The sequence below is a fragment of the Bacillus sp. AR13-1 genome (assembly GCF_008042285.1).
Taxonomy (GTDB): Bacteria; Bacillota; Bacilli; order Bacillales; family Bacillaceae_G; genus Bacillus_A; species Bacillus_A mycoides.
On the sequence record NZ_QNUA01000007.1, the window covers coordinates 401,471 to 459,141 of the forward strand.

Genomic DNA, 57,671 nt, shown 5'->3' on the forward strand with positions numbered 1-57,671 from the left:
ATCATTTACTTCAACTGGCACTTTCCCGATTTTTTTCGTAATATCCTCAATCGTTTCGTACACTGCATCATCTGTAGCTAAACCACGAATAATTTCAACGAGTTTCATAACTGGAACTGGATTCATAAAGTGCATGCCGATTACTTTCTCAGGACGTTTCGTTACCGCTGCAATTTCCGTAATTGGTAACGATGACGTATTCGTCGCTAAAATTGCGTGTTCTGGAGCGATTTCATCTAAATTCGCAAAAATTTTCTTTTTAATATCCATTTTTTCAACAGCTGCTTCAATAATAAGATCAGCTTCTTTGACACTATTTAAATCGAGCGTCCATGTAAGACGATTTAAAGTCGCATCTTTCTCTTCTTCCTTCATACGGCCTTTTTCTACTTGGCGGGCTAAATTTTTTGAAATAACAGCTAGCCCTCTATCTAATTGCTCTTGCTTTAAATCTTGCACTTTCACATCATAGCCTGCCATTGCACACACTTGTGCGATACCTGAACCCATTTGCCCTGCACCAATTACAACAATCTTTTGTACACTCATTTTTTCTTCCCCCTTAATTGTTAATAAACTATATATCTTCTAATCTTAATTAGTGAACTTCAATCATCACTGCATCACCTTGACCGCCACCGCTACAAATAGAAGCAATTCCAATTCCGCCGCCGCGCTGCTTCAGTGCATGGATAAGTGTAACGATAATACGTGCTCCGCTCGCTCCAATTGGATGCCCCATTGCTACAGCACCGCCATTTACATTCAATTTTTCCGGATCGATCCCTGCGATTTCTGTACTTGCAATTGCTACAGCCGCAAATGCCTCATTGATTTCAAATAGATCTATGTCTTCAATTGTCTTACCTGTCTTTTTCAGCAATTCATTAATTGCATAACCTGGCGTTCTTGGGAAATCCTTCGATTCTACCGCAATCGCCGTATGCGCCAAAATTGTCGCTAATGGTTTTCTTCCTTCTTGCTTCGCTCTGTCCTCGCTCATTAATACAAGTGCAGCACCGCCATCATTTAGTCCCGGAGCATTACCTGCTGTCACCGCTGACGTCTTATCAAATACAGGCTTTAATTTCGCTAATTTTTCAATCGTTGTATCCGCGCGTGGTGCCTCATCCTTAGCCACGACGATAGGATCGCCTTTTCTTTGCTGAATTGTTACTGGTACAATCTCCTCTTCAAAACGCCCTTCTTTATGTGCCGAAACCGCACGTTGATGGCTACGATATGCCCATTCATCTTGTGCTTCGCGAGAGATTCCATCTTCCTTCGCAACTTCTCCGCCATAAACACCCATGTGTATACCTGAAAATGCGCATGTTAAACCGTCTGCAACGTTTAAATCAATAACTTCGTTGTTACCCATTCTGTATCCCCATCTTGCCCCTCGTAAAATGTAAGGGCTGTTACTCATCGATTCCATTCCACCAGCTACAATCAGTGATTGATCACCAGTACGAATAATTTGATCTGCTAACGTAACTGCGCGAAGCCCTGATGCACAAACTTTATTTATTGTTTCTGTCTGCACTTCCCAAGGAATGCCGGCCGCTCTTGCTGCTTGGCGTGATGGAATTTGTCCTTGCCCTCCTTGGATAACCGTTCCAAATATAACTTCTTCAACATCACTAGCGGAAACATTCGCTCTTTCAAGCGCTGCCTTAATTGCGATTCCTCCAAGCTCTGTTGCTTTCACGTCTTTTAAAGTTCCTCCAAATTTTCCAACCGGTGTTCTTGCAGCACTTAAAATAACTGTTTTACTCATGTTTCTTTCCCCCATTTCTTTTTTTAGCACCGAGCGCTCGCTCGGTATCCTTGCGCCTAGAAGAGGTGCAATTATTGCACCTCTTTCTAAATTTGAATGCATTCCTACAAACTACATTGCTTCTTTCTTCTGTCCGATAACTGAGCGTTCTAAAATCTCTGTTACGTCCAAAGTTTGAACTGTTTCTTCAACTTCTTTTGCTTTCGTGCCGTCACTAATCATCGTTAAGCAATACGGGCATCCTGTACCGATAATTGACGGCTGTACAGCTAGCGCTTGTTCTGTACGAGCAACGTTAATACGAGAACCTGTCGTTTCTTCCATCCACATTAGGCCGCCACCCGCACCACAGCACATTCCCGTTTCACGGTTACGCGCCATTTCTACAAGGTTTACACCTGGAATTGCTTTTAGAATATCGCGCGGCGCTTCGTATACTTCGTTGTATCTTCCTAAGTAACAGGAATCATGGTACGTAACTGTCTCTTCAATAGAATGGACAGGTTTTAAACGACCTTCCTTCACCCACTGGGCTAGTAATTCTGTATGATGATAGACTTCTGCTTGTAAGCCAAAGTCCGGGTACTCATTTTTAAAAGTGTTATAAGCATGAGGGTCAATCGTAACGATTTTCTTCACTCCTGCTTTTTCAAATTCTTCAATATTTTTAGTCGCCATTTCCTGGAATACAAATTCATTTCCAAGGCGGCGCGGTGTATCACCAGAGTTCTTTTCCTTATTACCAAGAATTGCGAATGAAATGCCTGCTTCGTTCATTAGCTTCGCAAATGATATCGCAATCTTCTGACTGCGATTGTCATACGAACCCATTGATCCAACCCAGAATAAGTATTCAAACTCTTCGCCAGCTTTTGATTTCTCCTTTACAGTTGGAACTGTTACTTCATCGTCACCTTGGCGCCATGTTTCACGCTCTTTACGGTTCAGTCCCCACGGATTACCTTGACGCTCAATGTTTGTCATTGCACGCTGCGCTTCCGCGTCCATTTTTCCTTCTGTTAAAACGAGATAGCGGCGTAAATCAATAATTTTGTCAACATGCTCATTCATAACTGGGCACTGGTCCTCACAGTTACGGCACGTTGTACATGCCCAAATCTCTTCTTCTGTAATAACGTCTCCGATTAAACTTGGGTCGTACGCTAGCGCTGTAGCCGCTGATTCTTGTTGTCCTTTTCCAGCTGCCATCATCGCTAACTGATTTCCTTGTGTATTATTAAAAGCAACAACTGGAACCCACGGTGCTTTTGATGTTACCGCTGCGCCTTTATCAGTTAAATGATCACGAAGTTTTAAAATTAAATCCATCGGTGATAACATTTTCCCTGTTCCTGTTGCCGGACACATATTTGTACAACGACCACATTCGACGCAGGAATATAAGTCGATAAGTTGATTTTGTCTAAAGTCTTCAATTTTACCAACACCGAATGTTTCTTGTGTTTCATCTTCAAAATCAATTTTTTCAAGTTTTCCCGGATTTGAAAGACGACCAAAAAACACGTTAACTGGTCCAGCAATTAAATGCGCATGTTTTGATTGTGGAACATAAACTAAAAACGTTAACAAAATTAGTAAATGCACCCACCAAGAGAAATAGAACACTGAAATGGCTACGGTTTCATTTAATCCCGAGAAAACGTAAGCGATTGCAGAAGCGATCGGTTCACTCCATGAAAGCTCCTCGCCGTGCCATATAATTCCCATTCCATTACCAAGTAGCACAGAAATCATTAAGCCACCAATAAAGATAAGAACAAGGCCTGATTTAAAATTACGTTTCAAACGAACAAGCTTTTCAATATAGCGTCTATGAAAAGCCCAAAAGACTGCAATTAAAATAACGAGTGTGACAATTTCCTGGAAGAATGTAAATGCAGGGTATAGTGGTCCAAGTGGAAGATGCGATCCTGGTGCAAGTCCTTTCCAAACGAAGTCAATTGCTCCAAATTGGACAAGAATAAATCCGTAAAAGAACATAACGTGAATGATGCCGCTCTTTTTATCTTTCAGCAGCTTTTTCTGACCGAAAACATTGACCTTAAGAAGATCCCAACGCTCTTTAAAACGACGGTCAAATTCAATCTTTTTTCCTAATTGTATGTAGGCCATCCTTGTTCGTATAAGATATACAAACAAATACCCCGCATAAGCAATAACAGCAATGGCAGCCAGCCAATTAATGATTAGTAAGCTATTCATTTTATGCTACCCCTCTCTTTGTAAGCTCTCTTTCTTTTTTAGAATCTTCGAAAATATATAATTTTCTGAATTATATCCCCTATTCCCATTATATAATGAGTGAGCATTCAGTCAACAGTTTTTTGTTATACAACAACACATTTTTTAATAAAGCTGTTTATTTCGGTGAAACTATAAAGTGAAACTTTAATCAGTAGGGAGCTGTTTATTCCCTACTGATTATTAGCCCTCACCAATCGGGATTTTATGGGCGGTCCGAATCCAAACCAACTTCTTTGCTTTAACCCAATTTCGAGGTGGGAGTCTTACTGCCCGCAAATAGCGGGATACAGTGAAATTTTGATTTGTAAAAAATTGATGGTGAAAAGACCGTGAAGGAGGGAATTTACTTATGTTTTTCTTATCTCTCTTGTTATTAGGCAGCGCTCTCTGGATTACAATCGACCTTTCATATGGGAGAATTGTTCATTTAAAGCGTGTACGTTCTCGTTCTTTCCCTTTACGTCAAAGTGATTTTCGCCTTTATACATACGGAAATGATCTATACGATGCTCTCTTTACTGATATAAAACAAGCTAAACACCATGTGCACGTTTTATTTTTCATTGTAAAAAACGATGATATAAGTCGTACGTTTTTAAAGTTACTTATCGATAAAGCACAAGAAGGAATTGAAGTAAGACTTTTACTCGACCGGTTTGGAAGTCATTATTTATCAAAAGAAGCGATTTACTCGCTACAAAAGCATGGTGTCTCTTTTTCATTTTGTCATAAAGTGAAATTTCCTTTTCCTTTCTTTTCTGCAAATCAAAGAAACCATAGAAAAATTACAGTTATTGACGGGAAAATTGGTTATATTGGTGGATTTAACATTGGCGAAGAATATTTAGGGCATAATCAAAGGTTAGGGTTATGGCGAGATTATCATTTACGTCTTACAGGAGAAGGGATACAAGATTTACAAAAACAATTTTTACATGATTGGCTCGACGATACAGACCAAAATTTATTAGATTCATCTCTTTATTTTCCTATGCAACAACCAGGGACCATTCTACATCGTTTCATCCCTACTGATGGTGCCTATTTACAAAATACATTTTTACATTTAATCGAAAGCGCGAAAAAAGAACTCTTTATCGGTACACCATATTTTATTCCTGGAAAAAAAATTATGAATGCATTATTAAAAGCGCGAAAACGTGGGGTTCAAATAACTATTCTCGTTCCACAAAAAGCTGATCACGCCCTCGTTCGAGAAGCAAAATTCCCATATTGCCGAAAGTTAATACAAGCTGGTTGTAATATTTACGCTTTTCAGCAAGGATTTTTCCACGCAAAAATTATTATAGTAGACGATCATACTTGTGATATCGGAACTGCTAATTTCGATATGAGAAGTATATATATTAACCATGAAATCAATTGCCTTTTATACGATAAACATTTCATACAAGAAGTAAAACGTAAATTCGAGGAAGATTTGGAACGCTCCTTATTACTTTCCTTTGAAGATGTCAATCCCCTCTCCATTATCGATAGAGGAAAGGAATGGATAGGAACGATACTCGCGTTCTTTTTATAGAGAAATTTCAAGGGCCAAGGAGGTGCATCACATATGATAATTCGATTTGGATATGTCTCACATGCTACGGCATTATGGGACTGTTCGCCTGCCAAAACAATGACATTTACAAGCTGGAAAAAGCTAAAAAAACAAGAGCGTGAAGATAAATTATATAATGTTACACTGCAAAATCTAGAACACACAATACGCATCCTTCATTACAATATTGCACACGAAATTCCATTATATCGTTTATCATCTTCTATCGTCCCGCTTGCAACACATCCTGAAGTTGAATTTGATTACATTCAAATATTTGCTCCACTATGGCGTAAAATAGGAGCATTAATTCAAGAACACAATTTACGCGTAAGTTTTCACCCAAACCAATTCACACTATTTACAAGCGACAAACCACATATTACAACTAATGCAATTACAGATATGACCTATCATTATAACGTGTTAAATGCTATGGGAATTGCAGATTCTTCCTACATTAATATCCATGTAGGTGGCGCGTATGGAAATAAGGAAAAGGCAATCGAACGTTTTCATGAAAACATACAAAAACTTCCATACCATGTAAAAAGACAAATGACTCTTGAAAATGACGATAAAACATATACAACTTCTGAAACTTTGGCTATTTGTCAAAAAGAGCAAATCCCTTTCGTGTTCGATTATCATCACCACATAGCGAACCTTTGTAATGAACCGCTAGAAGAATTACTTCCTATGATATTTAAAACTTGGTCACATACAAATGTCCTTCCTAAAGTTCATATTTCTTCTCCTAAATCCGTAAAAGAATTTAGGGCTCACGCAAATTATATTGATTTAGAGTTTATTAAACCCTTTTTACACATTACAAAAAAAATTGACCATGATTTCGATATTATGATTGAAAGTAAACAAAAGGATTTAGCACTTCTTCAGTTAATAGATGAAATCTCTTCTATAAGGGGAGTGAAAAGAATAAAAGGCGCAACAATACAATGGTAAATTGTAACGTTGCGCTATTTTTTTCAAAAAGTATTTCTTATAGTAAAAAAGCTCCTGTTTTATATGCTATTATTTAAATTAGCATTTTCCCCCTGTGATTCAACTTTATTGAAACGGAGCCATTATATGATCAATCAAAAAAAATATGTACAATTTGTCATGATGTATATTATTATATTTTCTCTTTGGATATTCCTTATCCCTAAGGACTTGAATATAAAAGAAATTGGAATTCTCTTCTTATTTTGTTTTGCTGCACTCTTTTCTTGCTATTGCTTATATAAAGCAATTAAGAAGATGAAGCACGGTGACAAACTATTTTGGGTTCTAGTACTATGCACTTGTATATGTGGATTAGCTATGGAGATAACTTTATTTCTTCATTCACTTTCTATATATGATCAAGTCATATTCTCATATAAGGCATTGCCTTTCTTCATCATACAATATATTTTGCTCTTTTCTGGCTTTGCTATAAAGTTTATAAAACATTACTCTATTAGAGGCCTTGCTCAATTTTCATTCGATAGCATCTTTATTGTCATTATGAATATTTACTTTACCTTAACCTTTATTTTAGACATTTCAAGCTTTCGTATGTTAACAACAGATACATGGGTTTTAATTGGATATTTCATTGCACAATCATTAGTAATTTACGCCGTTATTAGCTTATATAGAAGAGAACAGTATTCTTCTAGTAGAATCTCATTAATTGTCGGCTTCACTATCATACTTGTTTACGGATATATACACCTGTTCCAGTTAAGATCAGGAATGGAAACTTCTTCTGAAGTCTCTTATTTAATACATACTGCTTCAATTTTATTAATCGGTTTATCGTCCATACTATACATTTTAGATAAACCAATGCAACATGAAACTAAGACTAAATATTATCGATTCGATTATGTACGCTTTATATTACCTTATTTTAGTATAATCATTACTTTTTCCTTTATTGTCATTCAACCTTGGGATGATAAGTTCATGTTAATCGGTCTCGTATTATCACTTATCTTATTATTCCTACGACAACTTTACATGTGGAAAGATAATCAAGTATTAATCGATACGTACGAACAGTTGACTACACAACTAGAAGGTAAAGTTGAAGAAGGCGCATCTGCACTATCAAAAAGTGAACAACGTTATAAATCTTTATTCGAAGATCATCCTGATGCTGTTTTTTCTTTAAATATGAACGGGATTTTTCAACAATCTAATAAGGCTTGTGAAAGTTTATTTACAGCCTATTATTGTGAAGTAACAAGCTATTCTCTTCAACACTTCATTGATCCACAAGATCATGAATTATTGAAGAAATCTTTACAAATTACAAAAGAAGGTAGACCACAAACTCTAGAAATTCGTACAAAAGAAAAAGAAGGCTATTATTATCACCTTCACATTACATTCATCCCTATTTTTATAAATAAAGAAGTTGTTGGGATGTTTGGTATAGCACGTGATATTACAACTTTATATGAAAAACAAAAGCAAGTAGAGCATATGGCTTTCCATGATGCACTTACAGGACTACCGAATCGACGGAAATTCGAAAAAGATTTAAAAACGATTTTAAATCTAGCTCAAAACAACACTAATGACGTTGCGGTTATGTTCCTCGACCTAGATCGATTTAAAAAAATTAACGATCGACTCGGCCATGATGTCGGGGATTTATTATTAATTGAAGTAGCAAAAAGATTACGTGGATGTTTACGTTCAAAAGATATCGTTGCCCGCCAAGGCGGAGATGAATTTACGATTCTATTACCAGATATGTACTCTGAAAAAAGTGCTTCTTTTATAGCTGAACAAATTTTAACTATCTTAAATAAGCCTTACTTTATTAAAGATGAAGAACTTTCTGTTACACCGAGTATCGGAATTGCAATGTACCCTGACTATGGAACCGATGTAACCGAATTAATGAAAAATGCAGATATGGCTATGTATCGAGCAAAAGCAAATGGAAAAAACAGATTCGTTTTCTTCTCAAAAGAAATGAGTATTGCGCAAAATGAAATACACTTCCTAGAAGGTGAGCTTTCAAAAGCACTACAACAAAATGAATTTTTCCTTGAATACCAGCCACAAGTAAACACAAAAACAAAACAAATTATCGGTTTCGAGGCGTTAATTCGTTGGAAACACCCAAAACTCGGAATTGTATCACCTGCCCAATTCATCCCTCTAGCAGAGGAGACAGGATTTATTATTGAACTTGGTAATTGGATCTTACGTACAGCCTGCTTAGAAGCAAAGAAGTGGCATAACCAAGGGTTTTCTCACTTAAAGGTTGGTGTGAATTTATCTGTTGTTCAATTTAACCGTTCAGATTTAATCCCAACTATTTCAAAAGTCTTGGAAGAAACCGAACTAAAACCGGAAGCACTAGATATTGAGATTACGGAAAGTATCGCGATTAATCAAAATCATTCTGTAATTGCTAAACTAGAAGAACTTCAAAATCTCGGTATTCAAATTTCAATTGATGATTTTGGAACTGGTTATAGTTCTTTAGCTTATTTAACGAAATATCCAATCAATACATTAAAAATTGCTCGAGAATTTATTTGTGGAATTACAAATAGCCCTTTAGAAGAAGCCATTATCGCTTCCATTATTACGCTATCAAAAGAATTAAATTTAGAGGTTATTGCGGAAGGTGTAGAAACAGAAGAACAATGGAAGTTTTTACACGAGCAAAACTGTGACCACATTCAAGGATTCCTCTTTAGCAAACCTGTTTCTAGTAAAGACGTTTGGAGGTTACTCCACAAAAAAACAACCGTCTAAGTAAGACGGTTGTTTTTTTAATGTTCAAATGGTAAATCTGAAGCTAATTGTACCTCTTGATCATTATGAGAAATTACTTGGCTTTTCTCTAAAGCTGTATCTGTTAATGAAATACCCCATGCCATTGCTAACGTTAATAGACTACCAATAAGTAGTTTTTTCATATTCCATCACCCACATCGTTTTCTTTTAATATATCATGAAAATTTATCCACAACTTATGCAATTATGCATACCCATTTTTTGGATATTTAATTACTTTTTGTGGATGTAACTTACGAAATATACCACTATACATATTCCAAATCATTTTAATTTAAATACTTCTTTTTTTTTAATAACGTCTCTTTGTAAGAATGTAAATCTAATAAATCAAAGAAGAAAGACGCTTTTTTATACACTTCTTTAATATCATCTGATGAATACTCTAATTTCTCAAGACACTCGCCCTTTTGATAATACAATTGACCGATTAATTCCATACTTCCCATATACCGAGAAGCTTCAATCGCTTCATTTACTTGATACAATGCCTCTTCAAACTGATCACTCAAATATAAAGCTTTTGCATAATTGTATCGAACCTTAACTGTGAATGCCTCATTATTATGTAGCGATTCTAACCGTTCTAAAATAGCTCGAAATGAAGTTATTGCCCTATCTAATTGATTATTTTCTGCACAAATACTTGCAATAGAATTTTCAATATATAAATTTTGAAATACATCTATCCCTCCGTATGATTGATGTACAATTTTTTTTAACTCTAAAATGCAATATTCAAAATTAATTTTCTGTAAAACATATGCAGATAAGTAATAGTACCAAAGAAGAAACTGATTAAATTCTGGATGAAACTTTTCTTTTTTTAATTCATTTGAAACAATGCTATAAATTTCAGCATATTGTTTCTTCTTACTCAACATTTGAATTCTATCTTTAAATAGCTTTTTCCTCTCAATATCGGAATAAATGAGTACCTCATAAAAATGAATAATGGGAACTTGTAATTTTGCTGCTATACCTTGCAGTATATCCATACTTGGGTATACCGCGCCCGATTCAATTCGGCTCACTTCCGATTGATGACATACATTATCGGAGAGTTGTTTCTGTGTTAATCCTCTCATTACCCTAATTTTCTTTATTTCACTTCCTAATTTTTCTGCGTGCATACTTACTCACCATCCCATTATAACAATCTAATTTTTTTAAGTTGTCATACCACTACAATAATGTGAATTCGACAATTTTTGATATGAAATAATGCATAATATATATAAAATTCGGCAAATTCCTCATACAATTCATCTCACATACACAATACAAGATTAGGAGTGTTATAGATGAATTATAGAAAACTTGCTAGTGCTTTCGTTACATTCGGTCTTCTTTGTCCTTTATCAACAGAAGCTATTCACGCTCAAGAATTAGATAAAAATGAAGTGAAAGTTGAAATTGCTCAGCCTGGTTTAACAATCGGAAAATTAACACAACCTCAAAACGATACAAAAGAGAATATTGCTAAAAAGTATTTAAAAGGTGAGGTAAATGGGGCTAAAGCTCAACAAGAGCAAGTTACTACTGAAAAGAATGTCGATTTTCAACCTACAAATAAAGAAACAAAAGAAAATCAAACCGAATTACGCCTTGCACAAACATACAAAAATTATAAAGTATATGGTCAAGATCTCATTGTAAAAGTAGATAAAAATGGAGTAATTACAACTGTTAGTGGTAAAGTTGCCCAAAATTTAGACCAACAACTTAATCTTACTATAACAAATTTTTTGTCGAAAAATGAAGTAAAATCTAAATTACGCAATATACTTCAAATTCCAAGTGATGCGACAGAAACAGAATTTTCTAGCGAAACGGTAGTTTATAAGAAAAAAGATGGCTACTATACATACGCAACGGTCCTTACATTTACTTATGAAAACAATGAACAAGTTATAAACGGAAATGCAATCATGGACTTACAAACTGGTGAAGTACTTTTCCAAGAAAAGTTTATTAAAAATAAAGAGAATAAAACTATTAATCAAGTAACAGCACCTAAACTATCACCAGCGAAAGAACAAGGAACTGGGAAAAATGCGCTACAAGAAAATGTATTATTTAATATTGCGAAAGGCTCTGATGGAAAATTTTATTTAGCTGATTTATCCCGCGGAAATGGTATTTATATTTACAACGCAAACTACGCTGATTCCCTTGGTGGCGATAGCCAAGCTGGTTATCCAGGGACACTTATTTCAAGCGATAACTCTAACTTCTTAGATAAAGAAGCAGCTGGTGTTATGAAAAATATGAGTGATATTTACGACTATTTTAAGAAAGAACATAATCTGAAAAGTTACGATAATAAAGACTCAAAAGTTGTTGCTAGCGTCCACGGATTTGATTCTACTGAAGTTAGTGATGGTGTAAAAGAAAACTATGTAAATGCATTTTGGCATCCAGGTTGGAATCAAATGGTCTTTGGTGACGGGCTAAATGGAAAATTAACCTCTGCTCTTGACGTAACAGCTCATGAATTTGGACATGCTGTATTTAGTGGTACGACGAAAAATAAAATTGTGCGATATCCAAGTGCTGAAACATCTGCGCTAAATGAAGGTCTAGCAGATTTTTGGGGTACACAAATAGAATATTACGTAAAGAAAGATAAAGGAAATTGGATTATGGGTGATACGTTAGGTGGTCTAACAATTCGTGACATCCCAGGGGAAATTGGTGACGGCGGCAACAAACTATACACAAACTTAAAAGATTTCTATAATGATGGAAATGATCAAGAATCTCACGTGAATTCTGGAATTATCAGCCATGTATTATATCAATTAGCTGAAGGTAAAACGTATAACGGTATATCTGTTCAAAGACAAGGAAATGAAAAAGTAAGTAAAGTTGTTATGCGTGCATTGCAAAACTACGCAACTTCAGCAGAAGATTTTGAATCACTTCAATCTCACATTGTACAAGCTGCAAAAGACTTATATGGTAATATGACAGCAACAGAATTCGAAAAGGCTTTCCAAGCACATGGATATAGGGCTCTAGCAAAAATTAGTAAAGTAGTAGAAGTACAACAAGGAAAATAAGCAAAAAAGAAGTTTACCGATTATAGGTAAACTTCTTTTTCACATCCATCCCTTTTCTTCCGCAATTGTAATTGCCTCAATTCTATTTTTTGCATCGAGCTTCGTTAATACTTCAGAAATGTAATTACGAACTGTGCCAGGTGAAAGATAAAGTGCCTTCGCAATTTCATTTGCAGTCTTTCCTTCTTTCGCAAGTAACAGCACTTCTTTTTCGCGATCCGATAATGGATTTTGCTCTTGCCATAAGCCAAACATTAACTCTTGAGAAATCTCTCGTTTCCCTTTCATTACGTTACGAATTGCCGAAGCTAAATCCTCACTTGGACTATCTTTTAATAAATATCCGTGCACACCAGCTTTCATTGCCCTTTCAAAATAACCAGGACGCGCAAATGTTGTTAAAATCATTACTTTACAAGATGATTTTTCTTTCTTTAAAATTTCAGCAACATCTAAACCACTTTGGATTGGCATTTCAATATCCATAATACTTATATCGGGCTTTAGCGATTCAATTAATTTTAACGCCTCTTCACCATTCGCCGCTTGCCCAACCACTTCAATATCATCTTCTAGATCAAGCAGGGCTCCTAATGCACCACGAAGCATTCGTTGATCTTCTGCAATAATAATTCGAATCATGCCCTCACCTCATCTTTTCCTGTTCTAATTACAATTGGAACTTTCACTGTTAACAGTGTCCCTGGATTAACCGTATCTAGTTCCACTAGACCGTCAATTAAGGCAATTCGTTCCTTCATACCACGAATGCCGTTTCCATCATGATTTCGCTCCTCTAAACCGACGCCATTATCTTCTACTTTTAAAATCAATTCACCTTGTGATTCTAATATAGAAACTGTACATGCCTTTGCCTTACTATGTTTCACGACATTCGTAACAGCTTCACGTAAACACATACCTAAAATATTTTGCTCAATTGGCGATAGCGAACTAGAATTAGCCTCTTGCTTTACTTCCAATTCAATATTGGCTGCTTGCAAAATCGCTTTTATTTGCTCAAGTTCTTCTTCCACTGTAATCATACGCATATCCGAAATTAACTCGCGCAGTTGTTTTAAAGCTGTACGAGATGTTTGTGTAATCTCCTTCGCCTCTATACTTGCGCGTTCTGGATTCTTCACAATCAGTTTCTCCACAAGCTGACTTTTTAAAGTAATAAGGGATAACGTATGCCCTAACGTATCATGAAGATCTCTTGCGATTCGCTGCCGTTCCTCACGTTTTACTAAGTCTTTAATTTGTTCGTTTGCTTCGTTTAGTTGATTCCTTAACATCTTTTTCTGATTAAAATTACGCATTCCAAATGGCGTAAGAAGCATTAAAATAAACATCGGAACGATATTCACTAAACTCGGGATTGTTAGTTGATTAACATTTACAAATATAAAAGCTCCAAGCATTACAACTAATAAACATAACAACACACGAAATGCCTTCTTACTTGGCGCAAATCCCATCGCACTCGCCGTAAAATATCCGAACAATATCATGAAGGGATTATAAAATAAAGCAAATGAGAATGTGAGCACCATTTGAATACACGCCCACAAAATGAACGTTTTGTTAACAAAATAAAGTTGACGGTATGTGACGGTGAAGACTATCAACATACCGATCCCTATTACAAGCTTCCATCCTGATACTTGCGTTAAATTATAGATTGGAAATAATAAATACACGAGCCACATATATGGGAAGAAACCCATCTGTTTCGGAAAAACTTCAAACCTCTTCTTCTCTATCATTTATACCGCTTCCTGTCTTTTTCTTATATATATTGATACTACAACAAATATAAGGAAATAACCTCCTAGTACCGCGATATTTTCCCACCCAATCGATTTTCCAGCTACAATGTCCCATGCACCGCTTCCAAAGTGGTATGTTGGTGTCCATTCACCGATAGATCTTAATATTTTCGGGAACACTTCAATTGGCATCCATAACCCGCCAATTACAGCTAGACTCATATTTAAAATATTGGCTAAACCAGCTGCTGCATCCGCCTTCTTAATTGAACCTATTACTGTTCCAAGGGCTAAAAATGGTGTCACGCCTAGTAATAGCCATAATCCTGCACCAATCCATTGGCCTATCGTCAACTCAACATTATTAATTAATATTCCTGCCATAAAAATAACTAAGATTGAAAAAGCATTCACTACTGTTTGAGCAATAATTTTAGCTGCTAAATATGCGCCCTCTGGAAGCGGTGTAATTTTTAACAAATGTGTCCATCCTTGCCCTTTTTCCTGAGAAAGTCTCACACCGAAACTAAAAAGGGCAGTCCCTACAATACTGAAAGTCGCCATTGAAATTAAATAATGTGCTTTCCATGCATCTCCGTTTTGCGGGACTTGAATAACATTTGTAAAGATGTAATAAAACATAACTGGCATTAATAATGAGAAAAAGATGAATAATTTATTGCGGAACGTACGTAAAACCTCTATTTTACATTGCATCCATAGTGCTCTCATGCGATTTCCCCCTTCTGATTTGCGACAAACTGTTCAAATGCTTCATCGAGACTTCCACGTTCAACTGAAATATCTGTTACAGGTAAGTTCTTTTGATAAATTGCTTGTAACGTGGCATCGGTATCCTCCGTTGTTAAAATAATCCGCCCCTCATTTGACTGTACTCCTGTTACATTCGGCAATTCCTTTAGCAGGCCCGTAGGGATACTTTCTTTTGAATAAAACGAGATCGTTTTTCGAGAAATCGTCGCTTTCATTTCATCCGGCGTACCATCTGCGATAATTTTTCCGTTTGCGAATAATAAAATACGGTCCGCTAACGCATCTGCTTCTTCTAAATAGTGCGTCGTTAAAATAATCGTTTTCCCTTCACTTGCTAACTTTCGAATCGTTTCCCAAAACACTTTTCGAGACGTAATGTCCATCCCTACAGTTGGTTCATCTAAAAATAATAAATCTGGATTTCCCGCAAGTGCGAGTGCAAAATTCAACCTTCTCTTTTGACCACCTGATAACTTTTCACATCTTTGCTTTCGCTCTGATTCTAAATTCGATAGCTGAAGTAATGTTTCTTTCGCTACTGGATTCGTATAATAACTACGGAATAACTCAATTGCCTCTTCTACTGTGATGCTGTCAATAACGCTTACTTCTTGCAACATCGCACCGAGGCTATTACGAACATCTCTATGCTTCGGGCTCTTTCCAAATATCGAAACATTCCCTTCTGTCGGATCTTTTAATCCGAGCATCATTGAAATTGTCGTTGTTTTCCCCGCACCATTTGGGCCGAGTAATGCTACTATTTGCCCTTTATTTACATGAAATGAAACGTTATTTACTGCTTTTTTATGTTTAAATGTTTTAGAAACACCATTTACTTCAATAATCTTTTCCATCTCTCCACCCCCGCCGTTTCTTATATTTACATTGTATGCGTTGGAAAAGTTAGGAAACAGTATGATGCGTCATGACATCCATATGACAATTGTCATGTATTCTTTATGAGAGGAATCAGCCTGCATACCGCATGCGAGTAGCAGTACAAAAACAAACATGATACAATCGGATAAGACATATATTCGAGGAAGGACAGTGGTTTTCATGATTATTCGTAATGAACAAGATTTAGAAGGTTTACGAAAAATCGGCCGCATCGTTGCACTTGCACGCGAAGAAATGAAAAAACAAGCGAAGCCAGGTATGACAACGAAAGAGCTTGATTTAATTGGTAAAAAAGTATTAGATGAGCACGGTGCTATTTCAGCGCCTGAAAAAGAATATAAATTCCCAGGTGTAACTTGCATTAGTGTAAACGAAGAAGTTGCTCACGGCATTCCAAGCGATCGCGTATTAAAAGAAGGCGATTTAGTAAACGTAGACGTATCAGCAGCACTTGACGGATATTATGCAGATACAGGTATCTCATTTGTTCTTGGCGACGATGAAGAAAAAGAAAAACTTTGCCAAGCAGCAGTAGACTCATTTTGGGAAGCAATGAAAAAAGTAAAAGCTGGCTCAAAACAAAATCAAATTGGTCGTGCTGTTTCTAACTTTGCACATAAAAATGGATATAATGTAATCCAAAACTTAACTGGTCACGGTATTGGTCTTAGCTTACACGAAGCTCCAAACCACATTTTAAGCTACTATGATCCAATGGATAATGCGCTTCTAAAAGACGGCCTTGTTATCGCTGTAGAACCATTCATCTCTATGAAAGCTGATCATATCATTGAGCGCGGTGATGATGGTTGGACATTCGTTACACCAGATAAAAGCCTTGTTGCACAATGTGAACATACAGTTGTCGTCACTCGTGGCGAGCCAATTATTTTAACTCAACTATAATCAAAAATAGCCGTTTTGTAGATTCCTTCTACTAAAGCGGCTGTTTTTGATTATGTAACATCCCCATAAACAGAAAGCTTATAAAAATAAAAAGGTGATACATCAAAGTATCACCTTTTTAACGGGGTGAGGCTGTCCAAAAGTACGGAAAACTCTTGAACAGCCTCGTATTTTCATATGGATGCCTTACATATATCACTGATGATAATTATGAAATGCGGAAACATAGTTATCATCACATGATTCAAACAAAAGAAAAGAAATCCTATAACGGATCTCTTTTCCCTACATAATCTAAAGTTTGGGTACACTAGATTCATGCAATGTAGGAGCCTTCCAAACAGAAAGCGATCCTTCATTTAAAATGATAGCATACATATCTCCGCTAAAAATATGCAAATATGCATATAGCGTTTTTTATTTCTCAACATACATTTATTGAAAATTCATACATATAAAGGTAAAATAAAGTCGTTAACCGTCTTCTTTTGTCAGTCAGAGAGAATAGAAGAATGGGAGAGGAAAAAATGAGAAAATCACTGAAACAAAAAATAGTAAGCTCCTTGCTTGCTGTATCACTCGCCGTTAGCTTAGCTCCAATCGGACAAGCAAAAGCTGATTCCACGTCAGGAATTACACAGACTCCACCTATTACAAAACAAGTTGATGCAAACCGCGCCATCGAGCATATCCGTTTCTTATCCGAAACAATCGGTCCCCGTCCAGGTGGTACAAAATCAGAAGAATGGGCTTCTCGCTATGTTGGTATGAAGCTTAAATCAATGGGATATGAAGTAGAGTATCAGCCCTTTCAAGTGCCGGATCAATACGTTGGATTTATCGAATCACCATTAGGGACAAAGCGTAATTGGCAAGCTGGTGCTGCTCCAAATGCACTAATTTCTACAGAAGCTGTTACAGCTCCACTTATCTTTGTTCAAGGTGGTACAAAATTAGACGATATTCCAAATGAGGTAAACGGAAAAATTGTTTTATTCGAAAGAGGTGCAACAGTAGCAGATTATAATAAACAGGTTGAAAATGCTGTTAGTAAAGGGGCAAAAGGTGTTCTTTTATACAGCTTAATTGGCGGACGCGGAAACTATGGACAAACTTTCAATCCTCGCTTAACTAAAAAACAGGCTATCCCTGTCTTCGGTCTTGCTTATGCTCAAGGAAATGCATTTAAAGAAGAAATCGCTAAAAAAGAGACAACAATTCTTTCCCTAAAAGCGAGACATGAATCTAATTTAACATCCTTAAATGTCATCGCTAAAAAGAAACCAAAAAATAGTACAGGTAATGAAAAGGCCGTCGTTGTAAGTTCACACTACGATAGTGTCGTTGGAGCACCTGGGGCAAATGATAATGCTTCTGGTACAGGATTAGTATTAGAACTGGCTCGTGCTTTTCAAAATGTAGAAACTGATAAAGAAATTCGTTTTATTGCTTTTGGTTCTGAGGAAACTGGCTTACTTGGCTCTGATTATTATGTTAATAGTCTGTCCCAAAAGGAACGTGATCGAATTTTAGGTGTCTTTAACGCAGACATGGTTGCAACAAATTATGATAAAGCAAAAAATTTATATGCTATGACTCCTGATGGTTCTACAAACCTTGTAACAGATGCTGCCTTACAAGCAGGTAAACAATTAAATAATAACCTCGTTCTTCAAGGAAAATTTGGCTCTAGTGATCACGTACCATTTGCTGAAGTGGGTATCCCTTCTGCACTATTTATTTGGATGGGCGTCGATAGTTGGAATCCATTAATCTATCATATCGAAAAGGTATATCACACGCCTCAAGATAACGTATTTGAGAACATTTCACCAGAACGTATGAAAATGGCATTAGAGGTCATTGGTACAGGTGTCTATAATAGCCTTCAACCTACCGTGAAAACAGGACAAAAAGCCGCTTAACACTATTTCAAACTACCGATTAATCGGTAGCTTTTTATTAAGGAAAAATAAATATGTAAAAAGGCATATTTATTACATGGCATTACCATATAGAATAAAAAATTCAAATATATGCATAATAACATATTTATTACACAACTTATCATGTATAATAAAAATTGCAATATAATCATAATAAAATATCCATTACATAGTACTACCATGTAGAATAAAAATTGTAATAATAGTGAGTACATCTAATAAAGAGGCTCTTCCATTATGAAAAAATTATTCTTGCAGTTTTATTATCGCTTTAGAGCCGCTTATCTCTATGAAAGCTGACCATATTATTGGGCCGCTGATTGAGTCCAACTTGAAACTGTTCTCTTTTTTCTATAAAAAAAACCCTTCAGGTTGCATTCTTCCCTTCACTTTATCGTGAAGTGTTTTTGAATACTTACCTAAAGGGAGCAATATCAATAGTAATTTTTTAATTTATCTGCTACTCAGATTACGATGTAATCAATAATCTAAAGCTTTTTTATTATTCTATTCGCTGACGAGCGAATAGAATTCCACCTAAAAGGAACAATACCATACCTCCAAGAATTGAAATCATTTCTGCTGATGTTCCTCCTGTGTTAGGAAGTAATGTTGGCTTATCATTTTCTTTATTAGGTGGAACTTTTGAATCGCTATTTTTGTCTGTATTTGTGTTTGGATCTGTGCTTGGATCTTTTGGATCTGTGCTTGGATCTTTTGGATCTACACCTGGTTCGTCCTTGATTTTTGTATTCGTGATGTCATAACCATTTACTTCGGATTTGTATCCCGCTACTGGTTGTTCTTTCACTTCATACTTGTACGCCTTACCTTCAGCATCATATGCTGCTAAATCTTTAAATTCATATTTCCAATCACTTTCTGTACTCACTTCTTGTGTTGCGATTACTTGGCCACTTTGTAGTAAGTCTACTTTAATCATTGAAGGACGTTCTTTCGCATTATCGTCTTTCCACGTTTTCGTTCCTTCTACTTTTGTTTGACCAACCTTTGTATTCGTGATGTCATAACCATGTACTTCTGTTTGATATCCGTCTACTGCTTGTTCTTTCACTTCATACTTGTATGCTTTTCCGTCTGCATCATATGCTGCTAAATCTTTAAATTCATATTTCCAGCCTGTTGCTTTGCTTACTTCTTGCGTCGCAATCACTTTACCGCTTTGTAGTAAGTCTACTTTAATTGCTTTCGGACGATCTTTCGCATTATCGTCTTTCCACATTTTTGTTCCTTCTACTTTTGTTTGGCTTACTTTTGTATTCGTGATGTCATATCCTTTGACTTCGGATTGATATCCATCTACTGGTTGCTCTTTCACTTCATACTTATATGCTTTTCCTTCAGCATCATATGCCGCTAAATCTGTAAACACATATTTCCATTCGCTTGCTGCGCTCACTTCTTGTGTTGCGATTACTTGGCCATTTTGTAGTAAGTCTACTTTAATCATTGAAGGACGATCTTTCGCATTATCGTCTTTCCATGTCTTCGTTCCTTCTACTTTTGTTTGGCCTACTTTTGTATTTGTGATGTCATTACCTTTGACTTTTGATTGATATCCGTCTACTGCTTGTTCTTTCACTTCATACTTGTAAGCTACACCATTCTCATCATATGCTGCTAAATCTTTAAACGCATATTTCCATTCGCTTGCTGCGCTCACTTCTTGTGTTGCGATTACTTGGCCATTTTGTAGTAAGTCTACTTTGATCATTGAAGGACGATCTTTCGCATTATCGTCTTTCCATGTCTTCGTTCCTTCTACTTCTGTTTGGCCTACTTTTGTATTTGTGATGTCATTACCGTTTACCTTAGATTTGTATCCGTCTACCGGTTGTTCTTTCACTTTATACTCGTAAGCTACACCGTTTGTATCGTATGCTTGTAGGTTTTCAAATGTGTACTTCCAATTTGTTGCTGCTGTTACTTCTTTTGTGTTTACTACTTTACCATTTTGTAGTAAGTCTACTTTAATTGCTTTCGGACGATCTATTGCGTTGTTATCGTTCCAAGTCTTTGTTCCTTCTACTTTCGTTTCGCCTACTTTTGTATTTGTGATGTCATATCCTTTGACTGCGGATTGATATCCATCTACTGCTTGTTCTTTCACTTCATACTTATATGCCTTACCTTCAGCATCGTATGCCGCTAAATCTTTGAATTCATATTTCCAGCCTGTCACTTCTGTTACTTCTTGTGTTGCGATTACTTGGCCATTTTGTAGTAAGTCTACTTTAATCATCGTCGGACGATCTTTCGCATTATCGTCTTTCCACGTTTTCGTTCCTTCTACTTTTGTTTGACCAACTTTAGTATTCGTGATGTCATAACCATGTACTCCTGTTTGATATCCGTCTACTGCTTGTTCTTTTACTTCATACTTGTATGCTACTCCGTTTGCATCGTATGCTTGTAGGTTTTCAAATGTGTACTTCCAATTTGTTGCTTTGCTTACTTCTTTTGTGTCTACTACTTTACCATTTTGTAGTAAATCTACTTTAATCATTGTTGGACGATCTTTCGCATTATCGTCTTTCCATGTTTTCGTTCCTTCTACTTTCGTCTTGCTTACTTTTGTATTCGTAATGTCATATCCTTTGACTGCGGATTGATATCCGTCTACTGGTTGTTCTTTTACTTCATACTTATATGCCTTACCTTCGGCATCGTATGCCACTAAATCTGTAAACGCATATTTCCATTCGCTTGCTGCGCTTACTTCTTTTGTATCGATTACCTTGCCATTTTGTAGTAGGTCGACTTTGATTGTTTCTGGACGCCCTTCACCGTTTCCGTCCTTCCATACCTTCGTTCCTTCTACTTTTGTTTGACCAATCTTTGTATTCGTGATGTCATAACCTTTTACTTCGGATTTGTATCCGTCGATTGGTTGTTCTTTCACTTCATACTTGTATGCCTTACCTTCGGCATCATATGCCGCTAAATCTTTGTATTCGTATTTCCAGCCTGTTGCTTTACTTACTTCTTGCGTCGCAATCACTGTACCATTTTGTAGTAGGTCTACTTTAATCATTTCCGGACGATCTTTCGCATTATCGTCTTTCCATGTTTTCGTTCCTTCTACTTTTGTTTTGCCAACCTTTGTATTCGTGATGTCATAACCTTTTACTTCTGTTTGATATCCGTCTACTGCTTGTTCTTTCACTTCATACTTATATGCCTTGCCTTCGGCATCGTATGCCGCTAAATCTGTAAACGCATATTTCCATTCGCTTGCTGCGCTTACTTCTTTTGTATCGATTACCTTGCCATTCTGTAGTAGGTCGACTTTGATTGTTTCTGGACGCCCTTCACCGTTTCCATCCTTCCACACCTTCGTTCCTTCTACTTTTGTTTGACCAACCTTTGTATTCGTGATGTCATAACCTTTTACTTCTGTTTGATATCCGTCTACTGCTTGTTCTTTCACTTCATACTTGTATGCCTTACCTTCGGCATCATATGCCGCTAAATCTTTGAATTCATATTTCCAACCGCTTGCTTCTGTTACTTCTTGTGTTGCGATTACTTGGCCATTTTGTAGTAAGTCTACTTTAATCATATTTGGACGATCTTTCGCATTATCGTCTTTCCACGTTTTCGTTCCTTCTACTTTTGTTTGACCAACTTTAGTATTCGTGATGTCATAACCATGTACTTCTGTTTGATATCCGTCTACTGCTTGTTCTTTCACTTCATACTTGTATGCCTTACCTTCGGCATCATATGCCGCTAAATCTTTGAATTCATATTTCCAACCTTTTTCCGCTGTTACTTCTTGCGTTGCGATTACTTGGCCATTTTGTAGTAAGTCTACTTTAATCATCGTCGGACGATCTTTCGCATTATCATCCTTCCACGTTTTCGTTCCTTCTACTTTTGTTTTGCCTACTTTTGTATTCGTGATGTCATTACCGTTTACTTCCGATTGATATCCGTCTACTGCTTGTTCTTTCACTTTATACTCGTAAGCTACTCCGTTTGCATCGTATGCTTGTAGGTTTTCAAATGTGTACTTCCAATTTGTTACTTCTGTTACTTCTTTTGTGTCTACTACTTTACCATTTTGTAGTAAGTCTACTTTAATCATCGTCGGACGATCTTTCGCATTATCATCCTTCCACGTTTTCGTTCCTTCTACTTTCGTTTCGCCTACTTTTGTATTTGTGATGTCATTACCTTTGACTTCCGATTTATATCCATCTACTGTTTGTTCTTTCACTTTATACTCGTAAGCTACTCCGTTTGCATCGTATGCTTGTAGGTTTTCAAATGTGTACTTCCAATTTGTTGCTTCTGTTACTTCTTTTGTGTCTACTACTTTACCGTTTTGTAGTAAATCTACTTTAATCATCGTCGGACGATCTGTTGCGTTGTTATCGTTCCAAGTCTTTGTTCCTTCTACTTTCGTTTCGCCTACTTTTGTATTCGTGATGTCATAACTGCTTACGCTAGATTTATATCCCGCAATCGGTTGTTCTTTCACTTCATACTGATAAGCTACTCCATTCGCATCGTATGCTTCTAAATCTGCAAATATATATTTCCAACCCATTACTGCTAGTACATCTTGTGTTTTGATTACGTTACCGTTTTGTAGTAAGTCTACTTTGATCATTGCCGGACGGTCTATTGCATTTCCGTCTTTCCACGTCTTTGTTCCTTCTACTGTCAATTTTGCTACTTTTGTGTTTGTAATGTTGTAGCCATTTACTTCCGATTTGTATCCCGCTACTGGATGCTCTTTTACTGTGTACGTATAAGGAACACCATTTGCATCATATCGTGCTAAGTCTGCAAATGTATAATTCCAACTGGTTGCTTCTGTTACATCTTGTGTTTGAATTACATTGCCATTTTGCAATAAGTCTACTTTGATTGTTGTTGGTCGATCTGATGCATTGTTGTCATTCCAAGTTTTCGTTCCTGCTACTGTTGTTTTTGCATCTTTTGTATTCGTAATGTCATATCCTTTTACTTCGGATTGATATCCATCTACTGCTTGTTCTTTCACTTCATACTTGTACGCTTTTCCTTCGGCATCATATGCCGCTAAATCTTTGAATTCATACTTCCAACCGCTTGCTTCTGTTACTTCTTGCGTTGCGATTACTTTATCGTTTTGTAGTAAGTCTACTTTGATTGTTTTCGGACGATCCGGTGAATTGTTATCCTTCCACGTTTTCGTTCCTTCTACTTTTGTTTGACCTACTTTTGTATTTGTAATGTCATAACCTTTTACTTCGTATTGATATCCGTCTACTGCTTGTTCTTTCACTTCATACTTGTATGCCTTACCTTCGGCATCGTATGCCGCTAAATCTTTGAATTCATATTTCCAACCTGTTGCTTCTGTTACTTCTTGTGTTGCGATTACTTGGCCATTTTGTAGTAAGTCTACTTTAATCATCGTCGGACGATCTTTCGCATTATCATCCTTCCACGTTTTCGTTCCTTCTACTTTCGTCTTGCCTACTTTTGTATTCGTGATGTCATAACCTTTTACTTCTGTTTGATATCCATCTACTGCTTGTTCTTTCACTTCATACTTATATGCCTTACCTTCGGCATCATATGCCGCTAAATCTTTGAACTCATACTTCCAACCGCTTGCTTCTGTTACTTCTTGCGTTGCGATTACTTGGCCATTTTGTAGTAAGTCTACTTTAATCATATTCGGACGATTTTCCGCATTTCCGTCCTTCCATGTTTTCGTTCCTTCTACTTTGGTTGTTTGTACCACTTTTGTATTTGTAATGTCATAACCATTTACTTCTGTTGTGTATCCATCTATCGGTTGTTCTTTTACTTCATACTTGTACGCCACTCCATTTGCATCATAGACTGCTAGGTTGTCAAATTTGTATTTCCAACCATCTGCCGCTGTTACTTCTTTTGTGTCTACTATTTTCTCATTTTGTAGTAATTCTACTTTGATTGAACTTGGACGATCTTTCTCGTTATCGCCTTTCCACATCTTCGTTCCTGAAACAGATGTAGTTTTCACTTTATTTGGAATATCCAGTTCGACTCCATTTTCATCATCTGATTTTATTTCAAACTCTACTTTTTTCTGAGGATCGAAATCAATATAGTCTGGAGCTGAAACCTCTTGTACATAATATTTACCTGGTGATAATTGAGGAGTTTCAACTATCCCTTTTTCATTTGTTTTATATTCGCCCCCAACTTGTTCACCAGACTCTTTATACAACTTAAACGAAACATTCGGAATTACTTTTTCTTTATTTCCTTCAATATGTTTAACAATTTTCAGCTTTCCTTTTGGAACCTTGTTACCAGTAGCACCACCACCAGCTGTCATATTTTCGACTGGATGAGTACCCGATTCAGTAACTGGTTCTTTGTTTAGGACTTGGTAATCAATCGTATAATCATTCTTAAAAAACTCTTGCTTCTTCCCAGCTTCCGTTATAGTAGATGTATAACCAATCGTAAAGGCAGCAAGACGTGCTTTATCCTTATTAAGCATAACTTTAAATGATCTGTCTCCAGTAAAGGTAATCGTTCCGTAACCTTGCTTTTCAAACTCTTGTAGCGTTAAAGATCGACGACCTAGATAATCATCTACACTTATATAGAAACTATCCTTATTAAGTGTTTGACCTTCCTGTAAATTATCAGTCACAACAATATCACGACTTAACTCTTCTTTATTTAAATTTATATTCAAGAACCAACGTACTTCATTGTCCTTACCTGAGTTCATATCACCAGTTTTATAAAAAAACGGTGGCTTTCCAGGATCTGTGCCACCACCACTACTTGGACCGGTAATTGTTACAGACTGCTTATCTACAGTTGTACCAAAATTGGTTTCAATCTCTTTCTTTTGATCCGTTCCTACATTAGTAGCTTCCACGAAAAAGTTTAAATACCCTTGAATATTTTCATATGTATCCACTTTATCATTAAATGTACATACCACAGTACCTGCTGTAACTTTACAAGTACCATAGTCATTTAATAGAAACTCGCTATTTAATCCTTTTAACTCTGGAGGCAGTGTTAATGTTAGTGTGTCTCCAGGCTTCAGCCTAAGTCCATCTTTTTCACTGAAGTTTACAGTTACTTTAGTCCTTTCTGTGGTACTTAGATTTGTTTTACCAATCTGAAAACTATCCACAAGTCCTGCTGTGTTTAGCTCTTGTGCATTTGCTACTATAGGTAAAAGACTTTGACCTATAGTAAACATAAAAATCATTATAATCGAAAAAATCGAAGTAACTCTTTTTAAATACATATTTTATGTTATCCTCCTATAAAATTAAAAATAGATAGATCCTGGTACAAGCATACTATGACAAAGATTCTACTATTCAATGTCATTAAGCCACTTTACTAAAACTTGTTTGACAGCTATTATCATCTTTTTCTCTTTTTCAATCCTTCTACTACTTAAAAAATTGCAGTTTGACTTTTATATAGATTCATCTAATTTCTCCGACATTTTATTTATCGTATATACTGTTTAACAAAAACAGATACAGGACAAATTTTGATAAAGGAATTCAAATTACAAATACCCATGAACGAACAAACAACTTCAAAGTCAGAAGAAGACCACTCAACAAGCACTCACGATAAAACTCATGACGGTCATTGTCTTATTATGCTGTAGAGTTTCCGAAATTTCTCCATACCAACGCAAACGTTTGCTCTATAAATGCGAAAATTTCATTGTCGACAAGTATGGAAGAGCTACTTCACAGTAAATATGCATTTGGTCAACTTCCTTACTTATCCTCATAAAGAATAACAAGAAGTACAATCTATAATCGAATTTAGCATATCAGCCGAAGAAGGTTACGACTGTGAAACATGCTAGGATACTCGTATTCTAAAAGATGTTATTGAAGATGCATTTTCTGCCATTATGAGTTGAGGTGAAATTGGCCATATGTTAAAACATTTTGTGTTTAGTTACACAGCCGACCTACACACCGAAACAAGTAGAACAAGAAGCGTTCCACCGCCAGCATTATATAATTAAAAACGCTCTGGATGAAGTATTGTTTGCCTATGCAAGATGATAGTCATATTCTCCAAATTTGAATACAGTGGACCGAATTTGGGGGTAACTAAAAAAGAGTATGATTGTCAACTGATTTCATGTAAATCGTATAGAAATACGAAATTCAGCCTTTTCATTTTTGGAGTATATAAATGAGTGTCGAGAAAAAACCCTTTTCCTAATGGGTTCCATGGCTATGTCGAAGAATTAAAATGAGCTTATATATGATGATAATATCAAAACCGAGAAATTTATATCCTTTCATTATTTTTTATCAAATCATGAAACCTTTAATTGTACTATATGTACTATTTTAAACATACCACCCCTAGTTTCTTGACTAAGTTGGAAGTTTTCAAGATTAATTACTAATTGTTTAAATACTTGGTTAGATGAATTGTTCTTTTAGTATTTGGCATAGCTGTAACAATGTTTTTTACAACAATCACACCATTTTCTAGTAACATTCCACCAACTAATAATACATATATGGATTTTTGATAATCTTACCCCCAACAGTCTATTATTCTAGAATCGTTCCTAAAAATCAATAGTTAATTGGTATTTTACTATTTTCACTCCATTACCATAACATATATTTGTCACATGTATTTAGATTAGAAAATTGGCACAGAAAAAGAGATAGCTTTGCCATCTCTTTTTCTGTTTCAACTTTCCCTTATCAAGCCACACGACTTTTCGGTGCTCTTCTTTCTTTGACTTCTGATCAGTCTATAGACTGATCAGAAGTTTATATATCAACTTGTATATCAATTCTAAACAAAAATAGACATCTTTTCTTTATTACATTTTTTCTGGTGCAGATACTCCTACGATTGCTAATGCATTTTGAAGTGTCGTGCGTACTGCTTTCATTAATTCGTAACGAGCTTTACTTAATTCTAAGTTATCTTGGTTTAATACTTTTTCTGCATTGTAGAAGCTGTGTAATGCTGCAGCTAATTCAAATGCATAGCTTGTAATGCGGTGTGGCAGACGTTTTTGCGCTGCATCCGCAACTACAGCTGGGAATTCACCAAGTTTTTTCAGTAACTCTACTTCTTTCTCAGAAGTAACAAGTTTGTAATTTACGTCTCCGCCTGTAGCTAATCCTAACTCTTCACCTTGACGAAGGATACTGCATACACGAGCATGTGCATATTGTGCATAGTATACTGGGTTTTCATTAGATTTTGATACAGCTAAGTCCATATCGAAGTCTAAATGAGAATCACCGCTACGCATTGCGAAGAAGTATCGCATTGCGTCCACGCCTACTTCTTCCATAAGCTCACGAAGTGTAACTGCTTTACCTGTACGCTTACTCATTTTCATTTTTTCACCATTTTGGTACAGTTGTACCATTTGGATGATTTCTACTTCAAGTGTTTCTTTATCGTAACCTAGTGCTTGAATAGCAGCTTTCATACGAGGAATGTAACCGTGGTGGTCAGCACCCCAAATGTTGATTAGCTTATCGAAACCACGCTCTAATTTATCACGGTGATAAGCGATATCTGGCGTTAAGTATGTGTAAGAACCGTCATTTTTAATTAATACACGGTTTTTGTCGTCACCGTAAGTCATTGAACGGAACCAAGTTGCTCCGCCTTCTTCAAAGATTTCGTCACGCTCTTTTAATACAGCAAGAGCCTGATCAATTTTTCCGTTTTTGTATAATGATGTTTCTGAGAACCACACATCGAAGTTAACACGGAAGCTTGCTAAATCTTTTTGAAGTTTTGCTAACTCATATTTTAAACCGTATGAACGATAGAATTCATAGCTTTCTTCTGCATCAGCTTTTGCATAACGATCGCCAAACTCTTCAGCTAAGCGTTTACCAATTCCAATGATGTCCGCACCATGGTAACCGTCTTCTGGCATTTCTTTCTCTAAACCTAAAGCTTGCATGTAACGAGCTTCAACAGAAAGAGCTAAGTTATGAATTTGGTTACCAGCATCATTAATGTAGTACTCACGAGATACATCATATCCTGCTTTTGCTAATACGTTACATAAAGTGTCACCTACTGCCGCACCACGTGCATGTCCTAAGTGAAGATCGCCTGTTGGATTCGCAGATACGAACTCAATTTGTACTTTTTCACCTTTACCAGTATTCGTTTCACCGTATGCTTCACCAGCGTTGACGATTGTTGGGATTAAGTCTGTTAAGTAGCTATTATCCATGTAGAAGTTAATGAAACCAGGACCAGCGATTTCAATTTTTTCAATAGAAGCTTTTGCTTTATCGAAGTTTGCAACTAATTCTTCTGCAATCATACGAGGTGCTTTTTTCGCAACGCGTGCAAGTTGCATTGCCATATTTGTAGAGAAGTCACCATTTGTTTTATCTTTTGGAGATTCTAATACAACGTTTGGAATTTGTTCTTCTGTCGCTAGTTCTGCCTTTAATACAGCAGCTTGAATTTCTTCTTTAATCAATCCTTTTACTTGTTCTAAAGAATTCATTATTTTGCCTCCTTCAAATTAAGTGTAATTGTATATCTGCCAGCTTCTTGTTCACTTAGAAGCAATGCGTACGTTAAGAAGAGTTGTCCTTTTTTCTTTTCATCCGACCATTTAAAAAGAACGTTATCAGTTTTCGTTTGCAATGCAAACGTACCAAGTTCACTCGTATACGTACCAGTTGTCCATTCACCTTTCACATGCGTCTGACGCATAGAAATAGCACCTGAACGCATAATGAGAACTTGTTCATCTTGAATTTTAATAATTGTTTTCACTTCGCCTTGTTCGTTCGGCTCTTGGAATGTTATATATGTACCTTGACCTTTTACATAGTATTGACCATTTGCTTCAAAAGCAACGGTTTCCTTCCTCGCCCCTTCACGGATTTCTGTTACGAAATGAACGTGTACCGGCAAGCCTGCAAGTTGTTTCTTCACGTCTTGCACACCCTTCAAATGTTATAGATATTAAATACTACTTATAATAAATCACTTTTCCTATCATATCAAAAAAAGACTCTGTCTGTCTGCTGAAAAATCAGGAAAACTCCTTTTCAAAAAATAATTCACCTTCACTTTATTTCATATGTTAAAATATTTTTTAAATCTAAATATTCTTTCATTTCAAGGGGTGAATTTGGTGCTACTAACAAAATTAAAAAAAGATGATGAAATAAGGGTTATTTCACCATCTTGTAGTTTAAGTATTGTCTCAAATGAAAACAGAGACCTTGCTATAAAAAGATTAACCGACATAGGCTTTCAAGTTACATTCTCAAAATATGCTGATGAGATAGATCGATTCGCTTCCTCTTCTATTTCTTCACGAGTTCAAGACCTCCACGAAGCATTTAGAGATCCTAATGTAAAGGCCATTTTGACGACACTTGGCGGATACAACTCTAATGGTTTATTGAAACATCTCAATTATGATTTAATTCGAGAAAATCCGAAAATTTTCTGCGGTTATTCTGATATTACCGCTTTAAGTAACGCGATTTATGCTAAAACAGGCTTAGTTACATATTCAGGTCCTCACTTCTCTTCATTTGGAATGGAGAAAGGACTCGATTATACGACCGATTACTTTTTAAAGTGCTTAACTTCTCATGAACCTATTGAAATCCTACCATCTGAAACATGGAGCGATGATTCTTGGTATATGGATCAAGAAAATCGAGAATTTATTAAAAATGAAGGATATGTTTCGATTCAAGAAGGAGAAGCTACAGGGGATATTATCGGCGGAAATATGAGCACTTTGAATTTACTACAAGGTACACCATATATGCCAAGCTTAAGAAATAAAGTTTTATTTCTTGAAGAAGATAGTTTAACGGGAAAAGCTACACTTAAAACTTTCGATCGATATTTACATTCTCTTATGCAGCAAACTGATTTTGAATACGTAAAAGGCATCGTTATAGGAAGAATGCAAAAAGGAACAGAATGTATGATAGAGGACATTCAAGAAATGATTGCTTCAAAGCCTGAACTTGCTCATATCCCTATTATTGCGAATGCCAGTTTCGGACATACAACTCCAATCTTTACTTTCCCAATTGGCGGAAGGGCAAAAATCATTTCTAATAAAGAAAGTTCAGCTATCACCATTTTAACGCACTAAAAAAGGAGCGAACGATTCGCTCCTTTTATGGTTTTTCTATTTTTTGCAACGCTTTTTGCGGGATTGATTCTTTCGAGATTTCAGCCCATCCTTTTCCCTGCATACCTTTTGCATAAATTTTTATAAAAGCACCCGTATGCAATTCACGGTTCACCATTCTTTTAATAACTTGTAGCTTTCCATCTTCTGTATACCCTTTAAATGTATACAAATATTCATCGTCTTTTTTCTCACTTTTATCTATAACAGCATAATAATCTTGTATTTCTTTATTTGAAAAGAAGTTGTCTACAAAAGCATGCACACCTTCTGTTTTCGTGTTTAAATAATATGCTGTTCCACCTAAAATAATGGCGAACACAGCTAAAACTTTAATTACCAATTTCATAAATGCGCCTCCTGTTTGCACTGCTTTCTCACTAGCCGTATGTCTATACCTGTATTATACGAAAAAAGGCATACTATACTCTATCGAAATGCCTTACACTTTCCTTACATTATTGTAAGAGTTTTTCACCTTACAGCGATTTCCCAATAAAAAATTTTTCCGTTTAACAAACTTTTATATTATTATTGAATGATACAAATTTTTATTACAAAAATCAAAGGAGACAATTTTCAAATGGCTATCTTGCAAGGTTTAGCACTATTACTTGTTGTACTTTGTCTATTTACACTTTTCAGTTACCGTGCGCCTTACGGAATGAAAGCAATGGGCGCTTTAGCTAATGCAGCAATCGCAAGTTTTCTTATTGAAGCATTTCACCGTTATATTGGTGGAGAAATGTTTCATAATGACTTTTTACAATCAGTAGGAGTAGCTTCTGGTAGCATGAGCGGTGTCGCAGCGGCAATTTTAGTCGCATTAGCAATCGGTGTCTCACCCGTATACGCTGTTTTAATCGGTATCGCTACTAGCGGATTCGGTATTTTACCAGGATTTTTCGCTGGATACGTTTGTGCCTTCGTCGTGAAGTTTCTCGAAAAGAAATTACCAGCTGGTGTAGAGTTTTTAGCAATCCTATTTATCGCTGCACCAATTTCACGCGGAATGGCCATGCTTATGGATCCACTCGTTAACGCAACACTTGGTAAAATCGGTTCTATGATTTCAGTTGCAACTACAGAAAGTCCTATCATTATGGGTATTATGCTTGGTGGATTAATAACAGTTATTTCTACATCTCCATTAAGTTCTATGGCACTAACTGCAATGCTTGGATTAACTGGTTTACCAATGGCAATTGGTAGTCTTGCCGTAGCAGCTTCTGCCCCAATGAACTTCATTTTCTTTAAACGACTAAAAATCTGTTCAAAGAAAGATACAATCGCCGTGGCAATCGAGCCGTTAACACAGGCCGATGTTGTCTCAGCAAATCCAATTCCTATCTATATGACAAACTTTGTTGGCGGTGCGCTTGCCGGTATTATTACGTCGCTATTCCAGCTCGTTAATAATGCACCAGGGACAGCATCACCAATTCCAGGACTTCTCGTACTGTTCGGATTTAATGATGTAATAAAAGTAACGATTGCTGCCGTATTATGTGGAATCGTTACCACTATTGTTGGATACGTCGGTTCTATTGTGTTCCGCAAATATCCAATCCGTTCTGCTGATGAAATTCGCGGAATTACTTCGGAAGAGAAAGTTGCGTAAAGAAAGGGAGCTATTCTCATCGTTTGAGAATAGCTCTTTTTTATGTCGCGTGACGGTAAGTGAAATTATATTGAACACAACTCCGCATATATCGACGTTTCGACAAAGGATATCGACTTAACTACTAAATAAGACAATAATAACCTACCTATTAATAAAAGAAGCCGGCTCAAAATACTTTTTGAGTCGGCTTCACTTTTACTTTATCTAGCTACAGCAGCTAGAATCTCCGGCCATTTCACACTCTCGTTCGAAGCCAAAAGCGCTTCTCGGTCGAGCGTTCCAATGACCTGCGATTCTGAGCGAGCTGCCTACGCTTTTATTTAACCCAACCGAGCAGCATTTCCCGCACGAATTTGCTTGCTGCGATTGGTGTTTGATCACTATGATCGTAGACTGGAGCTACTTCTACTAAGTCTGCTCCGACTACTTTTATATTTGAATTTGCAATTGCTACGATGGACTCTAATAGTTCTTTAGATGTGATACCTCCAGCTTCTAATGTTCCTGTTCCAGGAGCGTGAGCTGGGTCTAATACGTCGATGTCGATTGTGACATAGACTGGGCGTCCTGCAAGTTTCGGTAATACTTCCTTTAACGGTTCTAATACGTCAAATTTATATAAGTTCATACCTACTTCTTTTGCCCATTCGAATTCTTCCTTCATTCCAGAACGAATACCGAAAGAATATACGTTTTCCGGACCAATTAAATCGCACACTTTACGAATTGGTGTAGAGTGGGATAAAGGCTCTCCCTCATATGACTCACGTAAGTCAGTATGAGCATCCATATGGATGATTGCTAAATCCGGATATTTTTTTGCCATTGCCTTAAAAATTGGCCAAGACACTAAGTGCTCTCCGCCGAGACCTAGTGGAAACTTACCGGCATCTAATAGTTTTGTTACATATTCTTCAATCATGTCTATGCTGCGCTGTGGATTCCCAAATGGTAATGGGATATCACCCGCATCAAAATATTTTACCTCTTCTAGTTCACGATCTAAATACGGACTATATTCTTCAAGACCGATTGATACTTCACGAATACGTGCAGGGCCAAAGCGAGATCCTGGACGGAAACTTACTGTCCAATCCATAGGCATCCCGTAAATAACTGCCTCTGACTCTTCAAAACTTGGATGACTTTTAATAAATACTTTACCTGAATAAGCTTCATCAAAACGCATATTCTTTTCCTCCTTATGTGGAACTTAAGGTATCCCAACCTTTCACTATTTCTCAAATTTGGAGCGCATTGCTCCTCTTTCTCGATTTACCTGGGCCTTCTTGTTATCACAAGAAGACTACTTCATTTGTAGCAGTGTAAGTAACTAGCATGTTCAAGCCTTCTAGACAAACACCTTAAATGAGTTACTTACACTTTATTTATTTCAATTTAACGCTCTTACTTAATTAAATCGCCAACAAATTTCGGTAATGCGAATGCTGCATTGTGTAATTCTTTTGTGTAGTATTTCGTTTCGATTTCGTGGAAACGCTCTTCACTTACTTCTAATGGATCATGTTTTTTAGATCCGATTGTGAACGTCCAAAGTCCACTTGGATACGTCGGAATGTTTGCTGTGTATAGACGAGTAATTGGGAAAATCTCTTTTACGTCTTTAAACACAGTTGTAATTAGTTCTGGTGTAAACCAAGGGTTGTCCGTTTGGGCAACGAAAATACCATCTTCTTTTAACGCTTTTGAAATTCCAGCGTAGAAGCCTTTTGTAAATAGGTTTACTGCTGGACCTACTGGCTCAGTAGAATCTACCATAATTACGTCATATTCGTTTTCGCTTTCTGCGATGTGTAGGAAACCGTCTCCTACTTTTACTTCTACACGCTCATCATCTAATGCGCCTGCAATTGATGGTAAGTATTGTTTAGAGTACTCAATTACTTTTCCATCAATTTCAACAAGAGTTGCTTTCTTTACGCTTGGGTGTTTTAATACTTCACGAATAACACCACCATCGCCACCGCCTACTACTAATACGTTTTCAGGGTTTGGATGTGTAAATAAAGGTACGTGCGCTACCATTTCATGATAAACGAACTCGTCCTTTTCTGTTGTCATAACCATGCCATCTAAAATAAGCATGTTTCCGAACTCTTCCGTTTCAACCATATCAAGTTTTTGGAATTCTGTTTGCTCCGTATGTAATGTGCGGTTAATACGCGCCGTAATTCCAAAATGCTTTGTTTGTTTTTCAGTGAACCATAGTTCCATCGTACAATCACGCCTTTCAATGCAAATTTATAATAGGGACATCATTAATGTCCCCTAACAAAAATAAAACAAAACATCCAAAAAGTATAGTTAAAAGTAAAAAAATACCGAAAATATATTTTAGTCAGAGGGTTCTAACATATATGTGAAAAGGGATTGCTCTGTAATAGGAAAGAAAACCCTTTCTTAAGAAAGGGTTTTTGTCTCTATTTCTACCGGTTTACGAATCGGAATTAAGATCATTACGCAACCAACTAACACGACAATTCCACCGACTAAAAACGGACTTTGTGGTGAAACTGTATGACCGATGACTCCTGATAAAATTGGAGCAATCGCACCCCCTAACCAACGAACGAAGTTATAAACACCTGATGTAACAGATCTTTCATAAGGTGAAATATCCATTACATAACTTGTAAATAACGCGTTATTTAAGCCTGATGCTAATCCTGATAGAACGATTAACACGATTTGTAACCACATGATTTTAACGAAGAATAGTGCAATTAAGAAAATCGCAAATACAAGTAAACTACCTTTTAACAATGTTTTTGGTTCATATTTACCTTCTAGCTTATGCGCTAAAATTGCTGATCCGTAAGCTAATGCTAATCCCCATCCGCAAAATACAAATCCTAATTGAATAGCAGATAAATGCATAATAAGTGGTGAATATGCTAACACGACGAAAAATCCGTAGTAATATAACATCCCGGAAATGGCACCTTGCATAAACGGTTTATACTTCACCAGGTTAAGTAATTCTCCTACGCCTGCTGCTTTACGCTTCACTTTTCGCTCCGGTTCTTTTACAAAAAAGAAAACTAAAATAAATGCTAAAGAAATTAAAATACTCGTCGCAAAAAATGGGTAACGCCAAGAATGTCCACCTAATATACCACCTAACAATGGGCCACCTGCCATCCCTAAACCGATAGCTGCTTCATATAATCCTACTGCTTCATGAACTTCTTTACTTAATGCAATTAATAATGTCATCGCCGTTGCAAAGAACATCGCATTTCCTAATCCCCACCCCGCGCGGAAAAGAGATAATTGAGCAATCGTTTGCGATATACCACATATAAATGCAAATACAGTTACAATCGCAAGACCGATCGTCATCATTCGTTTATCACCAAATCTTGATGCAAATATTCCAGCTGGTAACATCATAATTGCCATCGTTAAAATATATGCTGTAAATAACATCTCGACTTGCCAATGCGAAGCACCAATTTGTTCAGCAATACTTGGTAAAATTGGGTCGACTACTCCTATACCTGAAAAGGCAAGGAAGGTAGCCACCACTGTAATCAATCTCCCTAATTTTTGTTTGCTCTCCATTTTGATTACTCTCCTTTTGTATTCTCTAAAAATGTAACTGCACGGCTTAAACTATCCTCTAGCTCTGCCTTAACACGCTGCATTTGCTCCATTTTTTCGTCTAACGTTTGCACTTGTTTTTCAAGCATCTCTTTAATTTCTTGAATCACTTCACGGTCACGCGGATTCTCACTATTTCTTCTTTGTTCCATTCTTTCTTTTAACGATAAGAAATGTTGCATTTGTTGAAGCGTAATTCCTAGTACTTCTTTCGCTTCCACAATCCTTTTAATTCTCGCAATGTCCTCGTCTGTATACAGGCGAATATTCCCTTCACTGCGTTCTGGGGGATGAATTAAACCAATTTCCTCATAATAACGAAGTGTACGCTTTGTTAAACCAACTTGCTTTGTTACTTCATCGATTTTATACATGTGTATTCCTCCCTTCACCGATTATTACATTTTACGTTAACGTTAACTTTTGTGCAACTGTTATACTTTTGTAAATGTTTGTCATATGAATTGTATTTTTCTCAAAGCAGTTTCATAATAAAAGAAAAGAGATGATAAGGAGATTTCCACATGAATAAACCACTTATTTTCGCTCATCGCGGGGTAAAAGGAACACACCCAGAAAATACGATGATTGCCTTCCAAGAGGCTGAACGCATTGGGGCTCACGGAATTGAACTTGATGTTCATCTATCAAAAGATGGTGAACTAGTTGTTATTCATGATGAAACGGTGGACCGCACAACAAATGGCGTGGGACTTGTTTCTGAGAAAACTGTAGAGGAATTACAAGCTTTAGATGCTGGTAGCCATAAAGATCCTTCTTTCCATGAGGCGAAAATCCCAACATTACGAGAAGTATTTATTTGGCTCTCTACAACAAATTTACAACTTAACATTGAATTAAAAACAGATGTTCTTCATTATCCAAATATTGAAGAAAAAGTTGTTGCTCTTGTTCGTGAATATCATCTATCCAATCAAATTGTATTTTCATCATTTAACCACGATTCCGTTTCATTATTAGCAGAAATTGCTCCAGAAATTCCAAGAGCGATTTTGTACGATACACCACTTGCAGATCCTATTGCTGAAGCAAAAAGGCGCGAGGCGACTGGATTACATCCAAACTTTCAATTATTAACGAAAGAGTTTGTCCAATTAGCACAGGGGCAAGGATACGTTTTTCGTCCTTACACTATTAATGAATATAAAGATTTACAAACTATGATTGACTATGGTGTAGATGTCATCATTACCGATTGGCCAGCACGTGCCTTTGAGCTCCTTTCTTAATTGAAGGGGCTTTTTTGTTTTCAAAATTTCATTGTTTAAAATAAACGAAAACCCTCAATACTAATACAATAATGCTTGTATTAATGAGGGGCTGAAAAAGATGGATCAAACTATGAATCCAAAACTTAAAAAATATAAACGTCTTTTCTTCACCGTAATGTTTTCTTGTGTTCTTTTTTTCGTTTTTTCCTTTTTTATTATCATTATAGCTGCAAAAATTATGGGGCCTCCCCCTGTTGCAGTGCCGCAAACGAGTGTCTTTTACGCTAATGATGACACTGTTATAGGACAAAGTAATGAAACACAAAAGCGCTATAATGTATCTCTTGATGAAATTTCTCCTTATGTAAAAGAGGCAACACTATCTATTGAAGATCAACGATTCTACAAACATCATGGATTTGATATAAAGCGCATTGTTGGTGCCATTGTTGCCGATTTAAAAGCAATGGCAAAAGTACAAGGTGCTAGTACTATTACACAACAGTATGCTCGTAACCTATACTTAGATCATGATAAAACGTGGAAGCGTAAACTATTAGAGGCAATGTATACCGTTCGCCTTGAAGTGAACTATAATAAAAATCATATTTTAGAAGGATATTTAAATACAATTTATTACGGGCATGGTGCTTACGGAATCGAAGCTGCTTCTCGCCTGTATTTCGATAAAACTGCAAAAGAATTAACATTAGCAGAAGCTAGTATGCTCGCAGGTATTCCGAAAGGACCTAGCTTCTACTCTCCCTTTTTAAAAGAGGAGCGTGCTAAAGGGCGTCAATCTCTCATACTAGATGAAATGGTAGAACAAGGTTATATTACAAAACAGCAAGCTACCTCAGCAAAAAAGGAAACACTTACTTTTGCTTCATTGGATAAGAAAAAAGTTGCAGAGGTCGCACCTTATTTCCAAGATGCTGTACAAGCTTCTCTTCTTCGGGATATCGGATTAGATGAGCAAGCCTTACAGCGAGGTGGCTTACGTATTTATACAACGCTAGACCCTAAATTACAATCTGTAGCAGAGCAAGCTGTAAAAAATCATATACCTGAAACAACAAACATCCAAACTGCCCTCGTCTCTATGAATCCAAAAACGGGTGAAGTGGCTGCCCTTGTTGGTGGAACTGATTATAATACGAGTCAATTTAACAGAGCTACACAAGCCGCTCGTCAGCCCGGCTCTACATTTAAGCCATTCCTATATTACGCAGCCTTAGAACGAGGATTCACCCCTGCTACGCGCTTAAAAAGCGAATATACTGTATTCACTTTAGGTGACGGTGTTTCCAAATATAAACCGAAAAATTATAAAAACTATTATGCAGACGACTTTGTGACAATGGCACAAGCACTCGCTGTTTCTGATAACGTATATGCTGTGAAGACAAATCTATTTTTAGGCGAAGACATTCTTACAAAAACAGCGAAGCAATTCGGTATTACTAGCGCATTAAAAGATGTTCCGTCTCTTGCTCTCGGCACATCTCCTGTAAAACCAATTGAAATGGTCAATGCTTATAGCATGTTTGCAAACGGCGGGAAAGAAGTAAAACCAATCTTTATAAGGCGCATCGTTGATCATGAAGGAAATATGCTATACGACGCTCATTTAGAAAGTAAACAAGTTCTAGATAAAAGCAAAGCCTTTGTGATGGAAGAAATGATGGCAGGTATGTTTAATAAAAAACTAAGCAGTTATGCCGCTGTGACCGGTCAATCGATGTTATCAAAACTATCAAGAACATATGCTGGAAAGTCTGGTTCTACAGAAACTGATAGTTGGATGATTGGATTTACCCCACAACTTGTAACAGGGGTTTGGATTGGATACGATCAACCTAAATCCATTTCAAACGTAGCAGAACAAGGATACGCAAAAAAAATATGGACCGATACAATGGAAAAAGGATTAGATGGACAGCCTAAACAAGAGTTTAAACAACCAGCAGATGTTGTTGCAGTCGATGTTAATCCTGAAAACGGTAAGATTGCTACAAAAAATTGTCCCATTTCTGTGAAAATGTATTTCGCAAAAGGTACAGAGCCAACAGAGTATTGTATGGATCACGTTGATGATAAGGAAGAGTTCGAAAAGGTTAGTGAAGAGAAGAAAAAGACGGGTTGGTGGAAAAAATATCTCCCGTGGTAAAAAAATAGCTGACGGAAATCCGTCAGCTATTTTTATTCGCCTAATAATGCGTGGCGCAATTCTTCACTAGATTCGTTCCAAATTGCTTCATTATGCTCTTTTAAGAATGTACCAAGTACTTTTTTAGATGATTCATCCATATGATCAATCATGATGTGACGCTTTAGGGATTTATCCATTTTATTTACATGCTCTGGAAGTGATTTATATCCGCGGCGAATTTCACGATCAACTGTCATTTCACAGGCTGTTGCACCTGCGTAATAAGCACCGTTTGGTGTTCTTTCAATTGTTACCCAAACAAGCCAAAACGGTTTTCCGTTTGGAACTTCATCTTTATTTGTTAAAAACTTAATTCCTTTTTCTACTGTACTACGCGCATGCATCGCACCGATATCAACGAACGCAGTTTTCTCTAATACATCAACAAATACAGGAGAAATATTTTCTAAACTTAATGCCCCAACGCCAAAACCACCATGTCCATCTGTTGAATCATTTTTCACGATATTAAAACCGATTTTTTTCTTTTTCTCTGTCATATGTAAACTCCTCCTCGCTTAATGATTAAAAAAGCCTGAAAATAGGCGCAATGATATTTTGTAAAAATACTAATACATATGGAATAACAACATTGAAAATAGGTTGAATTGTGTAATTGCTAAGCGGTGTAATAACAAGAATTAATAACGCAATTGATCCATACTTTTCATACTGTGTCATTTTCGCACGAATATTTGCTGGTGCTAAATCTTCCACAACGCGATACCCATCAAGTGGCGGGATTGGTAATAAATTAAATACAAGTAAAACAATATTAAGCATAATAAAAATTTGGAAAAATTGATCCAGCGTATCTGCTACTGCAAGTGGCATCGCATCTAACACACCAAACGTTATTAAGCTATACCAAATAATTAAACCTATTGCACTTAAGATAAGATTACTTATCGGTCCCGCAATAGAAACTAATATTCCCGCAAGACGCGGTCTTTTAAAGTTATACGGATTAACAGGTACTGGTCTTGCCCAACCGAATCCAAGAATTAGTACAGCAATCATACCGATAGGATCTAAATGAGCCATCGGTGATAATGTTAAACGTCCTTGCTTTTTCGCTGTATCGTCTCCAAATTTATATGCAACATACGCATGTGCAAATTCATGCACAGATAGCGCAATAATAATCGCCATTGCTACCAATGGAATTTGTTGCAATGGGTATCTAAATAACTGATCCATAACTCATCTCCTCTTCCATATGTCAAAAAAAGAAATTATTTGTTTTTCCGATTGTTCTTCCTCATAATCCGCTATAATAAGAGTGTAACTTACATAAAAGGAGCGATTATACATGCCATACGTAACAGTGAAAATGCTAGAAGGACGCACAGAAGAACAAAAGAAAGCTCTTGCTGAGAAAGTAACAGCAGCAGTAAGCGAAACAACTGGTGCTCCTGAAGAAAACATCGTTGTTTTCATCGAAGAAATGTCTAAAAACCATTATGCAGTTGGCGGAAAACGCTTAAGCGACAAATAATTTCAAGTTTTTTCATAAGAAGCAGCTCTTTGCTGCTTCTTATTTCTTTCCTTCTAACAACTCGATAATTCTCTCTTTATATTTTCCTTTTCTTCCATCTTCATAGATTAAATCATGCGGATAGAATAGCTTTTGATCCGTTCGCTTCTTACCTGTAATCGCCTCAACAATATCCGATTCACGCGAAAGCTCTCTAAGTTCCCCGTTCGGCATAAGAAGTAAGATTGGCAGACGCTCTTCTTCTTCTCCTGCGCGGTAAAAGTCATACGGTAAATCCGATGTTGAATCCACAACTAAGTAATACTCTGGATCGAGTCCAATCTTTTTAAATAAGCTACTTAGCTCCATCCAATTATCTAAACCGTGCTTATCTGTAAACTCCACATATTTAAATAGATTTCGATTCATAAAACGACGGCATAAGTCACTTAAAATCGGATCTTCTTCCTCTTGCCATACTTGGAAGTAATAATACATTACGTTCTCGTCTAACTTTAAATAATCCTCTACTGTCACTTCTTCTTCAAATAAAGAATAGAAATGAACAGGATGATTTTTAAACGCATAATACTTCTCATGCAGTGATTTAGCTCGGTGTAAAATCTTCGTTAAAATTACTTCTGCACTACGTGTTACCGGATGAAAATATACTTGCCAATACATTTGATAACGGCTCATAATATAATGCTCTACAGCATGCATACCACTATTTTTAATGACCACTTGATTACCGTACGGGCGCATGACACGCAGTATACGTTCCATATCAAAGTTCCCATACTTTACACCAGTAAAATATGCATCTCTTAATAAATAATCCATACGATCGGCATCAATTTGGCTCGAAATCATACTAATCGCTAATTTATTAGTAGATGTTTTCGCAATTACATCTGCTACCTTTTGCGGGAAATCCTTATCCACACGGCTTAACACACGATTAATTTCCGTATCACCAACGATAATCTTTTGCGTAAATTTCTCATGATCTAACGAAAATACTTTTTCAAACGAGTGAGAAAATGGGCCGTGACCGACATCATGAAGTAATGACGCACATAAACATAACAATCTATCTTCAGCATTCCAGTTCGGTCTGCCATCAAACACATCATCAATCATACGACGAATAATTTCATATACACCTAACGAATGAGTAAAGCGACTATGCTCTGCACCGTGAAATGTAAAAAATGTCGTACCAAGCTGCTTAATACGGCGCAAGCGTTGAAATTCTTTCGTTCCGATTAAATCCCAAATAACGCGATCACGCACGTGTACATATTTATGTACTGGGTCTTTAAACACTTTTGTTTCGCTGAGTTTGTCGTTTAAATATACCACTTTCCGACATCCCCCTTTCTTTACTGCATTCTTACTATATATTATAAACGATATAGGAAACAGAAAGAAATGAAAGACTATATTAATTCCTGTTATATAAAGAAAAATCACCTTTACCAAATATTAATTCCTGTTATATAAAGAAAAATCACCTTTACCAAAACAAAGGTGATTTTTCTTTATATATTATTTTCCTAAAATGAACTCAGTAACTTCGTCTAGGATCATTTCTTTACCTAGTGGGAAGTATCCTTTGTTTACATCTTCATTACTGATTGTAAATACATGGTTGTTTTTAACAGCGTTCATATTTTTCCAAATTGATTCTTCTTGGAATTCTTTTAGACGCTGAGAACCGTCACCAGTTGTAAATACGAATAAGTAATCTGGGTTGTAATCAATTAAAGCTTCTTTTTGTATTTGTACTAACGGTTTATCAGTTGGTGTACCTTTAACTGCTGGTAATTTTAAATCACCAAAGATTACGCTACCGTAACCGTAGTCACCGTATACACGGAATGCATTTGGATATGCAGCCATTTTCATGAATGTTGCATCGCCAGTTTTAGCAACGATTTTGTCATGTAATTTGCTTGCTTTTTCATCATACTTTTTGAACCATTCTTTTGTTTCTTTCTCTTTACCGAAGATTTGACCTACTTCTTCGAATTTTGGACGCCATTGGTCTAATGGAGTTTTTAACATAACTGTTGGTGCAATTTTAGATAATTGATCATAAATCTTTTCTTGACGATTGTTTACAATAATTAAATCTGGTTTTGCAGCAGCCACTGCTTCGATGTTAATTTTATCGCCCCACGCAGAACCAACCGGTTTTACATCTTTCAATTTCTTCTCAATATGTGAATCAATTTTTTCTTGTGTTGTATTTGCAGTAATAATCGGTTTCATACCGAAAATTAATAATTCTTCTGTTGAACCACTAAGGTCAGCAATTTTCTTTGGATTTGCAGGGATTTTAATTTCCCCTTTTGCGTGTTGTACAGTGCGCTCTTCAGTTTTCGCATCTGCTTTCTTTTCTTCTTCTTTGTTAGAACAAGCTGCAAATAGTACAGAAGTAACAACTAGTACCATTGCTAATAGTGCCATTTTAAAATTCTTCATATTCCGACTCCTTCTAGCTGTATTTCTCTTATAATTTGCATGTAACTATAAGAAACAAAACAACATTTAATTAATATATATTTATTAATTGTTGTTTATAACCCGTTCTAACGGGCGTTCAACTTCCCATCCGTGGGTAAGAAGCTCAACGTCCATTAGAACTCCCCCTCTCACCTCTTTAAGAGGGGGAAATTCTATTAATTATGCTTTTTTACGCAATTGATTATTAATCATCGCTAAATCGTATGTTAAACAAATTGGTTTACAGTTTACTGGACATGGAACGATTTGCGCTTCAATCTCAAATACGTTACGAAGTGTTTCACTCGTCATAACTTCATCTGGCGTTCCTTGTTTCATTAACTTACCTGCTTTTAATGCAATCATATGATCAGAGAAACGAGAAGCATGATTTAAATCGTGAATAACCATAACAATCGTTCTGCCTTCTTCTTTGTTTAATTTCTTCAGTAAGTTTAATACTTCAAGTTGATGAGCCATATCTAAGTATGTTGTTGGTTCATCTAACACAAGTAAATCTGTTCCTTGTGCAAGAGCCATCGCAATCCATACACGTTGACGTTGACCACCTGATAAAGCTTCTGCTGGACGATTTGCGAATTCTGTCATCCCCGTCACTTCAAGTGCCCAATGAATGTAGCGATAATCCTCTTCTTTCAATGTTCCAAATCCTTTTTGATGAGGAAAACGTCCATATGAAACAAGTTCAAACACAGTAAGGCCTGTTGGCACTTCTGCAGTTTGTGGTAAAATCGCCATTTTCTTTGCGATTTCTTTCGTTGGCTGTTTCTCAATTGCTTTTCCATCAAGATAAACAGTACCTCGTTTTGCTTTCAAAATACGAGAAGCCGTTTTTAATAATGTGGATTTCCCACAACCATTTGGTCCAATAATCGTTGTAATTTGTCCTTCCGGAATTTCAACTGTTAATCCATCTATAATTAACCCTTCATTATACCCAACAGATACCGCATCAACTGCTAAAGTTGCCATACAAAAAGCCTCCCTTTATTTTGTCCTCATAAGTAAATATATGAAATATGGTGCACCAATTACAGAAATAACAAGACCGACCGGTATTTCTGAAGTTGGTAACACACTTCTTGAAATTACATCTGCAAATAAAAGCAAGAACGTTCCTATTAATGCAGCCGTTGGTAACATAATTTGATGTTTACCACCAACGAGGCGTCTCGCTAAATGCGGAGCCATTAAACCGATAAAACCAATGCCTCCCGCCACCGCAACAGATGCACCAGCTAAACAAACTGCAATAAATAATAATTTACGTCTTTCCTTTTCTACGTTTACACCAAGGCCAACTGCTGTAGAGTCGCCTAAATTCATTACATTTAATATGTGCGCTTTACTAATGGCAAGTGGTAAGAAAATAATCATCCATGGGAGTACACTTAGTACGAACTTCCAATCTGTTCCCCATAAACTTCCTGCCAACCAAATCGTTGCAAAACGGAAGTCGTTAGATGTCATCTTCATAGAGAAAATTAAACTAACCGCACCAAATCCGGCTGCAACAGCGATACCAACAAGAATTAATCGAGTTGATGAAACACCGTCTTTCCATGCTAGTAAATAAATAATAACCGCTGCTAATATCGCACCAACTAACGCGAAGAATGGAAGGATAAATACAGATAAAAATGTACCAGTTCCAACTTTTCCAAAGAAAAAGTAGACGAATACAACAACTGTTAATCCCGCTCCGGCGTTAATACCTATAATACCTGGATCAGCAAGTGGGTTTCGTGATAGCCCTTGCAAAATTGCACCTGACATAGCTAATGCAGAACCAACTAATATAGCAATAACCATACGCGGCATACGAAATTCAAATAAAATAACAGATTGATCTTCTGCACCTAATCCAACTAGTGACTTCAATACATCTATTGGAGGAATTTTAAATGTTCCTGTATTTAAACTTATTAAAAATACAGCAACAATTAATCCTACTAAAATCGTTAAAATAGAAACGTTCTTTTTTGTTAAGACGCTCGTCCTCACATCTTTCCTCTCCCTTCATTACGTGCTAAGTAGAGGAAGAATGGCACCCCAATTAGCGCTGTAATTGCTCCAATTGGCGTTTCAAATGGTGGATTAATAACGCGAGATAACATATCTGCACATTCAATTAGCAATCCACCTAAGACCGCAGAACATGGAATAACCCATCTATAATCTGAGCCTACAAGGAAACGAGTCATATGCGGAATTACAAGTCCAACAAATCCAACTGATCCTGCCATAGAAACCGCAGAACCTGTTAATACAAGAACAAGTACTGTTCCGATAAATTTAATTAATGTCGTATTTTGACCAAGTCCAATCGCAATTTCTTCACCAAAGCTTAAAATTGTGATATATCTCGACATCATAATTGCTATAATGAGACAAACAAGACCAATCGGTACTAACATATTAATACTTTGCCATTTCACTCCGGCAACACCGCCTGCATTCCACATACTTACCTCTTGGGCAAGGTTGAAATACAATGCAATTCCAGATGAAATTGCCCCTAATAAAGCACTAATTGCTGCACCTGCTAAAGCTAATTTTACAGGCGTTAATCCACCTGGTGAAGAAGACCCAATACCATATACAATGCTCGCTCCAAACGCAGCTCCAATAAAAGATGCGATAACAAACATTAAATAAGGTGAATTAGGGAAGAATGCATACATAATTGCAATTCCGAATACAGCACCATCTGTAATCCCCATTAACGATGGAGATGCAAGTGGATTTCGTGTCATACCTTGCATAATTGCACCTGATACCGCTAAAAAAGCACCTGCAACTACGCCCCCTATTGCTCTAGGCATGCGAAGTTCTTGAATTACGTTATGGTGCGTTATGGAACCATCAAACTGAAATACAGCTTGCCAAACGGTCTTTAAACTAATATCTGCTGCACCAAACGAAATAGAAACTGCCATACTTAAAGCTAACAAAATTGTGCCTGCTATTAAAATAATAGAAGCAACGAGCGGTCTGCTCTTAATCTCTTTAACATTCACATCTTGCTGTTCTATACTCCTTGCGCTCGCTTCCATCCCTCAACCATCCTAACCAACAACATATATTTAATAAAATGAAATTTATTCTCAAATAATAATAAAAAAATTAGGTGAATTGACCTTTTTCGTGATAATGATTATCAGAATCAGACACTTTCTATTCTACCTACCACGTCAAAAGACTGTCAACCATTATTTTGAAATACGAATTCATACAAAACGCTATCTTATGGACATAAAAAAAGAAGAGTAATCTGTTCACTCTTCTTTTTCTTACTTATTTAATTTTGCTTCAATTTTTACAATTAATTCGTCTTCTGTTGGAGCCGCAACTGGACGATTATTTACAAACGCGAATGATTTTTTACGACCAGGGCCACAGTAAGACTGACATGCAACCTCAATCGTTGCACATGAATCTACTTTTTTTAACTTCGGAATCAACGTTTTAACGTTCGTTGCCTGACAATCATCACACACACGAAATTCGTTTCCCATTATATATAACACTTCCTCTATTTTAAACTTTTCACAAGTACATTTAAAAATAAACACTAAATGGTATTTTACCGCTCTTTGAAGCTTGTTGCAAGTCTCCGGGCGTAGCTCTATTCCTATATAAAGCCACCTATTTTTTATATTTTCTCCTTCAAAAGCTTTCATCATTCATAGCCAAATTTCTTCTCTTCATTGAAATCTACCATATTTTTAAAAGCTTTGTATAAAAGCTCATTTTTTTGCCCATTATAAAAATAGGAAGTTCATAAAAAGAAAGGGAGTTGAATCTATGAAAGTAAGACAAGATGCTTGGACAGACGAGGACGATTTATTACTTGCTGAAACGGTGCTTCGCCATGTTCGAGAAGGAAGTACTCAATTAAATGCTTTTGAAGAAGTAGGAGATCAGTTAAATCGCACATCTGCTGCTTGTGGTTTCCGCTGGAATGCTGTTGTTCGCTATAGCTATGAACAAGCTCTTCAACTAGCAAAAAAACATCGTAAAGATAAAATGCGTGCTGCGGGCGGTGAACAGACAAAAAAACGTTTGCTTTACACACCACCAGCTTCAGCGGCGGCGATAACTGATTATGAAGAACACGTACCGTATGAAACAGCTGTTCAATATACAGAAGCTACTCCATATCAAAAGCCGACTGTCCCTGCTCCAAAAAGCTCAATAACAATGCAAGATGTTATTTACTTTTTACAAACAGTTGGATCTTCAAATATAAAAGTAACAGCTCTTGAAAACGAGAATACGAGATTGAAACAAGAAATTAAAACGCAAATCCTGCGAAATGAAGAACTAGAAAAGAAACTAGAAAAATTAGAACAACAATCTCATACTGTACAAGAGGATTACGAAACACTTATGAATATTATGAACCGTGCTCGTAAATTAGCAGTAATGGATGATGAGGAACGCTCACAAACATCTTTCCGCATGGATCGAAACGGTAACTTAGAAAAAATTGCAGAATAAAAAGGATGCATGCAATGCATCCTTTTTATTCTTTCACCTCTAAACTTCCCTTTATATATGAGAAAACCCCTTTCTACATTTTTTGCTATAATAGAGATTGTCATTTTAAAAATAAGGGGTTAGTTATATGAGCAATTCCCGTTCGATTTTATCTCAGCCAAAGTGGCGTATTGTAGATCAGTCTAGTTTAGGACCAACTTTCCATGCACTTCAGTCATTCGCAATGGATGACACGTTATGCACAAGTATTGGAAATGGTCTATCCGCTGCAACAATGCGCTCTTGGGTTCATCACAATACAATTGTTCTTGGCATTCAAGATTCACGCCTACCACATTTAGAAGAAGGTATTTCCTTTTTAAAAGAAAACGACTTCAATATTATCGTTCGTAATTCTGGTGGACTTGCTGTCGTACTTGATGAAGGTGTTTTAAACGTATCACTTTTATTCCAAGAAACAGAAAAGGGTATCGATATCGACCTTGGATACGATACGATGTGGCATTTAATTAAGGAAATGTTAAAAGATTACGATGTTACTATCGAAGCAAAAGAAATTGTTGGTTCTTATTGTCCTGGTAGCTACGATTTGAGCATTCGCGATCAAAAATTTGCTGGTATTTCTCAGCGTCGTATTCGCGGAGGCGTTGCTGTACAAATTTACTTATGTGCGACAGGAAGCGGATCTGAGCGTGCCGCACTCGTTCGTGATTTTTACAACGTAGCAATTCAAGGCGAAGAAACAAGATTTACGTATCCTGAAATTGTACCGAGTACGATGGCTTCACTATCTGAATTACTTGGCGAAACAATTACAGTGCAAGATTTAATGATGCGCCTTTTAAAAACGTTGCAACAATTCGCGCCAAAGTTAACACCATCTCAGCTAACAGTAGATGAAGTTCCTTTATATGAGACGAATTTACAACGTATTATTGACCGTAATAATAAGGCACTTGGTTTAGAAAAATAGAAACCAAAAAGACCACCCTCATTTCAAAAGAAATAGGATGGTCTTTTTTCATATTAATTCGTTATAGAATTAAAGTGCTTGAGCTGCTGTAATTAAAGCTAACTTGTACACTTCTTCTTCGTTACATCCACGAGACAGATCATTTACAGGCATATTTAAACCTTGTAAGATTGGTCCTACTGCTTCGAAGTTACCTAAGCGTTGAGCGATTTTGTAGCCGATATTACCAGCTTCTAAGCTTGGGAATACGAATACGTTAGCATCACCTTTAATTGTAGAACCTGGAGCTTTCTTCTCAGCTACAGATGGTACGAATGCAGCATCGAATTGGAATTCTCCATCTAAAGTTAATTCAGGAGCCATTTCTTTTGCAATGCGAGTTGCTTCTACAACTTTTTCTGTTTCTGGAGATTTCGCAGAACCTTTTGTAGAGAAGCTTAACATAGCAACGCGTGGGTCAATACCGAATAGTTCAGCAGTTTTCGCACTTTCGATACCAATTTCAGCTAAATCTTGGCTGTTTGGTGCAATGTTAATTGCGCAATCAGCGAATACATACTTCTCTTCTTCACGTACCATGATGAATACGCCTGAAGTTTTTGTAACGCCTGGTTTTGTTTTAATAATTTGAAGTGCTGGACGAACTGTATCAGCTGTAGAGTGAGCTGCACCACTTACTAAACCTTGTGCTTTGCCCATGTATACAAGCATCGTACCGAAGTAGTTTTCGTCTTTAAGGATTTTGCGAGCATCTTCTTCTGTTGCTTTACCTTTACGGCGTTCAACGAAAGATGCTACCATTGCATCCATCTCTTCGTATGTAGCTGGATCGTAAATATCAACGCCTGCTAATGTTAAGTTCATGCTAGCAGCTTTTGCGCTAATTTCTTCTTTATTACCAACTAAAATTGGTTTTACTAACTCTTCTTTTGCTAAACGCTCTGCAGCGCCTAAAATTCTTTCATCAGTTCCTTCAGGAAGTACGATAGAAATGCCTTTTCCTTGAACTTTTTCTTTTACTGTTGTAAATAAGTTGCTCACGAATAAACCCTCCTACATATGTTAAAAAACTCTATCTTTAAGAATACTGCTTTTCCTCTATATTTTAAACTTATAGCTCCCAAAAAATAGATAAAATGAAAATGATTATATTTTCATAAAATTCAGCCGAGAAATAATGCCTACTTAAGCCTTATTTTCTCCCGTTTTCGAGTAAATATAAAGTGAAACTTTAATCAGTGGGGTTTTGTTCATCCCCACTGATTATTAGCCTTCACCAATTGAGCATTTACGGGCAGTTATCACCCACCTAACTCCCTCGCATTCGCCAAATTTTGAGGTGAGAGTCTTACTGCCCGCGAATAGCGGGATAAATGTGACAGTTTTATGCACCGAAACTTTATTTAGATGTTTTTAATCCTATATATGCTATAGTTAACGTGTAAAATATCATTAACTGAGGTGAATAGAATGAGTGAAGCAACAACAACGTTAGATGGCTGGTATTGTTTACATGATTTACGTTCTATTGATTGGGCAGCATGGAAAACATTATCTAGTGACGAACGCGGACAAGCAGTGTCTGAATTTTTAAATGTCGTTGAAAAATGGAACGAAGTAGCTACTGCAAAAAAAGGCAGTCATGCAATGTATACAGTTGTTGGTCAAAAAGCAGATATTATGCTTATGATCTTACGTCCAACAATGGAAGAGTTAAATGAAATCGAAACAGAATTAAATAAAACAACATTAGCTGAATATTTAGTTCCTGCATATTCTTACGTATCTGTTGTTGAACTAAGCAACTACCTTCCAGCTGATGAAGATCCATACCAAAACCCACAAATCTTAGCTCGCTTATATCCTGAGTTACCAAAAGCAAATCATATTTGCTTCTATCCAATGGACAAGCGTCGCCAAGGTGATGACAACTGGTACATGCTTCCTATGGAAGAACGTAAAAAAATGATGTACAGTCACAGTAAAATCGGTCGCCAATACGCAGGGAAAGTACGCCAAGTAATTTCAGGATCAGTCGGATTCGACGATTTCGAGTGGGGCGTAACATTATTCGCTGACGATGTTCTTCAATTTAAGAAGCTTATATATGAAATGCGCTTCGATGAAGTAAGTGCCCGTTACGGTGAATTCGGTACATTCTTCGTTGGGAACATTTTACCAGACGAAAAAGTAGAGAAATTTTTACACATATAATAATGAAAAAGGAACGAATTTCGTTCCTTTTTTTATTATCCTCTATATTTACCCACAAAAAACTTCTTTTCTCTGCAAATTTGAACAAAAATCGACAAATTCTTTTCAATTTCCTTACAAAATTGTAACCTTTCTATATCCAAATTTATGCTAAAATGGTACGAGCTATATGCTAATAACGATGCGAAGGTGATAATGTATATGAAGAAAATCTTGTCTATTTTACTAGCGTCTCTATTGTCAATTTCTTCCTTAGGAGTAACAACATCCCATGCAGAAGAAAAAATACATATAGAGGCAGCTGCTGCACTGCTATTTGATGCGGATACAGGAAAAATACTGCATGAACAAAATCCAGATGAATTACTAGCTATCGCTAGTATGTCAAAATTAATTGTTATTTATGCCGTATTAGAAGCAATTAAAGAAGGAAAAATCACTTGGGATACGAAAGTAACTATTTCTGATTACGCTTATGAAGTTTCACGTAATAATGAATTCTCTAACGTGCCGTTCGAAAAAGGACGTCAATATACTGTAAGAGAATTATACCATTCTATCGTTATCTTCTCTGCAAATGGATCTAGTATTGCTTTAGCAGAATTACTTGCAGGAAGTGAAAAGAACTTCTTAAATCTCGCAAATGAACATGCGAAAAAACTAGGGTTAAAGAAATATAAATTTGTAAACGCTACTGGGTTAAATAACGCTGATTTAAAAGGAAAACATCCTGAAGGAACTGATCCGAATGGAGAAAACTCCATGTCAGCTCGCGATATGGGTATTCTCTCAAAAACAATTATTACAAAGTATCCAGAAATGCTAGAGGATACAAAACAAAGATTTAGAAACTTCCCAGATAATCATCCAAAACCAATTCGTATGGAAAATTGGAACTGGATGTTACCAGGTGCTGCTTTCTCTTATGAAGGAGCAGATGGTTTAAAAACAGGAAGTTCCGATACAGCTGGGTATGGTTTTACCATTACAGCAAAACGCGGTGATTTACGTCTTATATCTGTTATTATTAAAACGAAATCAATGGACGAACGTTTCACAGAATCTCGCGCATTAATTGAATATGGATTTAATAACTTCGAAAAACAGAAATTAAAAATAGATAAAAACAACAAAATTTCTGTAGTAAAAGGAAAAGAAGACTACGTAACAGTTGCACCAGAAAAAGAAGTGACAGTAGTTACTGCAAAAGGTAGCAAATCCCCTTACAAAATTTCTACTGAAGCAGATAAATCACTTGCTGAAGATGAGCATTTAGTTGCTCCTATTAAGAAAGATGCAAAGGTAGGTTCAATCGTCTTAGAACCATCTGATAAATATGGTTTCTTAGACGGAAATAAAAGTATAAAAGTTATTGCAAAAACGACTGAAGAAGTAGAAAAAGCAAATTGGTTCGTATTAACAATGCGTTCAATTGGCGATTTCTTCTCAAATTTATGGTCTAAAGTATTTTAATGATGAAAAGCTAGCTCACGCTAGCTTTTTTTATTTTCCCCTCTAGATGTAAAACTTCGTTTGGTTGTCATATCTGCGTCCTTTTTCTCATACGTATGAACTAGTAATTGTTCCACACTTCATCTAGAAAAAACCTCTTTCCGAAGGGTATTCCAAAAAGAGAGGTGACACATAATGGGTGTTATCGCGCATACAGAAGAAGATGTAAAGTTATTAGCTAGACTCATGCGTGCCGAAGCTGAAGGAGAAGGACAACAAGGCATGTTAATGGTTGGAAATGTCGGCGTAAATCGTGTCCGCGGAGATTGCTTAGACTTTAAAAAAGTCCGAAATTTACGTCAGATGGTTTATCAAAATCCTGGTGGTTTTGAAGCAACTCAAAAAGGGTATTTTTATCAACGAGCGAGAGAACAAGATATCGCCTTAGCCCGCCGGACAATTCAGGGACAACGTTTTTGGCCCGCCAACTTTTCCTTATGGTTCTTTAGGCCTGAAGGTCCTTGCCCGCCAACTTGGTATAACCAACAAAATTCAGGACGTTTTAAAAAGCACTGCTTCTTCCAACCATCTGGTGAAGATTGTCCTGGCGTATATTAAGGAATGAAAATGAGGAGGGATTTTTGAATGGCACAGCAACAAAACCCATACTATGGAACAGGTTTTTATCAACCATCCGGAACTTATGTGCAACCACAACAAATGACCCCACAGCAACAGCAGCAACAGCAACAACAGCAAGCGATGCAACAACAAGCTGCTCAGGCTCAACTTGCAGTTTCTCAAGGTATGTTACCACTAGAGCAATCGTATATTGAAAACATCCTTCGTTTAAATAAGGGTAAGCCAGCTACAGTTGTAATGACTTATGAACGCGGTAGTTCGCTTGGTACACAATCTTATACAGGGATCATCGAGGCAGCTGGCCGTGATCATATCGTAATTAGTGAGCCGAAATCTGGAAAACGCTTTTTACTACTAATGATTTATTTAGATTATGTAGAATTCCCAGGAGAAATTACGTATTTACCTGGTCAACAAGCAACTTATGCTCCAAGACCATAAAAAAAAGCTGGCGAATGCCAGCTTTTGTTTTTTATAACCCTTTTACAACTGCAGTTCCGACTAAAATCCACGCCACAATAAACGCTACACCACCAAGGGGTGTAATTGGGCCAAAGAATTTAATACCTGTTGTACTTAATGCATAAAGACTGCCTGAGAACATAATAATCCCAGCTACCATAAGCCAACCTGCAGTGTTTAAAAGTGATGATTGCATTTTGTCCATTAATAGAGCAATTACGAATAAGCCACCTGCATGAAACATTTGATATGTAACGCCCGTCTTCCACACTTCTAACATTTTTGCAGAAATTTTATTTTCTAAACCATGTGCTCCAAAAGCCCCTAATGCAACAGATAGCCCCGCTGCAATACAACCTAGTAAAAAGAAAATTTTCATCTTAATTCCCCTTTTTATTTTTATCATAAGCAATTTTCACATATAATCCAAACGATTTAATCCCTAAAAATCAAATAAAGAATTACCATTTGCACCTTCTTCTTTTATATACACAGGTTCTCCAGAAACTGGCATAACCGGTTGAACTGTTGTTATAGGCTGAGATCCGATTATTTGTGATTGAACTTGTGGTTCTCTATACGTAGAAGGCTCAACTTGTTCATCTAATAATAAATCACATAGTGCACGCACAACTAATAAATGCTCTTTTGATTTTTGTCCTTCACTACTTTTTGCCTTTGCAATTTCACTCGCCATTTTATTTAAAACCTTATCGCTAGATACTTGCATTCCTTGTCACCTCTTACTTTGTAGTTCTTTCTCAAATTGCCTCAGTTTCTCCACTGAACCAAATACTATTATCATATCATGTTCTTGCAGTTTTTCCTGCCCCGTTGGATTATGGATAATATACCCATCTCTTAAAATCGCTAAAATTGTTACACCAAATTGATTTCTCACATTACTCTCTAATAACGATTTACTAGCTAAGTTAGAACCTTTACCAACTTGAATTTCTTCAATTACAAATGATTTCTCTATTCCATACAATACGGTATCAATATAATGCACTGTTAACGGATTCGCAATATCCAACCGTTAATACAGTAATCATCGTCATCCAAAATGCTTGAAACAGGCTAATCTCTTCAATTGTCATAAATCATAGCATTCCTAGAATTACAACAAAAGTCATACATATAATCGCTATCCATAATTGCTTCCGTACATTCATATTATGTTTCAACTCTTTTCTCTATCTACAATCTTTGCCAGAGGAAATGAAATACGTATATACTAGAAAACGGAATCTATGAAAGAGGTTGATATAATGAAGCTATTTCTTTCTGCCTTACAATGGGCACTATTTATTTTAGCTGGAAGTCTTATTGTACCAATTAGTGTCGCAACTAGTTACGGCCTTGATGGCGCTGAAGCTATCGCGTTTGTACAAAGAACATTATTTGTTCTCGGTTTTGCCGGTCTCTTGCAAGCTATATTTGGTCATAAACTTCCTATCCAAGAAGGTCCTGCAGGCCTTTGGTGGGGAATTTTCTCCTTGTATGCAAGTTTAGGCGTCGTATTATTTGGATCAAGCAATGAAACACTTAAGGTCCTTCAGTACGCTTTCCTATTAAGTGGCATCATTTGTATTATTCTTAGTGTTTTTGGACTTATTGATAAACTAGTTCGTTACTTTACACCGACAGTAATTGGAACGTATTTATTCCTTTTGGTCGCACAACTTAGTGGCTCCTTCTTAAAAGGCATGTTTGGCCTTGATGGACAACATACAGAAGTACAGCCAAAGGTATTTATTCTTTCACTCATTGTTATTTTACTATCTTTTTTCATTATGAAGTTACCTATTATTGGACAATATTCCGTTCTTTTCAGTATCGTCTGCGGCTGGATATTATTTGCGTGCTTCGGATTATCTAATCCAGTAACACCTGTGACAGATATAATTCGTCTTCCATCTCTGTTTGTTTTCGGAATGCCTCGCATTGAATGGAACATGGCAATTACGGTAGTTTTCGTCACACTACTACTTCTAACAAATATGTTAGCAAGTATTCGCGTTGTACAAAAGGTTGTTTCTAAGTATGAAGAAGATGCTGCGGAGAATCGCTTCAAACAAGCTGGCATTATAACAGGAATAAATCAATTGCTAGGCGGTCTATTTTCAGCCATTGGTCCTGTTGCCATTTCTGGATCCGCAGGATTTATTGCAACGACAAATATTTATAAGCGCCTTCCATTTATGTTAGGGTCAAGCTTTATCATTCTTGTTAGTATATTCCCAAAGATTACTTCATTCTTTGCAGCCATCCCCGTTGCAGTTGGGTATGCTGCGATTTATCCTGTATTTGCAAGCATGATTGGTCTCGCTTTCCGCGAATATGACACTGTACAAAATAAAGAACAATTATTTAAAGTAGCAGGTCTTTCAATCTTTACAGGAGTCGGCGTTATGTTCGTTCCAGCTGGAGCGTTTTCTACGCTACCACCATTTTTAGCATCATTTTTAAGTAACGGTCTTGTTCTTGGATCTGTAATGGCTATCTTGCTGGAAATATTATTTTCTCGTTCGCACGAAAAACAACCATCGTAAATTGGAAAACTTCCATTATTGCACTCTATCTTTAGAGTTGTTACGATAATGATAAATTATCATGGGCAACACGCTCATGATAATTTATACTAATAATGCAGAACTTCTCCTAGTTTCATGCAAAGAAGTTCGATGTCTTACTATATATTCCCCACTATCTTCATAAAAATTTATTTCTATTTCAACAAAGAAAGGAATTTTCTATATGACTTATAAAATGATTGTTTTAGATTTAGATGATACTTTATTACGCGACGACCATACAATTTCACCTCGTACGAAAGAGGCTTTAATGACAGCACAAGAGCAAGGAGTTAAAGTTGTACTTGCTTCTGGGCGCCCAACGTTTGGTATGCGCAATGTTGCAAAAGAACTTCGTTTAGAGGAATACGGTAGCTTCATTCTATCTTTTAACGGCGCAAAAATTATTAATTGTAAAACAAATGAAGAAATCTTCAGTAGTACGCTATCTCCTGAAATCGTTCACAACCTATTTGAAATTAGTAAAACTGAAGACGTATGGATTCATACTTATATTGGCGATGATATCGTAACGGAAGAAAATAATCCGTATACTGAAATTGAGGGCGACATTACTGGTATGCCAATCGTTGTAGTAGATGATTTTAAAGCCGCTGTAACAGAGCCTGTAGTAAAAGTATTAATGAACAAAGAAGCTAAACGTCTTGTTGAAGTAGAAAAGAAACTACAAAAACAACTAGAAGGCCAATTAAGCGTTATGCGTTCTAAACCATTCTTCTTAGAATTTACTGAACATGGTGTTACAAAAGGAACAAGCCTAAACCAACTAATCCAAAAACTTGGTATTAAACGCGAAGAAGTTATCGCAATGGGCGATAGCTATAACGATCAAGCGATGATTGAATTTGCTGGTCTTGGCGTTGCGATGGGCAATGCACCCGATGATATTAAAGAAATCGCAAACTATGTGACAGATACAAATATGAACGATGGTGTTGCTAAAGTTGTAGAGAAATTTGTACTAAAAAGCGAAGCGCTTGTTTAATATTTTCATTCATAAAACCTATTTGAAGTCAAATACTTCAAATAGGTTTTTATTTAAATTGCAATGCTTTTGTGACTATATTTTGAACTTTGCACTATTCTCGTAGTGTAAACTTTCTTTTTGTATATAATTAAACAAAATAGACTATTTCATTTTGA

Annotated in this window: 48 protein-coding genes and 1 pseudogene (1 of these 49 cut by a window edge); 19 read left to right on the forward strand and 30 right to left on the reverse strand. The window is 36.5% G+C overall.

Translation table 11 applies throughout. From position 1 onward, the window contains the following. The 3 genes in view from DN408_RS06490 to DN408_RS06500 are tightly spaced (at most 49 nt apart) and all read right to left on the reverse strand, a layout consistent with a single transcriptional unit that may run on beyond the window. Window positions 1-549, reverse strand: the 5' portion of a protein-coding gene (locus tag DN408_RS06490; RefSeq protein ID WP_002016322.1) for a 3-hydroxybutyryl-CoA dehydrogenase. Its footprint begins 303 nt before the window's first position; only the first 549 of its 852 coding nucleotides appear in the window; its start codon is at window positions 547-549; the stop codon falls past the left edge of the window. Between the two features lie 49 nt (window positions 550-598). Beyond that, complete coding sequence (locus tag DN408_RS06495) at window positions 599-1,882, reverse strand: acetyl-CoA C-acetyltransferase (RefSeq protein WP_078203580.1); 1,284 nt, start codon at window positions 1,880-1,882, stop codon at window positions 599-601. Between the two features lie 9 nt (window positions 1,883-1,891). Beyond that, the gene (locus DN408_RS06500; RefSeq protein ID WP_002130078.1) at window positions 1,892-4,003 is read right to left on the reverse strand and encodes a (Fe-S)-binding protein; all 2,112 of its coding nucleotides are present in this window, start codon (window positions 4,001-4,003) and stop codon (window positions 1,892-1,894) included. Window positions 4,004-4,394: 391 nt separating this feature from the next. Here DN408_RS06500 and cls point away from each other — a divergent pair, with 391 nt between their 5' ends. From cls to DN408_RS06515, 3 genes are all read left to right on the forward strand, one after another. Then, the gene (gene cls, locus DN408_RS06505; RefSeq protein WP_002089773.1) at window positions 4,395-5,588 is read left to right on the forward strand and encodes a cardiolipin synthase; all 1,194 of its coding nucleotides are present in this window, start codon (window positions 4,395-4,397) and stop codon (window positions 5,586-5,588) included. Between the two features lie 33 nt (window positions 5,589-5,621). Continuing rightward, window positions 5,622-6,575: a UV DNA damage repair endonuclease UvsE gene (uvsE, locus tag DN408_RS06510; protein ID WP_002130079.1), complete on the forward strand. Its 954-nt coding sequence runs from the start codon at window positions 5,622-5,624 to the stop codon at window positions 6,573-6,575. 126 nt (window positions 6,576-6,701) lie between these two features. After that, window positions 6,702-9,380, forward strand: a complete 2,679-nt coding sequence (locus DN408_RS06515) for a DUF4084 domain-containing protein (RefSeq protein WP_016121121.1) — start codon at window positions 6,702-6,704, stop codon at window positions 9,378-9,380. 17 nt (window positions 9,381-9,397) lie between these two features. On the opposite strand, the gene papR is transcribed toward DN408_RS06515, so the two are convergent. Then, complete coding sequence (papR, locus tag DN408_RS06520; RefSeq protein ID WP_000734740.1) at window positions 9,398-9,544, reverse strand: quorum-sensing peptide PapR; 147 nt, start codon at window positions 9,542-9,544, stop codon at window positions 9,398-9,400. Window positions 9,545-9,691: 147 nt separating this feature from the next. Next, complete coding sequence (locus DN408_RS06525) at window positions 9,692-10,555, reverse strand: helix-turn-helix domain-containing protein (RefSeq protein ID WP_002130082.1); 864 nt, start codon at window positions 10,553-10,555, stop codon at window positions 9,692-9,694. Window positions 10,556-10,726: 171 nt separating this feature from the next. Between DN408_RS06525 and DN408_RS06530 the strand changes: the two genes are divergently transcribed. Then, window positions 10,727-12,487 carry a M4 family metallopeptidase gene (locus DN408_RS06530; protein ID WP_078178199.1) on the forward strand — a complete coding sequence of 587 codons (1,761 nt, stop codon included), beginning with the start codon at window positions 10,727-10,729 and terminating at the stop codon, window positions 12,485-12,487. Between the two features lie 39 nt (window positions 12,488-12,526). On the opposite strand, the gene DN408_RS06535 is transcribed toward DN408_RS06530, so the two are convergent. The 4 genes from DN408_RS06535 to DN408_RS06550 are packed head-to-tail and all read right to left on the reverse strand — an operon-like array spanning window position 12,527 to window position 15,890. Beyond that, entirely contained in the window at window positions 12,527-13,129 is a 603-nt protein-coding gene (locus DN408_RS06535) for a response regulator transcription factor (protein WP_002130086.1), read from the reverse strand. Then, on the reverse strand, window positions 13,126-14,256 hold the full coding sequence (locus tag DN408_RS06540; protein WP_063225624.1) for a sensor histidine kinase: 1,131 nt from the start codon (window positions 14,254-14,256) through the stop codon (window positions 13,126-13,128). Before DN408_RS06540 ends, DN408_RS06535 begins: the two co-directional genes overlap by 4 nt. Then, window positions 14,257-14,991, reverse strand: coding sequence for an ABC transporter permease (locus DN408_RS06545; protein WP_001202437.1), 735 nt, complete (start codon window positions 14,989-14,991; stop codon window positions 14,257-14,259). Continuing rightward, complete coding sequence (locus DN408_RS06550) at window positions 14,988-15,890, reverse strand: ABC transporter ATP-binding protein (RefSeq protein ID WP_002034877.1); 903 nt, start codon at window positions 15,888-15,890, stop codon at window positions 14,988-14,990. The genes DN408_RS06545 and DN408_RS06550 overlap by 4 nt, the downstream gene beginning before the upstream one ends. Before the next feature lie 157 nt (window positions 15,891-16,047). On the opposite strand from DN408_RS06550, the gene map reads away from it, so the two are divergent. Both map and DN408_RS06560 read left to right on the forward strand, forming a co-directional pair. Beyond that, entirely contained in the window at window positions 16,048-16,842 is a 795-nt protein-coding gene (gene map, locus DN408_RS06555; RefSeq protein WP_078178200.1) for a type I methionyl aminopeptidase, read from the forward strand. A 527-nt stretch (window positions 16,843-17,369) separates the two neighbouring features. After that, on the forward strand, window positions 17,370-18,767 hold the full coding sequence (locus tag DN408_RS06560; RefSeq protein ID WP_078178202.1) for a M28 family metallopeptidase: 1,398 nt from the start codon (window positions 17,370-17,372) through the stop codon (window positions 18,765-18,767). A gap of 523 nt (window positions 18,768-19,290) precedes the next feature. On the opposite strand, the gene DN408_RS06565 is transcribed toward DN408_RS06560, so the two are convergent. The 3 genes from DN408_RS06565 to DN408_RS06575 form a co-directional block, all read right to left on the reverse strand. Further along, window positions 19,291-26,025, reverse strand: coding sequence for a Cna B-type domain-containing protein (locus DN408_RS06565; RefSeq protein ID WP_370458375.1), 6,735 nt, complete (start codon window positions 26,023-26,025; stop codon window positions 19,291-19,293). Between the two features lie 1,623 nt (window positions 26,026-27,648). After that, entirely contained in the window at window positions 27,649-29,319 is a 1,671-nt protein-coding gene (gene argS, locus DN408_RS06570) for an arginine--tRNA ligase (protein WP_002016342.1), read from the reverse strand. After that, the gene (locus tag DN408_RS06575; RefSeq protein ID WP_002089794.1) at window positions 29,319-29,756 is read right to left on the reverse strand and encodes a YwiB family protein; all 438 of its coding nucleotides are present in this window, start codon (window positions 29,754-29,756) and stop codon (window positions 29,319-29,321) included. Before DN408_RS06575 ends, argS begins: the two co-directional genes overlap by 1 nt. 148 nt (window positions 29,757-29,904) lie before the next feature. Here DN408_RS06575 and DN408_RS06580 point away from each other — a divergent pair, with 148 nt between their 5' ends. Further along, a complete protein-coding gene (locus tag DN408_RS06580; protein WP_078178089.1) occupies window positions 29,905-30,945 on the forward strand; it encodes a S66 family peptidase in 1,041 nt (346 codons plus the stop codon). A gap of 25 nt (window positions 30,946-30,970) precedes the next feature. Here DN408_RS06580 and DN408_RS06585 read toward each other — a convergent pair whose 3' ends face one another. Next, window positions 30,971-31,333, reverse strand: a complete 363-nt coding sequence (locus tag DN408_RS06585) for a YxeA family protein (RefSeq protein WP_002130097.1) — start codon at window positions 31,331-31,333, stop codon at window positions 30,971-30,973. Window positions 31,334-31,567: 234 nt separating this feature from the next. Between DN408_RS06585 and DN408_RS06590 the strand changes: the two genes are divergently transcribed. Then, entirely contained in the window at window positions 31,568-32,605 is a 1,038-nt protein-coding gene (locus DN408_RS06590; RefSeq protein ID WP_002130098.1) for a PTS sugar transporter subunit IIC, read from the forward strand. Window positions 32,606-32,924: 319 nt separating this feature from the next. Here DN408_RS06590 and speB read toward each other — a convergent pair whose 3' ends face one another. The 4 genes from speB to DN408_RS06610 form a co-directional block, all read right to left on the reverse strand. Continuing rightward, window positions 32,925-33,797, reverse strand: a complete 873-nt coding sequence (gene speB, locus DN408_RS06595; protein WP_002016350.1) for an agmatinase — start codon at window positions 33,795-33,797, stop codon at window positions 32,925-32,927. 218 nt (window positions 33,798-34,015) lie between these two features. Beyond that, complete coding sequence (gene speE / locus DN408_RS06600) at window positions 34,016-34,843, reverse strand: polyamine aminopropyltransferase (RefSeq protein ID WP_000424693.1); 828 nt, start codon at window positions 34,841-34,843, stop codon at window positions 34,016-34,018. A gap of 186 nt (window positions 34,844-35,029) precedes the next feature. Next, entirely contained in the window at window positions 35,030-36,193 is a 1,164-nt protein-coding gene (locus DN408_RS06605; protein WP_002016352.1) for an MFS transporter, read from the reverse strand. A gap of 5 nt (window positions 36,194-36,198) precedes the next feature. After that, a complete protein-coding gene (locus DN408_RS06610) occupies window positions 36,199-36,606 on the reverse strand; it encodes a MerR family transcriptional regulator (protein ID WP_078421782.1) in 408 nt (135 codons plus the stop codon). Window positions 36,607-36,756: 150 nt separating this feature from the next. On the opposite strand from DN408_RS06610, the gene DN408_RS06615 reads away from it, so the two are divergent. Both DN408_RS06615 and DN408_RS06620 read left to right on the forward strand, forming a co-directional pair. Next, on the forward strand, window positions 36,757-37,482 hold the full coding sequence (locus DN408_RS06615; RefSeq protein WP_002068526.1) for a glycerophosphodiester phosphodiesterase: 726 nt from the start codon (window positions 36,757-36,759) through the stop codon (window positions 37,480-37,482). A 100-nt stretch (window positions 37,483-37,582) separates the two neighbouring features. Beyond that, window positions 37,583-39,634, forward strand: coding sequence for a transglycosylase domain-containing protein (locus tag DN408_RS06620; protein WP_147740015.1), 2,052 nt, complete (start codon window positions 37,583-37,585; stop codon window positions 39,632-39,634). A 32-nt stretch (window positions 39,635-39,666) separates the two neighbouring features. Here DN408_RS06620 and DN408_RS06625 read toward each other — a convergent pair whose 3' ends face one another. Continuing rightward, on the reverse strand, window positions 39,667-40,176 hold the full coding sequence (locus DN408_RS06625) for a YwhD family protein (protein WP_002016357.1): 510 nt from the start codon (window positions 40,174-40,176) through the stop codon (window positions 39,667-39,669). A gap of 25 nt (window positions 40,177-40,201) precedes the next feature. Further along, window positions 40,202-40,876 (reverse strand): site-2 protease family protein, encoded by a 675-nt coding sequence (locus DN408_RS06630; RefSeq protein ID WP_002016358.1) that lies wholly within the window; start codon window positions 40,874-40,876, stop codon window positions 40,202-40,204. A gap of 112 nt (window positions 40,877-40,988) precedes the next feature. On the opposite strand from DN408_RS06630, the gene DN408_RS06635 reads away from it, so the two are divergent. Next, window positions 40,989-41,174 carry a 2-hydroxymuconate tautomerase gene (locus tag DN408_RS06635; protein WP_001147171.1) on the forward strand — a complete coding sequence of 62 codons (186 nt, stop codon included), beginning with the start codon at window positions 40,989-40,991 and terminating at the stop codon, window positions 41,172-41,174. Window positions 41,175-41,213: 39 nt separating this feature from the next. On the opposite strand, the gene DN408_RS06640 is transcribed toward DN408_RS06635, so the two are convergent. The 6 genes from DN408_RS06640 to DN408_RS06665 form a co-directional block, all read right to left on the reverse strand. Further along, window positions 41,214-42,518 (reverse strand): HD domain-containing protein, encoded by a 1,305-nt coding sequence (locus tag DN408_RS06640; protein ID WP_002130105.1) that lies wholly within the window; start codon window positions 42,516-42,518, stop codon window positions 41,214-41,216. A gap of 186 nt (window positions 42,519-42,704) precedes the next feature. Next, window positions 42,705-43,643 (reverse strand): ABC transporter substrate-binding protein, encoded by a 939-nt coding sequence (locus tag DN408_RS06645; RefSeq protein ID WP_002138981.1) that lies wholly within the window; start codon window positions 43,641-43,643, stop codon window positions 42,705-42,707. 201 nt (window positions 43,644-43,844) lie between these two features. Then, window positions 43,845-44,657 (reverse strand): ABC transporter ATP-binding protein, encoded by an 813-nt coding sequence (locus DN408_RS06650; protein ID WP_000212073.1) that lies wholly within the window; start codon window positions 44,655-44,657, stop codon window positions 43,845-43,847. A 15-nt stretch (window positions 44,658-44,672) separates the two neighbouring features. Next, window positions 44,673-45,689, reverse strand: coding sequence for a FecCD family ABC transporter permease (locus DN408_RS06655; protein WP_002130107.1), 1,017 nt, complete (start codon window positions 45,687-45,689; stop codon window positions 44,673-44,675). Continuing rightward, the gene (locus DN408_RS06660) at window positions 45,686-46,741 is read right to left on the reverse strand and encodes a FecCD family ABC transporter permease (RefSeq protein WP_000388282.1); all 1,056 of its coding nucleotides are present in this window, start codon (window positions 46,739-46,741) and stop codon (window positions 45,686-45,688) included. Before DN408_RS06660 ends, DN408_RS06655 begins: the two co-directional genes overlap by 4 nt. A 237-nt stretch (window positions 46,742-46,978) precedes the next feature. Continuing rightward, complete coding sequence (locus DN408_RS06665; protein ID WP_000526075.1) at window positions 46,979-47,203, reverse strand: YuzB family protein; 225 nt, start codon at window positions 47,201-47,203, stop codon at window positions 46,979-46,981. Window positions 47,204-47,492: 289 nt separating this feature from the next. On the opposite strand from DN408_RS06665, the gene DN408_RS06670 reads away from it, so the two are divergent. Both DN408_RS06670 and lipL read left to right on the forward strand, forming a co-directional pair. Then, window positions 47,493-48,188 carry an RsfA family transcriptional regulator gene (locus DN408_RS06670; RefSeq protein ID WP_002016365.1) on the forward strand — a complete coding sequence of 232 codons (696 nt, stop codon included), beginning with the start codon at window positions 47,493-47,495 and terminating at the stop codon, window positions 48,186-48,188. 127 nt (window positions 48,189-48,315) lie between these two features. Continuing rightward, window positions 48,316-49,161 (forward strand): octanoyl-[GcvH]:protein N-octanoyltransferase, encoded by an 846-nt coding sequence (lipL, locus tag DN408_RS06675; protein ID WP_078178092.1) that lies wholly within the window; start codon window positions 48,316-48,318, stop codon window positions 49,159-49,161. 69 nt (window positions 49,162-49,230) lie between these two features. Here the strand turns inward: lipL and pta are convergent, their stop codons facing one another. Beyond that, window positions 49,231-50,202 (reverse strand): phosphate acetyltransferase, encoded by a 972-nt coding sequence (gene pta / locus DN408_RS06680; RefSeq protein WP_000067219.1) that lies wholly within the window; start codon window positions 50,200-50,202, stop codon window positions 49,231-49,233. Between the two features lie 429 nt (window positions 50,203-50,631). On the opposite strand from pta, the gene hemQ reads away from it, so the two are divergent. The 4 genes from hemQ to gerQ all read left to right on the forward strand — a co-directional run bounded on the left by hemQ (window position 50,632) and on the right by gerQ (window position 53,910). Next, entirely contained in the window at window positions 50,632-51,375 is a 744-nt protein-coding gene (hemQ, locus tag DN408_RS06685) for a hydrogen peroxide-dependent heme synthase (RefSeq protein ID WP_001287592.1), read from the forward strand. A gap of 195 nt (window positions 51,376-51,570) precedes the next feature. Next, entirely contained in the window at window positions 51,571-52,848 is a 1,278-nt protein-coding gene (locus tag DN408_RS06690; RefSeq protein WP_002167310.1) for a serine hydrolase, read from the forward strand. Between the two features lie 174 nt (window positions 52,849-53,022). Further along, window positions 53,023-53,445 (forward strand): cell wall hydrolase CwlJ, encoded by a 423-nt coding sequence (gene cwlJ / locus DN408_RS06695; protein WP_002068596.1) that lies wholly within the window; start codon window positions 53,023-53,025, stop codon window positions 53,443-53,445. A 27-nt stretch (window positions 53,446-53,472) separates the two neighbouring features. Further along, on the forward strand, window positions 53,473-53,910 hold the full coding sequence (gerQ, locus tag DN408_RS06700; RefSeq protein WP_002068595.1) for a spore coat protein GerQ: 438 nt from the start codon (window positions 53,473-53,475) through the stop codon (window positions 53,908-53,910). Between the two features lie 31 nt (window positions 53,911-53,941). Here the strand turns inward: gerQ and DN408_RS06705 are convergent, their stop codons facing one another. The 4 genes and pseudogenes from DN408_RS06705 to DN408_RS32415 all read right to left on the reverse strand — a co-directional run bounded on the left by DN408_RS06705 (window position 53,942) and on the right by DN408_RS32415 (window position 55,031). After that, window positions 53,942-54,310 carry a DUF423 domain-containing protein gene (locus tag DN408_RS06705; protein WP_002130112.1) on the reverse strand — a complete coding sequence of 123 codons (369 nt, stop codon included), beginning with the start codon at window positions 54,308-54,310 and terminating at the stop codon, window positions 53,942-53,944. A 63-nt stretch (window positions 54,311-54,373) separates the two neighbouring features. Then, a complete protein-coding gene (locus DN408_RS06710) occupies window positions 54,374-54,661 on the reverse strand; it encodes a YwdI family protein (protein WP_001198367.1) in 288 nt (95 codons plus the stop codon). 6 nt (window positions 54,662-54,667) lie between these two features. Continuing rightward, window positions 54,668-54,961 (reverse strand): annotated as a pseudogene (locus DN408_RS06715) (cation:proton antiporter regulatory subunit); the annotation flags it as partial. Then, complete coding sequence (locus tag DN408_RS32415) at window positions 54,930-55,031, reverse strand: ion channel (RefSeq protein WP_002130114.1); 102 nt, start codon at window positions 55,029-55,031, stop codon at window positions 54,930-54,932. The gene DN408_RS32415 and the pseudogene DN408_RS06715, both read right to left, overlap by 32 nt. A 171-nt stretch (window positions 55,032-55,202) precedes the next feature. Here DN408_RS32415 and DN408_RS06720 point away from each other — a divergent pair, with 171 nt between their 5' ends. Both DN408_RS06720 and DN408_RS06725 read left to right on the forward strand, forming a co-directional pair. Beyond that, the gene (locus DN408_RS06720) at window positions 55,203-56,486 is read left to right on the forward strand and encodes a purine/pyrimidine permease (RefSeq protein WP_002167308.1); all 1,284 of its coding nucleotides are present in this window, start codon (window positions 55,203-55,205) and stop codon (window positions 56,484-56,486) included. A gap of 205 nt (window positions 56,487-56,691) precedes the next feature. Next, window positions 56,692-57,513 carry a Cof-type HAD-IIB family hydrolase gene (locus DN408_RS06725; RefSeq protein ID WP_033731127.1) on the forward strand — a complete coding sequence of 274 codons (822 nt, stop codon included), beginning with the start codon at window positions 56,692-56,694 and terminating at the stop codon, window positions 57,511-57,513. Window positions 57,514-57,671 lie beyond the last annotated feature (158 nt).

Excerpts from the sequence above, each read along its gene's own strand:
- DN408_RS06670 (WP_002016365.1), top strand. The coding sequence starts at position 47,493 with ATGAAAGTAAGACAAGATGCTTGGACAGACGAGGACGATTTATTACTT.
- uvsE (WP_002130079.1), top strand. The coding sequence starts at position 5,622 with ATGATAATTCGATTTGGATATGTCTCACATGCTACGGCATTATGGGAC.
- DN408_RS06630 (WP_002016358.1), bottom strand. The coding sequence starts at position 40,876 with ATGGATCAGTTATTTAGATACCCATTGCAACAAATTCCATTGGTAGCA.
- DN408_RS06660 (WP_000388282.1), bottom strand. The coding sequence starts at position 46,741 with ATGGAAGCGAGCGCAAGGAGTATAGAACAGCAAGATGTGAATGTTAAA.
- DN408_RS06710 (WP_001198367.1), bottom strand. The coding sequence starts at position 54,661 with ATGCAAGTATCTAGCGATAAGGTTTTAAATAAAATGGCGAGTGAAATT.
- DN408_RS06565 (WP_370458375.1), bottom strand. The coding sequence starts at position 26,025 with ATGTTTACTATAGGTCAAAGTCTTTTACCTATAGTAGCAAATGCACAA.
- DN408_RS06705 (WP_002130112.1), bottom strand. The coding sequence starts at position 54,310 with ATGAAAATTTTCTTTTTACTAGGTTGTATTGCAGCGGGGCTATCTGTT.
- cls (WP_002089773.1), top strand. The coding sequence starts at position 4,395 with ATGTTTTTCTTATCTCTCTTGTTATTAGGCAGCGCTCTCTGGATTACA.
- DN408_RS06610 (WP_078421782.1), bottom strand. The coding sequence starts at position 36,606 with ATGTATAAAATCGATGAAGTAACAAAGCAAGTTGGTTTAACAAAGCGT.
- DN408_RS06500 (WP_002130078.1), bottom strand. The coding sequence starts at position 4,003 with ATGAATAGCTTACTAATCATTAATTGGCTGGCTGCCATTGCTGTTATT.
- DN408_RS06725 (WP_033731127.1), top strand. The coding sequence starts at position 56,692 with ATGACTTATAAAATGATTGTTTTAGATTTAGATGATACTTTATTACGC.
- DN408_RS06665 (WP_000526075.1), bottom strand. The coding sequence starts at position 47,203 with ATGGGAAACGAATTTCGTGTGTGTGATGATTGTCAGGCAACGAACGTT.
- DN408_RS06515 (WP_016121121.1), top strand. The coding sequence starts at position 6,702 with ATGATCAATCAAAAAAAATATGTACAATTTGTCATGATGTATATTATT.
- hemQ (WP_001287592.1), top strand. The coding sequence starts at position 50,632 with ATGAGTGAAGCAACAACAACGTTAGATGGCTGGTATTGTTTACATGAT.
- DN408_RS06580 (WP_078178089.1), top strand. The coding sequence starts at position 29,905 with ATGTTAAAATATTTTTTAAATCTAAATATTCTTTCATTTCAAGGGGTG.
- DN408_RS32415 (WP_002130114.1), bottom strand. The coding sequence starts at position 55,031 with ATGACAATTGAAGAGATTAGCCTGTTTCAAGCATTTTGGATGACGATG.
- DN408_RS06635 (WP_001147171.1), top strand. The coding sequence starts at position 40,989 with ATGCCATACGTAACAGTGAAAATGCTAGAAGGACGCACAGAAGAACAA.
- DN408_RS06690 (WP_002167310.1), top strand. The coding sequence starts at position 51,571 with ATGTATATGAAGAAAATCTTGTCTATTTTACTAGCGTCTCTATTGTCA.
- DN408_RS06560 (WP_078178202.1), top strand. The coding sequence starts at position 17,370 with ATGAGAAAATCACTGAAACAAAAAATAGTAAGCTCCTTGCTTGCTGTA.
- gerQ (WP_002068595.1), top strand. The coding sequence starts at position 53,473 with ATGGCACAGCAACAAAACCCATACTATGGAACAGGTTTTTATCAACCA.
- argS (WP_002016342.1), bottom strand. The coding sequence starts at position 29,319 with ATGAATTCTTTAGAACAAGTAAAAGGATTGATTAAAGAAGAAATTCAA.
- DN408_RS06720 (WP_002167308.1), top strand. The coding sequence starts at position 55,203 with ATGAAGCTATTTCTTTCTGCCTTACAATGGGCACTATTTATTTTAGCT.
- speB (WP_002016350.1), bottom strand. The coding sequence starts at position 33,797 with ATGCGTTTTGATGAAGCTTATTCAGGTAAAGTATTTATTAAAAGTCAT.
- DN408_RS06605 (WP_002016352.1), bottom strand. The coding sequence starts at position 36,193 with ATGGAGAGCAAACAAAAATTAGGGAGATTGATTACAGTGGTGGCTACC.
- DN408_RS06615 (WP_002068526.1), top strand. The coding sequence starts at position 36,757 with ATGAATAAACCACTTATTTTCGCTCATCGCGGGGTAAAAGGAACACAC.
- speE (WP_000424693.1), bottom strand. The coding sequence starts at position 34,843 with ATGGAACTATGGTTCACTGAAAAACAAACAAAGCATTTTGGAATTACG.
- lipL (WP_078178092.1), top strand. The coding sequence starts at position 48,316 with ATGAGCAATTCCCGTTCGATTTTATCTCAGCCAAAGTGGCGTATTGTA.
- DN408_RS06530 (WP_078178199.1), top strand. The coding sequence starts at position 10,727 with ATGAATTATAGAAAACTTGCTAGTGCTTTCGTTACATTCGGTCTTCTT.
- DN408_RS06525 (WP_002130082.1), bottom strand. The coding sequence starts at position 10,555 with ATGCACGCAGAAAAATTAGGAAGTGAAATAAAGAAAATTAGGGTAATG.
- DN408_RS06540 (WP_063225624.1), bottom strand. The coding sequence starts at position 14,256 with ATGATAGAGAAGAAGAGGTTTGAAGTTTTTCCGAAACAGATGGGTTTC.
- papR (WP_000734740.1), bottom strand. The coding sequence starts at position 9,544 with ATGAAAAAACTACTTATTGGTAGTCTATTAACGTTAGCAATGGCATGG.
- cwlJ (WP_002068596.1), top strand. The coding sequence starts at position 53,023 with ATGGGTGTTATCGCGCATACAGAAGAAGATGTAAAGTTATTAGCTAGA.
- DN408_RS06645 (WP_002138981.1), bottom strand. The coding sequence starts at position 43,643 with ATGAAGAATTTTAAAATGGCACTATTAGCAATGGTACTAGTTGTTACT.
- DN408_RS06620 (WP_147740015.1), top strand. The coding sequence starts at position 37,583 with ATGGATCAAACTATGAATCCAAAACTTAAAAAATATAAACGTCTTTTC.
- DN408_RS06550 (WP_002034877.1), bottom strand. The coding sequence starts at position 15,890 with ATGGAAAAGATTATTGAAGTAAATGGTGTTTCTAAAACATTTAAACAT.
- map (WP_078178200.1), top strand. The coding sequence starts at position 16,048 with ATGATACAATCGGATAAGACATATATTCGAGGAAGGACAGTGGTTTTC.
- DN408_RS06650 (WP_000212073.1), bottom strand. The coding sequence starts at position 44,657 with ATGGCAACTTTAGCAGTTGATGCGGTATCTGTTGGGTATAATGAAGGG.
- DN408_RS06495 (WP_078203580.1), bottom strand. The coding sequence starts at position 1,882 with ATGCATTCAAATTTAGAAAGAGGTGCAATAATTGCACCTCTTCTAGGC.
- DN408_RS06590 (WP_002130098.1), top strand. The coding sequence starts at position 31,568 with ATGGCTATCTTGCAAGGTTTAGCACTATTACTTGTTGTACTTTGTCTA.
- DN408_RS06625 (WP_002016357.1), bottom strand. The coding sequence starts at position 40,176 with ATGACAGAGAAAAAGAAAAAAATCGGTTTTAATATCGTGAAAAATGAT.
- DN408_RS06535 (WP_002130086.1), bottom strand. The coding sequence starts at position 13,129 with ATGATTCGAATTATTATTGCAGAAGATCAACGAATGCTTCGTGGTGCA.
- DN408_RS06585 (WP_002130097.1), bottom strand. The coding sequence starts at position 31,333 with ATGAAATTGGTAATTAAAGTTTTAGCTGTGTTCGCCATTATTTTAGGT.
- DN408_RS06545 (WP_001202437.1), bottom strand. The coding sequence starts at position 14,991 with ATGAGAGCACTATGGATGCAATGTAAAATAGAGGTTTTACGTACGTTC.